This is a genomic window from Streptomyces sp. MCA2 (assembly GCF_023544705.1).
Taxonomy (GTDB): Bacteria; Actinomycetota; Actinomycetes; order Streptomycetales; family Streptomycetaceae; genus Streptomyces; species Streptomyces decoyicus.
The window spans coordinates 1-54,406 of the sequence record NZ_JAMJFM010000045.1; the positions used below are offsets into that span (position 1 = coordinate 1).

Below are 54,406 nucleotides of genomic sequence, written 5' to 3' on the forward strand. Positions count from 1 at the left end.
TCATCCCTGGTCCGGTTCCACCGGCGAGAGCCGGTATGCGCCGCCCTCGGAGCGGACCCGGCCTGCCGTGGGCGGCGGGAAGTGGCTGCCCAGGAGCAGGGTGTCGGTGCCGGCCAGCGAGGCGAGAAGGGTGCGGCGGGTGTCCGCGGCCTGTGCGGGGTCGGTGTCCACGCAGCTCCCGATGTCGGGGCGCGACAGCTGGACCGGGTGGTGCAGGCAGTCGCCGGTGATCAGGGCCGTCTGCCCGGCGCTGCGCAGCTCCACGGCGAACTGGCCGGGCGTGTGACCGGGGGTGGGCAGGAGGCGGACGCCGGGGGCGACCTCGGCGCCTTCGGCGGGCACGTCGACCAGGTCGAGCTGTCCGGCGTCGCGGACGGGGTGGACGGAGTCCCGGAACATCTGGCGGCGGGCCTCGTCCAGGTCCTGGCCGGACCAGTGGTCCCACTCCGTACGGGACGTCAGGTAGCGGGCGCGGGGGAAGGTGGGGACCCAGCCGTCCTTGTCGGCGACGGTGTTCCAGCCGACGTGATCGGTGTGCAGATGGGTGAGGAGGACCAGGTCCACCGTCTCCGGGGCGAAGCCGGCCGCCGTCAGCCGCCGGAGATAGTCGGTGTCGAGGTGGTCCCAGGCGGGGTTGGTCCGGGGCTTGCCGTTGCCGATGCCGGTGTCGACGAGGAGGCGTATGCCCTGCACCTCCAGCGCGAAGCTGTGCGTGGCCAGGCGCAGGTCACCGTTCCGGTCGGCGAAGTCCGGCCGCAGCCAGGGCGCTTGCGCCAGCACGTCCGGGGTGGCGTCGGGCAGCAGCCACCGGCCGGTCGGCGCGGGGAGCGCGGTCTCGTCGATACGGCGGACGGTGATCTCGCCGACCGTCCAGGCGGGGACCGCTTCACTGACGGCATGCATGAGCTGTCCTCTCGTGGACCAAAAGCAAATTCTTTGCGTTATGCCAGGCTAGCGCGGTCGTCGCTCTAACGCAAACAGTTCGCTTTTATGTGTCGCTGTGCCGCGCCCAGCCCTTAAGGTGGAGTCATGAGCCCCAGGCCGATGACCCGCCCCGGGGGACGCAGCGCCCGCGTCCAGGAATCGGTGCATGCCGCCGTGCGTGCCCTCGAAGCCGAGCAGGGCCGAGCGGCGCTGACGGTCCCTCTGGTCGCCGCGCGCGCCGGCGTCACGCCGTCGACGATCTACCGCCGGTGGGGAGACCTCCAGGAACTGCTGTCCGACGTGGCCGTCGAACGCCTCCGCCCGGAGGCACCGCCCGTCGACCACGGCGCGCTCCGCACGGACCTGGAGGCCTGGGCCGAGCAGTTCCTGGAGGAGATGGCCTCGCCCCCGGGCCGCGCCTACATCCGTGACGCGCTCGCCGGTGATCCGGACGGCCGTAATGCGGGGCAGTGCTCGGCCTACGCCGCCGAGCAGGTGGGCGTCATCCTCGCCCGCGCCGCCGACCGCGGTGAGCAGGTCCCGGACGCCGAACTCGTGATGGACCACATCGTCGCCCCCATGATGTACCGCCTGGTCTTCCGGCCCGGCCCGCTGGACGCGTCGTATGCGCGCGGCCTGGTGGAGGCGACGCTTGCCGGGCTGATGCCGCCGCACTGACCTCCTTCGTCATGCCCGCGCACCCGATGCCCGCGCACCGGCGAGGCGCGTGGCGCCCGTCGTGGCGCACCGGGTGGCATGGCCCATGAGCCCCGGGTGAGGCCTTCGCCCGCCCCGTCACGGTCCGCCGCACGAAAGGGCCATCCCGCGCATGGTGCTTGCCGAATCCCTGTCCCTCGCCATGCTGTGCGTCGTCCTGGTGGGTGCCGTGATCCGGCCGTTCCGGCTGCCGGAGGCGGTCTTCGCGGTGCCGGCCGCCGCCGTGGTGATCGTCGCCGGGGTGATCCCGCTCGCCGATGTCCGCGACGAGGCGGAGCAGCTGGGGCCGGTGATCGGCTTTCTCGCCGCGGTGCTGGTCCTCGCCAAACTCTGCGACGACGAGGGGCTCTTCCACGCCTGCGGTACCTGGATGGCGCGCTGGGCGACGGGACGGCCCAGCCGCCTCCTGGGTGCGGTCTTCGCCCTCGCGTCGGTCATCACGGCCGTACTGAGCCTGGACGCCACCGTCGTCCTGCTCACTCCCGTCGTGTTCGCCACCGCCGCGCACATGGGCGCCCGTCCCCGGCCCCATGTCTACGCCTGCACCCATCTGTCGAACACCGCGTCCCTGCTGCTGCCCGTCTCCAATCTGACGAACCTGCTGGCCTTCACGGCGAGCGGGCTGAGCTTCACCCGGTTCGGTGCGCTGATGGCGCTGCCGTGGCTGGTCGCGATCGGTGTCGAATACCTGGTCTTCCGCCGCTTCTTCGCCGCGGACCTGGCCGCCGCGACACCCGGCCCGAGCACCGCCGAACCGCCCGAGCTCCCGCTGTTCGCGCTGGTGACGGTGGCCGGCACGCTCGCCGGTTTCGCGCTGACCTCCACCCTGGGCATCGACCCGGCCTGGGCCGCCGCGGCCGGCGCCCTCGTCATGGCGGTCCGAGCGCTCGGCCGGCGCGACGCCACCCCGGCCGCCGTCGTCCGGGCCGCCGGGCTGCCGTTCCTCGCCTTCGTCCTGGCCCTGGGCATCGTCGTCCGCGCGGTCGTCGACAACGGGCTCGCCGATGCGCTCGGGCACGTACTGCCCGACGGCACCTCGCTCCCCGCCCTGCTCGGCACCGCCGCGCTGGCCGCCGTACTCGCCAACGTGATCAACAACTTGCCCGCCGTGCTGGTGCTGGTGCCACTGGCCGCGCCGAGCGGCCCCGGTGCGGTCCTCGCCGTACTCCTCGGTGTGAACATCGGCCCCAACCTCACCTACGCCGGGTCCCTGGCCACCCTGCTGTGGCGGCGCATCGTCCACCACCACGAACACGACGTCCGGCTCAAGGAGTTCACCCGGCTCGGTCTGCTCACGGTGCCGGCCGCGCTGGCCCTGTCGACGGTGGCCCTGTGGGGCGCGCTCCACCTGATAGGCAGCTGATCGGCAGCTGACCCGGCCCCGGCCCGTGCGGCCCCCTCCGGTGTCAGGACCGCTTGGTGCGCTTCAGGAACAGCCCCACCCCCGACCCGATCACCACGACGCCGCTGGCGACGCTGATCAGCACCTGCTGTACCCCGTCGAAGGCGAAGCTGGTGGAGACATTGACGACGACGGCGATGCAGAGCACGCACCAGAGCAGGGCCTTCATGGAAGTTCCTTCCGCAGGGAGTTGAGCGTCCGTGTGACCGACAATGCCGTCGCCGGACCGCCGGATCGAGGGGGTGCCCTCCCGAACCGGGGGTGTAGCGCACTACACCCCCGGGCGGGGAGCGCACCCCCGCGCGTCCCCAGGGGGTGTCACTTAGCCTGAGCCCATGGGGATGGGGGAGACGGTGCGGCGGGCGGGGCGGGCCTCGGTCCAGTTGCTGACGGCGGCCGGGCTGGCCCTGGTGTCGTATCTCTTCCTCGCGGTGCTGCTGTTCACCGCCGTCGCCACGGTCATCGTGGTCGGCGCGGGGGTGCTGCCCGAGACGGTCCTGATGCTGCGCAGGATGGCCGGGTACAAGCGGCGGCGGGTGGCGGCCTGGACGGGGGAAGCGGTTCCCGAGGCGTATCTGCCGCTCACCGGGCAGCTGTCCGAGCGGGTGCGGACGGCGACCGCGGACCCGGGCACGTACCGGGATCTGCGCTGGCTCGCCGCCCACTTCGGCTACGGCCTGCTCCTGGCGTACGGGGCGCTGCCGCTGTGGGCCCTGGGCCTGTTCGTCGACGGGGTGTGGTGCGGGCTGCTGCGGCGCCGGGCCGTCGTCCTGCCGCTGATCCCGCGCCTCGCCGACCTCGACGCGGCCTGGTCGCGGGCGCTGCTGCTGCCGTCGCCCGACAGCCGGCGGACCGCCCGGCTCGCCGAGCGCGTCGAGGAGCTGACCGTCACCCGGGCCGGTGCCGTCGCCGCGCACGGCGCCGAACTGCGCCGTATCGAACGGGATCTGCACGACGGTACGCAGGCCCGGCTGGTGGCGCTGTCGATGCGGGTGGGACTGGCCAAGCGGGCGTACGACACGGACCCCGAGCGGGCCCGCAAGCTCCTCGACGACGCACAGGACCAGGCGGAGGAGGCCCTCACCGAGCTGCGCCAGGTCGTGCGCGCCCTCCATCCGCCGATCCTCACCGACCGGGGGCTGATGGGCGCGGTGCGGGCGCTCGCGGCGAGCAGCGGGCTCGATGTGGCGGTGCGCGAGGACGGGGTGGAGGAGGGGCCGCGGGCCCCGGCGGCGGTCGAGGCGGCCGCGTACTTCGTCGTCGCGGAGGCGCTGACCAACGCCGCCAAGCACAGCGGTACGGACCGGGCCGAGGTGGAACTGGTGCGCAGGACCGGCCGGTTGACGGTGTCGGTACGTGACGAGGGCCGCGGCGGCGCCGAGGCCCTCGTCCCCGGGGGCGCCTCGGCCGGAGCGCCGGGAGGCAGCGGGCTGCTCGGCATCCGCCGCCGGGTCGCGGCGCTCGACGGGACCGTGGAAGTGACCAGCCCCGTCGGGGGCCCGACTCTGATCGAGGTGGAGCTGCCGTGCGCGTGGTGATCGGCGAGGACAACGCCCTGCTGAGGGAGGGCCTGGTACTGCTGCTGACCTCCGCCGGGCACGAGGTGGTGGCGGTCGCGGCCAGCGGGCCCGAGGTGCTGCCCGCGCTGCTCGCGCACCGCCCGGACGCCGCGGTGCTGGACGTCCGGATGCCGCCCTCCTTCCGTGACGAGGGCCTGCGGGCGGCGCTGGCGGCGCGTCGGGAGATCCCCGGCCTGCCGGTTCTGGTGCTCTCGCAGTACGTCGAGGAGACCTACGCCGTGGAACTGCTGGGCGGCGGCGCGAGCGGGGTCGGCTATCTGCTCAAGGACCGGGTGGGACGGGTCGACGAGTTCCTGGACGCGCTGGAACGCGTCGCGGCGGGCGGCACCGCGCTGGACCCGGAAGTGGTCACGGAGCTGCTGACCCGGCGCCGCAACGATCCGCTCGATGTCCTGACACCGCGCGAGCGTGAGGTGCTGGCGCTGATGGCACAGGGCCGGGACAACGCGACGATCGCGCAGCTGCTGGTGGTGTCGGACCGGGCCGTCAGCAAGCACATCGGCAATGTCTTCGCGAAGCTGGGACTGCCGGCGAGCGACAGCGGGCACCGGCGGGTGCTGGCGGTGCTGGCGTACTTGAACGGGGGGTAGGGCGCGGCCCGGCCCCGAGGAACCGCCCCGGCACGGGTCAGGTCAGCCGCCGGTCCCCGAGGACGTGGCGGCGGGGCCTGAGGACGTGGCGGCGGGGCCCGTCGCCCGCAGCCCCCCGACGAGCAGCGCCAGCCCGAATTCGAAGTGGGCCGTGAAGTCCGTGCTGGTGAACACCGGCAGCGCCGCTGTGAGATGGGGGTGCCGGTCCGGAGTCACCGCGGCGCGCAGCCGTTCGGGGTCCGCAGGACCGTCGCCCGCGACCTGGCAGGCGGCCTGCTCCTCCAGGGTGTGGCCGATCGTGAAGTGGACGAGCGTGAGGGCGGCACGGGCCGCGTCCGCGGAGCTGAAGCCCGCCTCCCGCAGCACCCCGACGAGGGTGTCGGCGAAGCCGAGGGTGTGGCTGCCGGTGGAGTGCGTACCGGCGTAGACGCGGGCACCGTCACGGCGGCCGAGGAGCGCCGTACGCATCCGGCGGGCCAGTTCGGCCAGGCGCTCGCTCCAGTCCGGGGACGGAAGCGGCCGGTCGAGGCAGTCGGCCAGCAGCACCTCGGCCATCGCGGTGAGCAGCTCGTGCTTGGTCGCGAAGTAGCGGTACAGGGCACCGGCCCGTACGTCCATGGCCTCGGCCAGCCGCCGCATGGTGAGCGCATCGAGCCCGACCTCGTCCAGCAGTGCCAGGGCGGCCTCGACGGTGCGCGCCTGGTCGAGCTTCGGGGGGCGGCCCCGTGTCGTGGCGGCGGCACGGGGGCCGGGAGGGCTGGGGGTTGACGCGGAACTCATGGGGCTCATTATAGTGAACAGCGTTCACGTGAACACCGTTCATTAAATGGTGGACAGAGATGTGCGCAGAGACTCGACCGGAGGCCGGCCACTCATGAATGCCGTCAGGAATACCGCCGCCGATACCGGCACCAGGACCGGCACCGATGCCGAGGTGATCGTGGTGGGCGCGGGCCCGACCGGTCTGCTGCTCGGTGCCGAACTGGCGCTGGGCGGCGTGCGGGTACAGATCATCGAACGGCGCGCCGCGGCACAGCGGGATTCACGGGCGCTGACACTGCATCCGCGCAGCATCGAGCTGATGGACCAACGGGGCCTGGTGGAACGGTTCCTGGCCCGCGGACGCCCCGTACCGGGGTGGCACTTCGCGGGGCTGGACACCCCCCTGGACTTCAGCGCGCTGGACACCCGGCACGGCTACACGCTGTTCCTCGCCCAGGCCCGCACCGAGCAGCTGCTGGAGGAGCGCGCGAGGGAGCTGGATGTCACGATCCGGCGCGGACACGAGGTCGTCGGGCTGCGCCAGGAAGCCGGAGCCGACGGGGGCAACGGGAACGACGGGGGCTCCGGCGCGGGCGGTGTCGAGGTGGACGTCCGCGGGCCCGGTGGCGCCGTGGAGACCGTACGCGCACGGTATGTGGTCGGGTGCGACGGCGGGCGGAGCGTGGTGCGGCGGGCCGCCGGGATCGGCTTTCCCGGTACCGACGAGACGCTGAGCGGCGCGCTGGGCGATTTCGCGACCGTCGACCCGGCGGCCCTCGACCGCGCGCGGGCCCACGGCGTCCTGGCCGTACCGCTGGAGCCGGACGACGCGGACACGGATGATCCGGCAGCGGGCCGGACGGGCGGCCTCACCCGGATCGTTCTCCTCGATCCACAGCGGATGCGGACACCGGCCGCCGAGCCGCTGACGCTCGACGAGTTCCGGGCCTCCCTGCTGCGGATCTGCGGAACCGACTGCGGGGTGGCGGGGGCCCGCTGGCTGTCGCGGTTCGGCAACGCCACCCGCCTCGCGGCCCGTTACCGCTCCGGGCGCGTCCTGCTGGCGGGCGACGCCGCCCATATCCACTTCCCGGCGGCCGGCCAGGGCCTGAACACCGGCCTCCAGGACGCGATGAACCTGGGCTGGAAGCTCGCCGCCGAGATCCACGGCTGGGCGCCGCCGGGCCTGCTCGACAGCTATCACGCCGAGCGGCATCCCGTCGGCCAGGCGGTCACGGAGAACACCGAGGTCCAGACGCTGCTGGCGGAGCTGGCCCTGCTGCCCTCGTATCAGCGGCCGGCCGCCGCACTGCGCAAGCTAATAGCCGGGCTCCTGGGCATCGAGGAGGTCAACCGCCGTCTGGCCGGGCTGGTTTCGGCGCTCGACACCGGCTATCCGCCCGCCGACGCCCGAGCCCACCCGTTGGCGGGACGGCGGATGCCCGATATCGCGCTCACGGCGGCCGGATCGGCGGCGGCCCGCGTCTACGAACTCCTGCCGCACGGCCGGTTCGTCCTGCTGGACCTCGCGGGGGACGACGAGATGAAGCGGGCCGTCGATACGGGCTGGGGGCCCCGGGTGGCCGCCTTCACCGTCACCGGGCACGACTCCCGCGCCGACCTCGACGGGGTGCGGGAGATCCTCGTCCGCCCCGACGGCCATGTCGCCTGGGCCACCCGCACCACCGACGTACCGGCCCGCCGCGCCGAACGGGCCCGTGCCCTGGCCGACTGGGCCGGCCTCCCCGCAGGGGGATGAGCGGGCCGTGGGGCGCCGGCGTCAGGCCCCCGCCCGCCCGTCAGGCCTCCCGCGCCTCACACCCGCCGCCCAGCACCCTGTCCACGAAAGCGGCCAGTTGGGCCCTCATCCGCTCGGGGGTCATCCCTTCCTGGTCGGCGAGGTGCTCGACCAGGTCGGCGCGGGTGGCGGCCAGCAGGACATGCGCGGTGAAGTCGCTGTCCGCGGCCGGACCGGCCGCCGCCCCGGGCAGTTGCTCCAGCGCGTCCCGCAGCATGCCGTGCCACCACGAGTAGGACGCCCCCGCATACGGGCTGCCGCTGCCGGCCTCCTCCAGGGCGAGGGAGAGATGGCGGTGGTCGAGCTTGAAGCGCAGGACGGCATCGAGCAGTGCCGGCACCCGTTCGCGCGGTGCGGCCGACGGGCCGAGCGGCGCCGGCCCCTCCTCCACGGCCTGCCGCAGGGGCTCGATCCGTGCGTCGAAGACCGCCCGGATCAGTCCGGTGCGATCGCCGAAGCGACGGAAGAGCGTCCCCTTGCCGACCCCGGCCGCCGCCGCGATGTCGTCCATCGACACGCTGCGGGGGCTCGCGCTGCGGGCGAAGAGCGCGTCGGCGGCCGCCAGGACGGTCTCGCGGTTGCGGAGCGCGTCCGCGCGCGCCTTGCGTTCGGCCATGGGAGGACCCCCTTTACGAAACGGACCGTCGGTCCGTATAGTTGCGGCAACGACTAAACGGACCATCGGTCCACATTGTGCCCCCAGTGTAGAGGCGAGGCATCCCCATGAACGACAGCGAACGCGGCACCCCCGTCACCCCCACGGCACCGGCGGAGGTCTACCGCCACGGGCTGCAACTGCTTCTGGACAAGGACATCGACGGCTGGGTGGCCCTGTGCGACGAGCACGCGGTCTTCGAGTTCCCCTTCGCCCCGGACGGCTATCCGCAGCGGCTGGAGGGCCGGGCGGCGGTCGCCGCGTACATGCAGGACTATCCCGATCACGTCGACGTCCACGCCTTCCCCCACCTGGAGATCCACCGGACCGACGCCCCGGACACCCTCGTCGTCGAAATGCGCGCCGTCGGCCGGATCGTGGCCACCGGCGCCCCGTACGAGATGCCGTACATCGCCGTGGTGACGGTCGTGAACGGCCGCTTCACGCACTACCGCGACTACTGGAACCCCCTGATGGTCCCGGCCTCCATGAGTGCGGCGAAGTCGCCCCTCACCACTACGTCCTGACGGAGCGACCATGACCGACCACGACACCCGGACCAGCCGCGAGACCCGGACCGGCCAGGGCCATCGGGCCGACCACGACCCCCGGACCGGCCACGACACCATCCTGGTCACCGGCGCCACCGGCAACACCGGCAGCCGCATCGTGCCCAGGCTCACCGCGCTCGGCCACCCCGTCAGAGCCGCCGCCCGCCGTGCCCCCGAGCTGCCCGGCGCACGGGCCGTCCGCTTCGACTGGGACGACCCCGCCACGCACGACGCCGCCCTGCGAGGAGTGGCCCGGATCTATCTCGTCCCGCCCGTCGGGGCCCCGGACCCGGCCGCCGTCATGCTGCCCTTCCTGGAGCGGGCCCGTACGGCCGGTGTCCGCCGCGCGGTCCTCCTCAGCTCCTCCGCCCTCCCCGCCGGCGGCCCGATGGTGGGCCAGGTGCATGCGGCCCTCCCGGGCCTCTTCGATGAGTGGGCGGTGCTGCGGCCCTCCTGGTTCATGCAGAACTTCACCGACCACCATCTGCACGCGGAGAGCATCCGCACCCACGGCGTCATCCGGTCCGCGACCGGCGAAGGCCGCGTCGGCTTCATCGACGCGGACGACATCGCCGCCGTCGCCGTGCGCGCCCTCACCGACGAACCGCCGCCCGCGCACGATCTGGTGCTCACCGGCCCGCAGGCACTGAGCTACGACGACATCGCGGCCACCCTCACCACGGTCACCGGCCGGCCCGTACACCACCGGCCCCTCACCTACGAGCAGCTGCGCGACCGCCTGGCCGCCGGCCTGCCCGCAGAGTTCGCCGCCCTGCTGGCCGGCCTGGACCGCGCCATCGCCGACGGCGCCGAAGACCGCGTCACGGACACCGTCGAGCGCCTCACCGGCCGCCCGCCGCGCAGCTTCCGCGCCTTCGCGGAAGAGCACGGGCACGCAGTCGGAGACTCAGTGGCGGGCTCTTGATCCGGTCCGCGGCGAAGGAGGCGGGCGCCGAGCCGACACGCCCGGCGCCCGGCGGGCCATCGGCCTACCGGGCGCCAGGTGGAGTGTGCGCGGGCGCGGCACCCGGCCTGCCTCCGGGTTCCGCACCGGCGCACTCACCTCAGCGGGCGGCTCGCGGACTCGCGTGCCCTGCCGAGTTCACCGGGTCCACCGGGCTGTCGGGGCTGTCGGAGCGCTCGGGCCTCTCGGAATCCGCGGGGCGATCCGACTCGTCCGGGTTCTGCGAGGTCCTGGAAGTCTCCGGCTCGTCCGGGCCCTGCGAACTCCTGGGAGGCTGCGGCTCCTCCGGCCGGTCGGTGTAGTCGTCGTCCACCGGCTCTTCCATCGGACCGCGCGAGCTCAGTTGCAGGCTCCCGAACCGCGCGTTCTTCCACGTGCGGTGAGGCACGACGGTGACCACGGATCCGGTGCAGTCCCGCCCGTTGTACAGGACCAGGTCGGTGGGGGTGTCGTTCTCCACCACGCCGGACCCGTCGCCCACGCCGTAGCAGTGGTCGTCGCCGGGATCGAGGATCTCGTACACCCGGTTTCCGGGCCGGGTGTGGTACGTGATGATGCCGGTGATGGCGTGCGCGCCGGGTGGGGCGAACACGACCAGCCCCCCGACGATGGCCGCGGTGCCAAGGAAAGCGGTCAGGCGTCGCACAGTGGGAACTCCTTGTCAGCCATGGGCGGCGGTCCGGCCCCGGTCACGCCCGTGCGGGACTTCGCCATGTGGGGTTCCCGACGACATCTCGGGATATTCACCCCGGCCGGGATATCCACCGCCCGGCGGCATCACCGGGAGGAATCCACGGGGCCGGGGCGCGACCGCACCGTCCCGCCCGGCCCGCGACGCGCGGTACCCCGTACGCCGCCGCCCCCGGCTCACTTCTCCTGCGGCGGCCTGATGCTGCCCAGCCAGAGGACGTCGCGGGCGCGGGTCATGGCGACGAAGAGCTGACTGCGGGCCAGCTCGCCGCGCTCATCGGCCGTTTCGGTGGACGGGCCGCCGACCGGGTTCCCCTGCGGCAGATCGGCATCGTGCTGCGGCAGATAGACGCGCTTGAACTCCAGGCCCTTGGCACGGCGGTAGCTGCCCAGCTTCACGGCCTCGACCGGGTGCCCGTCGTACTGCTCCAGCGGGCAGACGCGCAGGCCCGCCCGGGTGAGCAGGCGCTGGTAGTGCTCGATGCCGCGCTTGGCGGAGCAGAGCACGGCGGAGTCGGCGAGCTGCTGCGGCGTCAGGGCGCCCAGCGCGGCCAGCAGCGCCGCGTCATGCGCGGCGAGGGTGGGCAGCACCGCGCGCTGTACCTGGCCGTCGTGGTAGGTCAGGTCGACGTCCCGCCGGCCGGGGGTGCGCAGCCCGTCGAGGTCCTCGAAGGCGTCCTCGGCGACCACGGAGAGCGCGGTGTCCACGATGTCCTTGCTGTTGCGGTAGTTGGCCCGCAGCACCTGTCCGCGGTCCCCGCGGATGTCGATGCCCGCGTCCGAGAGGCGGAACCCGCCCGGGTAGACGGCCTGTTGGCCGTCCCCCACCAGCAGCAGTCCGTTGGGGCTGTCGCCGACCAGGGCGTGCAGCAGGCGCACCCCGACGAGGGTCAGGTCCTGGACCTCGTCCACGACGACGGCGGTGTAGTCGCTGTGACCGGTGCGGCCGGCCGCCTCCGCGAGCGCGAGGGAGAGCACATCGTTGAAGTCGTGCACGTCGCGCTCGATGCGCTGGGCCTCGTACGCCTCGTACAGCGCCCACACGGCCTGCCGGTGCGGGCGGCGCAGACCGGCCCGGCGGCGTCGGCGGGCGAGCACCGCGTACTCCTCGAAGGAGGTGATGCCGCGGCCCTTGATGACGTAGTTGATCTCCTCCTGCCAGTAGGGGTGCAGCGGATCGATCTCGGTCAGACAGCTGTTCCGCCCCACGTGTTTCCAGGCGAGGCTGAAGGCCGTCTCCGCCTTCTCCTTGTGCAGACGGACCGGCACGCCGCGGCCGCGCAGATAGTCCCGCGCCCAGGAGTGCAGGCTGCGGAAGTCGATCCGGTCGGCCACCGCGGGGGCCATGGTCTTCAGGAAGGTGCTCTGTACGCGGGGCAGGTTGTTGGCGAAGGTGACGTACAGGACGCGGCCGTTGGTGCGCTGGGCGAGATAAGCCGCTCGGTGCAGGCCGACGACCGTCTTGCCGGTGCCGGCCGGGCCGCTGATCCGGGCGGGACCGGCCCAGTTGCGCCGCACCAGCGCGAGCTGGTCGGGGTCGAGGAAGGTCATCCACTGCTCGATGGGGGCCCGGCGCGCTTCGTCGAGGGCGGCTTCCCGCAGCCCGTCGAGGTCGAAGAGGCCGTCGGCCCCGGCGGCCGGCGGCCGGGCGGCGGTGGCCGGGGAGGGCGTGGTGGCGCCCGGTGACGTGGAGACGTCCGAGGCCGGGGTCGCGCCCGCGCCCGGGGTGGCGGCTGAGGCCGGAGCGGCGGCCGGGTCCTCGTACTCCGGGAAGACCCGCGCCAGGTGGTCGGCGAGGGCGCGGACCGATCCCGCGGACAGCCGGGTGCGCTCCGAGAGCAGCGCCGGGCCGATCTCGTGCTCCCCGAGCAGCCGTATCCGGCCCAGCTCCGCGTCGACCCGCTGCCCCGCGAAGGCCAGCAGCGGACGCACCGCCACCGGCGACATCCCCAGGGACGCCACCGCGCTCTCGGCGGCCTTGGTGACCGCGAGCAGCTTGCGCCGGTGCTCGTCGCGCGAGAATCCCCCGGCCCGCAGCCGGCCCCCCGAGGTCTCCGGCGCGGCCCGCCAGTTCTTGACGTCGATGACGAAGACACCGCCGGGGCCGATCAGCAGCATGTCCACATTGGCCGCGCGGGTGCCGGGCCAGCGCCGGTCCACCAGCAGCCGCCAGCCCCGGCCGGCCAGCATCAGCAGCTGGGCGGCGACCCGCCGCTCCCCCTCGCTCGCCGCCTCCCAGCGCTCGGCCCGCTGCCGGGCGGCCTGCCACTGTTCGCGTAAGAGCCGCTCCTGCCGGCGGGCCTCCTGCGCCCGCCGGGACGCCGAACCGCCTGCCGCGCCGCCCCGAGAACTCCCTGCCGCCATCGCCCGCCCCCTCGCCGCTCGCCCCGTACGCACGGGGTCATGAACCATAGGTCGATGGCACATGACGCGGTACCGCGCACGGCGGGGGCACGGGCGCATACGGGCCGACGGCCCGCGGAGGCGGCACCCGGCCCGCCCCGGTCACCCCGCGGAGGCCGGGCGACCCGGGCGGACCGGACCGGCAGCACCGGGCCGCCCCGTATCACCCCGCTCGCCGCCGCCTACCCCACGCTCACGGCCGACGGCCGGAGGAAGGCGCGGGCGGCCGACGTGCCCAGCCCGTCCGGCGCGCCCAGCCACCCCGGCGAACCCGTCGGGTGACGCAGCTCGGGCTCGATGTAGCGCAGACAGCCCTGGTGCCAGGTGAGGATGCCGGCCATCCAGTTCTCCAGCTCGTGGACGTAGCCGTCGAGCGCCTTGCGGGCCCCCGGCGAGAGGTCGAAGTCGTCGTAGACGACCGGGAGTTCATGGGCGGCGACATGCTGGAACTCCTGCATCCGCGACGTCATGAGGTCATGGATGATGTGCAGCGCGGTCGGGTAGTCGCAGTCGAAGAAGTTCTGGACGACCAGGATGCCGTTGTGGACCTCGCCCTCGTACTCGATCTCCTTCTGGTACGAGAAGACATCGTTCATCAGACAGGCGTAGTCGGCCGCGGCGTTCTCCAGTGAGCGCAGCGGGCCGGAGCGGTAGACCTCCGGCGGGACCTGCCGGCCGTGGCCGATGCGGCTCAGGCTCATGGTGAGGTCGGAGCCGAAGGTCGCGCGGCGCATCTCGATGTAGTCGACCGGATCGGGGATGCGGTTCAGGATCTGGTTGTCGATCTCCCAGAGCCAGCTGGCCGTCATCGTGTCGATGGCCTCACGGAACGACCGGCGCGCTTCGGGCGTCATCGGTCCCGCTGTACGGGTCCACAGGTCCCCCAGCGCGCGTTCCATGGCGTTGACCGGCTCCGGCGCTTCGGCCGGGGAGTCCAGCGGCATGAAGGAGGACAGCCGCTCGGTGCACACCTTGGCCGAGGCGATGTCGCGGGTCCGGCCGAAGACCTGGGGGTAGTAGTCGTCCGCGTACGTGCCCCAGGCCAGCCAGGCGGCGCCCAGGTCCAGTTGCTCGGGGGTGGCGTCCGGGTGGATGCCGGCCGCACACAGCGCCAGGTCGTAGCGGATCATCGCGGGCTCGTCCCAGACGTCGGACAGCGGCACCCCGGGCTGCGGGCCGAGGATGCCCATCCGGTGCGCCCATTCGACGACGCGGCGGCGGGCCCCCTCCAGGTGCGGGCTGAGGGTCGTGGTGAACGGCATGGCGAGGTCGGGGATGCGCGAGGGGCCGACCTTCTGGTGCGGGACATGGGTGGAGCTGCGGATACGGTGCGCACCGGCCGTGGCCAGCGCCGTCTTCAGATCGGCGGCCGAGGTGCCGAGTCCGCCGAAGGAGAAGGGCGACCAGGGCTGCGAGGTGCCGGCCGCCGAGCCGCCGCCGTTCATGTAGCGACTGGAGCGCATATGCCATTCATGGCCGCCGGACTGCCAGTCCTGGAGCCCCTTGGCGTACGCCAGCACATCCGCGCAGGACTTCGGATCGAGGCCCTTCTCCAGGAAGAGTGCGGGGAGTTCGGCGACCACGGTGTTCTCGAACTGCTGGAGCCGCGAGGTGATCAGGTCGTTGACGGCGTCCGCGGCCTCCTGGGTGGTGCAGTCCAGGAAGGTCTCCAGCACCAGGACGCCATTGCTCAGCTCACCCTCCTCCTCCGTCTCCCGCTGGTAGGAGAAGAGGTCGTTGCGCAGGTGCACACCGTCGGAGAAGGTGTCCCGCAGCACTCGCAGCGGGCGGGATCCGGCGACGGCCGCCGGCACCTCGGCGCCGGTCGCGAACTCCACCAGTCCCGCCGACCAGGGCGCGCCACCGACCTTGCGGCGCATCTCGATGTACTCGACGGGGTTGGGCACCCGGTGGATGTTGATGTTGGACAGTTCCCACAGCGACTCATTGAGCAGATGCTCGGTGCTCTCGGCGAAGCGCCGCCGCCACGCCATGGACATATGCGGCACCGTGCGCGCCCACAGATCGGCGAGTCCCGCCTCGACGGGGTTGGTCGGCTCGGGGACGGGCGCCGTCAGATCCATCGGCATGAAGGCGGGCAGCCGGTCCAGGTACTCTTTGCCGCCCTCCCGGTCGAGCGTCCGCTTGAACATCTCCAGGAAGTGGTCGTCGAAGAAGAAGACCCAGACATACCAGTCGGTCACCAGCGAGAGCGCATCCGCGTCGCAGTCCGGGTGGGTGTAGGAGCACAGCAGCGCGTAATCGTGGGCGTCGAGGTCCTTCTCCTCCCAGATGCCCGAGCCCTCCAGCATCCCCATGGTGCGGGCCCACTTCTTGGAATGCGTACGCGCCGTCTCCAGATGCGGGTTCAGCCGCGCCGGGTAGGGCGTATAGAAGTGGGGCAATTCGAATGGCTGTGTCACCGTTACTGGCCTCTCCCCATACGTACGGAAGGAAGGCACGTGGAACCACGCCTTCCAGACGGGGCAGCGCTACCCCAGGGGTCGGCGCCTTAGGCCTTACGGAGGGGGACCTTCCGCCTCCGCTCCACTTCGGTTCGGTGAGCTCCGAACCGGGGCTATTTCTGGCTGACTTCCGGCACTTTTCTTTCGTCCATGCCACGGCTCCGGCCGTGCGCCGCGGTGCGCAGGGCAAGCTGCGCCAGCGCCTCCGGCGCACCGGCCTGGCCGCGGATGCCGGGGAAGGCGTTGATGTCCACGATGAGGGGCGCACCACCGCCGGCGTCGAGGAGGTCGACGCCGTAGACGTCCAGGCCGAAGATCTCGCCGACCCGGAGCGCGGCATCCGTCCAGCCGGCGGGCAGGTCGCCGACCGGCAGCGGCAGCGTCGGCCCACGGCCGTCCGGGGCCAGCTCCGAGCGGCGCAGCCCGGCGAAGAGCCGCCCGTCGACCACCCACAGCTTGTGGTCCCAGCCGCTGTTCACGGTGAACTCCTGCACCACCACCGGCTCGTCGGGCCAGGCGGCGGCCAGTTCCCGCAGCCGTACGGCGCCGTCGGCACGGGCCACGAGGTCATGGCGCCGGCTGAACCGGCTCTTGATCACCAGCGGACCGTCCGGTGCGCCTGCCGCGGCCAGCTGCCCGAGCGTGGGTACGGAGGTGGTGCCCGCGAACGGCAGCCCGGCCGCGCGGGCGACCGCGGCCATCTCGACACGGTCCTGGCACCGCGCGGTCGCCGCCGCGGAGTTGAGCACCGGAGCGCCGTGCTCCTCCAGGAGAGCGGCCAGCGCCAGCGCGCGCGGCGTCCGCGCCTTGAGGAGATAGACATCGGCGAGCGAGGACAGGTCCAGGTCCCGCACCTCGCCGCCCGGATCCAGCCACTCGACCCGGTGCCCCGGGGTCAGCAGCTCGGTGACCGCGGCCAACAGCGGATGGCCGGCATCCGCGGTGACCAGACCGACCTTCATCGGCCGCCACCGATCGAGGCGGCGGGACGGGGGCGCGGGGCGGCGGCAGGTGGGGCGGATGGTGCGGGCGGGACGGTGAACGGGGGCGTGGGGGCCTGCGTCGACGGGGCGGGCGCGGTGGCGGGAGCGGCGGGCGTCGCCCTCGGCTGCCCAGCGGTCGGCTGCCCGGTGATCGGCTGCCCAGTGGTCGCCTGCCCGGTGGTCGCCTGCCCGGCAGTGAGGGACCCGGCAGTGGGGAACCCGCCCCCCTGCCCTGCCGTCCCGTTACGGGCGAGCTCCAGCACCGCGGCGGACACCCGGGCGACCGCGTCCGGCACCTGACGGAAGCTCGGGAAGTCGTTGATGTCGACGACCACCGGTCCGTCGGGTCCGAGCAGAATGTCGACCCCGTAGAGATCGAGACCGAACACCGTCCCGATCTCGGCAGCGATCCGGGCGATCTCCGGGGTGAGCGGGACCTGCCGCTCGCGTACGGCATGGGCGGGATGCAGCGGGGAGCACCGCTCGGTCGCGTACAGCTGCCCGGCGACGCTGTACACCTTCAGATCCGTACCGGAGTTGGGCACATAGGGCTGGGCGATGAGCAGCCCGCCGCCCGGCGCGCCCGGGGCCCCTGCGTCATGCGGCTCCACGGGATCCAGCAGCCGGTCCGGCGTCGCCACCAGCCGGACGGCGCGCCCGGAACTGCCGTCCGCGGGCTTCACCACGAGGGGGAACTCCGCCTCGGGTATCTCCGCGAACTCCTGGGGACGGGCCGCCGCATACGTCACGGGGACGGGCAGCCCGCTGCTGCGGGCGATCACCGCGGCCAGCGCCTTGTCCCGTACGCCACGGATCGCCCGGGCATCGTTCACCGTCGTCAGCCCGACGGAGGCGGCGGCTTCCAGGAGCGTCAGTCCCGGGCCGCCGGAGACGGTCTTGAGGACCCAGGCATCGTGGCTGCCCGCACGGATGGCCTCGGATATGGGGATCAGCGAGCGGCCGGGCCACAGCACGTCCACCTGGTGGCCCCAGGCGCCGAGTTGGCGGATCACATCCAGCGGCATGCCGTCATGGCGGTACTGCTCCTCCACCAGGAAGCAGAGTCTCATCGGTGCACCCTTGTCATCGCCGCACGTCCACCGTCCGTCCGGCAGATCCATGACACACCAGGATCCCATGCGGATTCCGGCGGGGACCGTGGGCCCACGCACCCGGCTCCGGCCCACATTTCGGCGAGGCTACGCCACCCCGTACGCCCCGCACGCAGCCCATGACCAGGACTTTGCCGGACCCCGGCGCGACTTCCGCCACCTGCCCTCCCCTCCACTAAATCCCGCATGCCGGAACCCTTGTTCCAATTCCGCGCTGGTCCTAAGGTCAGGCCACCCCGGGGACGGCTCAGCGAACAGGACACCCACGCACCGAAGTACGGGAAGCAGGCGAGCGGGTTGGCGAACGAGCAGCAGGCTCCGACCGAGCAGCAGGATCAGGATCAGGATCACGACGTCCCCCAGGACGGGCACCCGGAAGCCGAACCGGCGCCGGAACCAGGGCCAGAACCGGGGCCGGAGACAGGGCCGGAGCCGGCGCCGGGAAGCGGCACCTTCCGACGGCGGAAATTCCTCGTCGGTGCGGGCCTGACCGGCGCAGGCAGCCTCCTCGGCACAACGGGCCTCGGAGGCACCGGCGCTACGGCAATGGCCGCCCCTCAAAGCCCCGACAGCCCCCACAGCCCCCACAGCAAAGCCACCCCCCGGCCCGAACAATTCCACGGCAGACAGCACCTCCTGGTGCCCGAGTTGCTGCTGTTGCCGGACGGTCCGGTGCGCCACCAGGCCGTGCTCGTCAAGGACGGAAAGTTCCGCAAGATCGGACCGGCACCACAGCTCATCGCCGCGCACCCCGGCCTTCAGCCGATCCGCCTGGACGGCCACTTGCTGATGCCCGGCTTCGTGGACGCGCACCATCATCTGACCCAGAGCTTCGGCAAGGCCCAGTCCTTCGGACAGCCCTCGGAGATCTTCAAGACGATATGGGAGCCGCTGGAACACGCGCTGGACGAGGAGAGCGCCTACGTCTCGGCGAAGCTGGCCGCGCTGGAGGCTCTTCGGGGCGGCTTCACCACCGTCGCCGACGCCGGGACCCGTGCCCCCGTGGACGTCCGGGTGGTCGCGCAGGGGACGGAGGAAGCCGGTATCCGGTGCGTACTGTCCAAGATCGTCTCCAGCGGCGACGGCGGCCCGGCACACCTGGGGCGGTGGGAGGGGCATCCGCTGATCCACCCCTCACTGGCGATCGCCGTCCCCGAGGACGCACCCGGCGAGGTCATCAAGAAGACCGCCGACCTGTGCGCGGAGGCCGGCGCGGTGCTCCAGATCCATGTGAACGAGCATCTCGCCTCCGTCGAACGCTCGTTGAAGTCCGTCGGCCGCCGCCCCCTGGAGCATCTGCACCACCTCGGCGCGCTCGGCCCGCACACCCTGGGCGCGCACGCCACCCTCCTCACCCCTTCGGAGATGCGGCTGCTGGCCGACTCCGGTGCCGCGATCAGCTACAACCCGGTGGCCAGCGCCTGGAAGGGCAACGGAGTCGCGCACGCCACGATGCTGGCCGCGATGGACGTGCGTTTCGGCATGGGCACCGACGGCACCCGCGCCGACGGCTTCCGGCTGATCGACGCCGGGGAGACCGCACAACGACTGGCCTACGGCATGGCCTCGGGCGACTCGTCCTGCGGCGCCGGCCGGATGTGGCTGGAGCACGCCACCTCCCGCAGCGCCGACGCCCTCGGACTGGGCAAGGTGACCGGCGAGATCGCCGTCGGCAAGGCCGCCGACTTCCTCCTCGTGAACCTCGACGTCCCCGAACTCACCCCCTCCTACGACCTGCGCTGGGAACTCGTCCGCCTCGCGAACCGCGACCAGATCACCGCGGTCGTCGTCAACGGCACACTCCGCCTGTGGCACGGCTGGCCCCCGGACTGGGACGGCCCCGCCCTCGTCACCCGAGCGGCAAAGCTGGGCCCGGAGGTCGTCCGCCGGGCGGGGCTGCATCGCGTGGAGCCCACCTGACACACCAGCCTGCGACAGCGCACCGGCCAACCCCTCCACGAGGAGGGCTACTTCACCGGAATCTGCCACTCAACTGGGTCCATGCCTTCCGGCGCGTAGATCGCCCGCTCAGGCCGCTGCCCCTTCGGAGCGGGGAACATGAGCAGTCCGCGCACACAGTCGCCCGGCTTCACGATCGCCTCTTGCGGATACTCAGGGCGCGGGAAGTCACCGCCGGACTGCCCTGTCGTCGTCACCCTCGCGCCGTCGCCAAATGCCACGGACCAGGGCTGTTGGGTGACGCCGACCTTGCCCTCCTTGGTGCACACCTTGACCTCCAACGCGCCCCAGTCCTCGTCCGCCTCGCCGGAGGAGCTGGGAGGTTCGATCCCGGTGACGGGCTGGCGATAGCTGAGGACGGTCGTACTGCCGCTCCTGCCGTCGGCGGCCCATGATGAGGGGCTGCCCAGGGCGAGGAGCCCAGCGGGCTTATTAGCAGCGGCGGTGGATTCGCGGGCGGCAGTCGGCTTGGAGCCGACTGCCGGGGTGGTGTGCTCGTCCGGCGTTGTGGTGGAGCAGGCGGTCAGTGCGGTGGCGAGAGCGAGGGCCGCGGTGGCGGTAACGGTTGCGGTTCGACTGTGCATGGGGTCCCCCCACAGATGGTTGAGGGGGCAATCATGCGGCGCGTGAGGGCGGAGTGTGCGGGTTGTGATGGAACGGTGACAGAGCGAAAAGCCGCGCCGCGCCAACCCCCGCGTAAGTGCCTCACTGGACCTGCCGTCGCTCACCATTCCCTGCACGGCCCGGCCTCTCCTCCCACGGTTCGCCACCCGTCTCGCCCGCACGGGGCGTCCCGTGCGCAGGGCCCCAAGGTCCGCACGCGGCGCCAGGACCTGGTTCATGCCCGTGACCTGCAAAGGGTTGCGGCGGAAGCAGTGGTCCGGCGGCGGTCGGGGCGGGGTGTCGGCGCTACCGTGAGGGCGACCGCGACGGAGACGGAGCGGGATGGACCGGGATGAATCGGGAGGCCCAGTGACCAACAAGGCCGCGCCCTTCGACGACCTCGACCGCAAGATCGTTGCGGCGTTGATCGACAACGGCCGGGCGAGCTTTGCCGAGATCGGTGCGGCGGTCGGGCTGTCGTCCACCGCGGTGAAGCGCCGGGTGGACCGGATGCGGGAGAACAACGTGATCACGGGGTTCACCGCCACCGTCCGCCCGGCCGCGCTGGGGTGGCTGACCGAGGCGTACGTCGAGGTGTACTGCGACAGCGCGGCGCCGCCCCGCCGGCTCGCCGAGGTCGTGCGCAACCATCCGGAGATCGCGGCGGCGATGACCGTGACCGGCGGCGCCGATGCGCTGCTGCACGTACGGGCGACCGATGTCGAGCACTTCGAGGAGGTGCTCGAACGCATCAGGGCCGAGCCGTTCATCCGCAAGACGATCAGTTACATGGTGCTGTCCCACCTCCTGCCGGACAGCCCGGAGGCGGGCGCCCGCCAGTCCTCCGGGGGCTCCGCCCCCTGACGCGAGGGCGAACGGCGCGGAATCGCTCCGGCGTGCGCTGGAGTGCGCAGCAATCCAGCGTGGAGCCGCCTGAACACGCTCGTTTCCTGCGCTGACGAGCAGCATTTGTTTCTTGTGGCCCAAATCCATCGCTCCTTACCGTGGAAGCACCCCGGGTGACCTTCAGTAACGCCCGGTCACCCCGTATGTCCCGTAGGAGCGAAGGGATCCTCCCGTGCCGATGAGTCGTGTGTCGCGCCCCCGGCGCTATCTGGTCTGCGAGCCCAGACACTTCGATGTGCGTTACGCGATCAATCCGTGGATGCGTGCGGACGCACAGGTGGATACCGCCCTCGCGGGGCGCCAGTGGGAGACGCTGATGGGCGCCTACCGCGACCACGGGCACACGGTGGAGACCGTGCCCCCGGTGGCCGGGCTGCCCGACATGGTGTTCGCGGCGAACTCCGCGGTCGTCGTGGGCGGCCGGGTCTTCGGCTCGTCCTTCCATGCGCCGCAGCGGCGGCCGGAGTCCACGGAGTACGAGACGTGGTTCAAGGCGGCCGGGTACGACGTCTACCGGCCGGAGTCGCTGTGCGAGGGCGAGGGCGACCTCGTACCGGCCGGCCGCTACATCCTGGCGGGTACGGGCTTTCGCACCACGCCGGCCGCGCATCGCGAGGTGCAGGAGTTCTTCGGCGTACCGACGATCGGCCTGCAACTGGTGGACCCGTACTTCTACCACCTGGACACCGCGCTGTTCGTCCTGGAGGAGACGGCGGAGACGGGCGAGGCGAACATCGCCTACTACCCCGGGGCGTTCTCGACCGGCAGCCGTGAAGTGCTGCGGCGGCTGTTTCCCGAGGCGGTGCTCGCCACCCGGGACGACGCGATGGCGTTCGGCCTCAACTCCGTCTCCGACGGCCGCCATGTCTTCGTCGCCCCGCAGGCGGCCGGCCTGATCACCCAGCTCGTCGCGCACGGCTATGTCCCCGTCCCCGTCGACCTCTCCGAGTTCCACAAGGCCGGCGGTGGCATCAAGTGCTGCACCCAGGAGATTCGCTGATGACCGCTCCCACCCGTACCGTCCCCGCGCAGGCCGCTCCCCGTTCGTCCGCGGAGCTGATCCAGGCCGAGGGCCCGGTCCTCGCGCACAACTACCACCCGCTGCCGGTGGTGGTCGCGCGCGCCGAGGGCGTCTGGGTCGAGGACGTCGAGGGGCGCCGCTATCTCGACATGCTGGCCGGCTACTCGGCGCTCAATTTCGGCCATCGCCACCCGGCACTGATCGAGGCCGCACACCGCCAGCTCGACCAACTCACCCTCACCTCCCGCGCCTTCCACAACGACCGCCTCGCCGGTTTCGCCGAGGGCCTCGCCGCGCTGACCGGCCTGGACATGGTGCTGCCGATGAACACCGGCGCCGAGGCGGTGGAGAGCGGCATCAAGGTCGCGCGCAAGTGGGCGTACGACGTCAAGGGCGTCCCGGCGGACCGGGCGACGATCGTGGTGGCCGGCGGCAACTTCCACGGCCGGACGACCACCATCGTCGGCTTCTCCGACGACGACACGGCCCGTATCGGCTTCGGCCCCTTCGCCCCCGGCTTCCGCACCGTCCCGTACAACGATCTCGCCGCGCTCGAAGCGGCCGTGGACGAGACGACGGCCGCCGTGCTGATCGAGCCCATCCAGGGCGAGGCGGGCGTCGTCATCCCCGACGACGGCTATCTCACCGGCGTCCGCGAACTGACCCGGCGGGCCGGGTGCTTGTTCATCGCCGACGAGATCCAGTCCGGTCTGGGCCGCACCGGCACCACCCTCGCGGTCGAGCACGAGTCCGTGGTGCCGGACATGCTGCTGCTCGGCAAGGCCCTCGGCGGCGGCATTGTCCCGGTCTCCGCGGTCGTCGCCCGCCGCGAGGTGCTCGGCGTGCTGGGCCCCGGCCAGCACGGCTCGACCTTCGGCGGCAACCCGCTGGCGGCCGCGGTCGGCTCCGCCGTGGTCGAGCTGCTCGCCACCGGAGAGTTCCAGCGCCGCGCCGCCGAGCTGGGCGCGCAGCTCCGCGACGGTCTGGCCGCGCTGACCGGCAAGGGCGTGACCGGCTTCCGCGCCCGCGGCCTGTGGGCCGGCGTCGACATCGACCCCGCACTCGGCACCGGCCGGGAGATCAGCGAACGCCTGCTGAAGGAAGGCGTCCTGGTCAAGGACACCCACGGGTCGACGATCCGGCTCGCCCCGCCGCTGACCATCACGGCGGAGGAACTGACGTCGGCGCTGGGGTGCCTGGAGCGGGCGCTGGGGTAGGCGACGCGCTGTGCGGGAGTGGCCTGCCGTGGGGTGTAACCTGCCGTGAGGCGTGATCGGCCCTGAGGGGGCGGGGCCGGTCCTGAGGGCGTGATCGGTCCTGAGGCCGTGACCGGCCGTGTGGACGCGACCGGTCCCTGAAGACGCGACCGGCCCCGGCGGACAGTTGTCGCCGGGACCGTTCAGGGTGCGTCCGGATCAGCCGCGTTGCGGTGTTCCGCCGGTGGGCTGCCCGGCCGTCACCGCGGCCGGGCGGTCCTCGGGGGCCGCGGCCGCCGCGCCGTTGTGCTGCGCGGTCCAGCCGTCCAGCGCGGTGCGGCAGGCGTGGTCCAGGTGCCGCAGTTCCGTCAGGTCCAGCTCGACGGGCTTGTCGCGGGGCAGCGCCTCCAGCGCGTCCAGGATCTTGGGCAGCCGCAGGAAGGTCGCATTGCCGCTGAGCGAGACGGGGGTCCGCCCCCCGGTCAACTCCCGCACGTCGACCTGCACATGCGAGGTGTCCCAGGCGGTCTTCACGACAGCGAGCAGCAGGCCGAGCAGCACTCCCTCGAACATGTTGGTGAAGACGATCGCCCCCGCGGTCACCCCGAGGATCACCGCCTCGCCCCGGTGCTCCCGCCACAGCTGCGGCAGCTGCCGTACGGGCACCAGCTTCGCCCCGGCGTGCACCAGGACGGCGGCGAGCGCGGCGAGCGGCACGACCCCGAGGGCCGCAGGGAACAGCGCGGCGAAGAGCAGCAGCCAGACACCGTGCAGGACGCGGGAGGCCTTCGTCCGCGCCCCGGCCTGCACATTGGCCGCGCTGCGGACGATCACCGCGGTCATCGGGAGCGCGCCGAGCAGCCCGCAGACCGTGTTGCCCGCGCCCTGTGCCATCAGCTCCTTGTCGTAGTCCGTGCGCGCCCCGTCGGTCATCCGGTCGACCGCCGCGGCGCTGAAGAGGCTCTCCGCGGACGCGATGAGGGTGAAGGCGAGCACGGTGCCGATGACGGACAGCTGGGCCAGTCCGCCGAGTTCACCGAGGCCGGGGGGCTGGATCGACGCCAGCAGGCCGTGCACCTCCACCTTGGCGACGGGCAGCGCGAACACCGCCGTCACGAGGGTGGCGACGGCGATGGCGGCGAGCGGGCCGGGCACCACTCGGACCTTGGCGGGCATCCGCGGCCACAGCACGAGGAGGCCGAGGGTGCCCACGCCGACCGCGAACGCGGTGAGGGCCTCGGGGCTGCCCGCGATGCCGGCGGCGAGGCCGGGCAGCCCGGTGATCTTGCCCAGGCCGCTGCCGGGCTGGTCGGTATCGGCCATCGCATACACCTGGCCGAGGATGAGGATCAGCCCGATCCCCGCCAGCATGCCCTGGACCACGGCGACGGAAATCGCCCGGAACCACCGGCCGCAGCGCAGCGCGCCGAGGACCAGTTGCAGGACGCCGGCCGCGAGCACGATGGCGCCCAGGGAGGCCATGCCGAACTTCTGCACGGCCTCGTGGACGAGCACCGTGAGCCCGGCGGCGGGGCCGCTGACCTGGAACGAACTGCCCGGCAGACAGCCGACGACGAGGCCGCCGACGATGCCGGTGATCAGGCCGAGTTCGGCCGGCACGCCCGAGGCGACGGCCACACCGACACACAGCGGGACGGCGACGAGAAAGACGACGAGCGAGGCGAGCGCGTCACGGCGGAACGCGCCGGGGCTCAGCGGGGGAAGCTTGGATGTGGTGCGCTTGAGCGCGGTGAGCATGGATCTCTCCGGTTCGGTGCGTACGGCTTCGCGCATGCGGCTCGTTGCGTACGCCTCGTGCATGCGACTTCGTGCATGCGACTTCGTGCATGCGACTTCGTGCGTACGGCCTGGTGCAGGGGCTTCGCGCGTACGGCTTCGTGCGTAGTGCGGGGACGGTGGGGCCGGTGGGGCCGGGGCAGGCCGGGCGGGCGCCCGCTCACAGCGACGCGAAGCGCCCCGTCTCCCTCCGGTGCCTGTGCACGGCCCCCGTATGCACCTCGTAGAACCAGACGTCCAAAGACAGCCGCCCGGCGGCGAGGCCCTCCGCCACGCACGGATAGGCCCGCAGCCGCTCCGCCTGCGCCAGCGCATGCCGCTGGACGGCGTCGGCGAGTTCCGGCGTCTCGGCGTCCGCCGCGTCCGCCCCCGCGCCGCGCAAGAGCGCCCCCGCGGCGGACTCCAGCCAGCCCCGGACAGCGGGCACCCCGGACAGATCCTCACCGCGCACCAGCGCGCCGACCGCCCCGCAGTGGGAGTGGCCGCACACCACGATGTGCTCGACGCCCAGGACCCGCACGGCGTATTCGATGGTGGCCGCCTCGCCCGCGGGGTGCTCGGGGCGGTACTCGGGAACGATGTTGCCCGCGGTGCGCAGCTCGAACAGATCGCCCGGCGCCGCCCCGGTGATCAGCGAGGGCACGACCCGGGAGTCCGAGCAGGTGATGAACAGGGCCTGCGGTGACTGCCCGGCTCCGAGCCGGTGGAACTCCTCGCCGCGCTCGGCGCAGCGGGCCTCGAAGGAACGGGCATGGGCGGTGAGTTGCTGCATGGTGGTGGCCTGCCTCCTACTCGCCCTCGTGGGGCGCGTGGTGTGGTCGGGTCATGGGTGGCGCGGCCGCCTCCTCGACGTCGAGGGGCGGCGACGTGCCCCGGCACCGGGACGGATCCACTTGCCGGACGCGCTCCGTGAGCACGTACGGCCCACCCTTACGCACCGTTCCTGAAGCCAAGCTGAAGACCGCCCGAACGGCGAACGTCGCGCGGGGCCATCAGGCCGGGGCGGACCTCCCGCAGAGCCGCCGGTCCCGGGCGTCCGTCCCGCAGCGCCGCCGGCCCGGGGCGGCCGTCCGCACCGCCGTCAGGCCGGGGCGGACGCCTTCCCCGCCTCCCCCGCGCCGGCCGCCGCCAGGAGGGCTTCGGCGGCGGCACGGGCCCGCCGGGCGGCGTCGGGCTCGCCCGTGATCGCGGCCGTGGTGATCGCACCGTCGACGAGCAGCGCCAACTGCCCGGCCAGCGCTTCGGGTCGGGCAACCGGTACGGCCCGGGCCAGGTCGGTCAGATAGGAGAGCAGCGCGCCCTTGTGCTCCCGGGCGACGCGGCCGACCCCCGCCGAGGTCGCCCCCAGCTCACCGAACGAGTTGATGAAGGCGCAGCCGCGGAAATCCGGGCCCGAGAACCAGCTGTACAGCCAGTCGAAGACCACGAGCGGCCGGACCTCGGGGACGTCGGCACGCCCGGCGACGTACGTGCCGAGCGACGCGCGCCAGCGGGTGTCACGGCGGCGCAGATACGCCTCGACGAGGTCGTGCTTGGCGGGGAAGCACTGGTAGAGGCGCTTGAGCGACACCCCGGCGGCGGTGCGGAGTTCGTCCATGCCCACGGACTGGATTCCGCGGTCGTAGAACAGCTTCTCCGCGGCGTCGAGTATCCGTGCGCGGGCTTCGTCGAGGTCCATGACACTTCCGGTGACTTTGCGGGAGAACGATCGTTCTCTACACTAGCCGACGCGAGGGAGAACGCTCGTTCTCCCGGTTGCCGCGCCGATTTTCCGCTGCGCGCCGAGAGAGGGAGTCCGCCATGGAGCCACGCCCACCGTTCCCGCCGTTCGACGAGCCGGGCGCGCTACAGAAAGTGCAGGCGGCCGAGGACGCCTGGAACACGCGCGACCCGGAGCGGGTCGCCCTCGCCTACACCGAGGACTCGGTCTGGCGGAACCGCGACACCTTCCTCACCGGCCGCGACGAGATCGTCGATTTCCTGCGCCGGAAGTGGACCCGCGAACTGGACTACGCGCTGCGCAAGGAACTCTGGTCGTACAGCGGCAACCGCATCGCGGTGCGCTTCCAGTACGAGTCCCATGACGCGGCCGGCGAGTGGTGGCGCAGCTACGGCAACGAGCTGTGGGAGTTCGACGAGAACGGTCTGATGCGGCGCCGGGAGGCGGGCATCCACGATGTCGCGATCACCGGCGACGAACGGCGCATCTTCGGGCCCCGCCCGGAGGAGGAGCGAGGCCACCCGCTCCCGTTCCGCTGATCAGCCGGCGCCGGCGAACTCCCCCTCTTCGAGGGCACCTACGGCGGAAAGCGGAGCAGCCGCGCGGCGGCGCCGGCCGCCGTCATTCACCGGCGGACGTTTCGCTTCCCCGCGATGTGGGAACGAAGTATCCACCGAACCACTGGGCTGCCCATCCCTCCTCGGGGATGTGCAGCCCGCCGTGTTGTGACGCGTGTGGTCTGTGGTTGTGGTGCCCCGGAGCGGGATCTCTGGACGGCCCCCCACACAAGGGGTCCACATGAGTACGAATGTTCAGTCGCTGTCGCAGGAGCTGCTGGGGACGGCCGAACTCCCCGGCCAGGCCGCTGTGTCCGCCACTGCGGGGCAGGTGAGCCTGGCGGCAGTCCCGGCGAGCGTCTTCCTGGCCGTCACGTCGATCCCCGTCGGCAACAACCCGGTCGGGCTGGCGATCGCCCCCAGCAGCGACCTCTACGTCGCCAACTCCGGGTCGGCCAACGTGTCGGCGATCAACACCACCACGGACACCGTCATCGGCGGCCCGATCGGCGTCGGAGGTACGCCGGTCTGGCTGACGGTCGCCCCCAACGGCAACGCCTACGTCCCCAACAGCGGGTCGAACACCGTGTCGGTGATCAACACCGCCACCAACACCGTCGTCGGCGCCCCGATCGCCGTCGGCAACCAGCCGGCCGTGGTGGCGGCCGTCCCCGGCGGACGCGTCTACGTCACCAACTTCGCCGCGAACACCGTGACGGTGATCGACACCACCCTCAACACCGTCATCGGCGCCCCGATCGCCGTCGGCGCCCAGCCGGTCGGGGTCGCGGTCGCCCCCAACGGCAACGCCTACGTCACCAACCGGGGATCGAACACCGTGACGGTGATCGACACCGCCACCAACACCGTGATCGGCGCCCCGATCCCCGTCGGCGCCCAGCCGAACTTCGTGGCGATCGCCCCCAACGGCAACGCCTACGTCGCCAACATCGGGTCGAACACCGTGACGGTGATCAACACCATCAGCAACACCGTCGTCGGCGCCCCGATCGCCGTCGGCAACCAGCCGTGGGGCATCGCGGTCGGCGCCGACGGGATGGCCTACACGTCCAACCGGGCGGCCAACAGCGTGACGGTGTTCGACACCGCCACCGCCACCGTCGTCGGCGCCCCGATCCCCGTCGGTGCCGGACCGATCGCCGTGACGGTCGCCCCCAACAACAAGGTCTACGTCAGCAACATCAACGGGAACAACGTCAGCGTCATCCAGTTCGACCCGACGCTGACCAGCATCACCCCCACCCAAGGGCCCATCGCGGGCGGCACGGTCGTGACGATCAACGGCACCAACCTGACCGGGGCCAGTGTCGACTTCGGCGGCATCCCCGCCACCGGGGTGTCCGTCAACGCCACCGGCACGCAGATCACCGCCACCACTCCGCCCGGGGCGGCGGCCGGTCCCGTGACCGTCACCGTCACCACCCCTGGTGGCAGTGCCAGTCTGGTGAACGGCTTCACCTACCTGCTGCCCGTCCACGCCACCTCGCTGGTCGCGACCCCGGCGCTGTCGAAGCTGTTCCCGCCGCACGTGTACTTCCCGTACCTGACCGCCAAGCTGACCGATCAGGTCACCGGTCTCCCCGTGCCCGGCCAGACCATCAGCTTCAAGATCGGCAGCAACCTCGTGGGCACCGCCACCACCGACGCCCAAGGTGTCGCCCGGTTCAACGAGACGCTCATCCTGACGCTCATCCTCGCCAACGGCGGCTATGACGCCGAGTTCGCCGGCGGCTCCACCGGGTCGGCGATCCTGTCGCCGTCCAGCGACCACGCGGGAGTCATCGAGCCCTGATCCCCGCCCGGCCACCGGCCGGCCCGGCGGCACCGGCGGGCACCGCCCCGTGCCCCGCCACGCCGCGCCCGAGCAGCCGCCGGGTCACCGGGCCGACACCCCACCGTTCCGTGCGCTCCGAGAGCGGGAGCGCACGGAACGGTCCGTCACGGGCGGTGGCGCACAGCCCCGTCACCCGCTGCTCAGCACCTTGCCCACGACGGCCACACCCTCGGTGATCTCGTCCGGTGTGCGCGCCGCATAACCGAGTACCAGTCCTGGCGGGGACGGGCGTTGGCTGTGCCAGGACAGCGGCTGGACCTTGACGCCGCGGGCGAGGGCGGCCGCGGCCAGGTCCGTGTCGGAGCCCCGGTAGCCGTCCGGACCGAAGGTGACCATCAGATGCAGGCCCGCGGCGGCGCCGTGCACGGTCGCGTCCGGCAGCCGGTCGCGGATCGCCGCGATCATGGCGTCCCGGCGGCGGCGATGGCGGCGGCGCAGCAGTCGCAGCCCGCGCTCCAGTCCACCGGACTCCATCAGCCGGGCCAGGACCAGTTGGGGCAGTGCGGCGTTGCCGAGGTCCGCGAACCGTTTGGCGTCGACCAGCGCGTTCCGGTACTTCGGCGGCGGCAGCAGCCAGCCCACCCGCAGGGCGGGGGCCAGCAGCTTGGAGACGCTGCCGGCGTAGCAGACCTGCTCGGGGAGGAGCGAGCGCAGAGCCGGGACCGGCGCGCGGTCGTAGCGGTGCTCCGCGTCGTAGTCGTCCTCGACGATCAGGCCGCCGTCGGCCGCCCAGCGCATCAGCTCGCGGCGCCGGCCGCCACCGAGCACCACCCCGGTGGGGAACTGGTGCGCCGGGGTGAGCAGGACGGCCCGCGCACCGCTCGACCGCAGCGCATCGACGCGTATCCCGTCCTCGTCGACCGGAACCGGCGGCGTCGCCAGCTGCCAGTGGCGCAGATGCTGCCGCGCTCCGAGGGAGCCGGGGTCCTCCACCGCGATCTCCGGGATCCCGTCTTGGTGCAGAACCTGGGCGATCAGGCCGAGCGCCTGTGCGGTACCGGCGACGATCAGCACCTCGTCCGGGTCCGCCCTGATCCCGCGGTTGCGCGCAAGCCAATTGGCGACGGCCAGCCGTAACGCCGGAGTGCCGCGGGGATCCCCGTAGCCGAGCTCGGTGGACGCGAGACCGGCGAGCACCGAGCGTTCGGCGCGGAGCCAGGCCGTGCGGGGGAAGGCGGAGAGGTCGGGCACGCCGGGTGAGAGATCGATCCGCGCGGGCGCGGCGCGCAGCTCGTCGAAGATCTCCGGTCCGGGCGGCGCGGTGAACGGGGCGGGGAGCGGAGCAGCGAGCGGAGCGGGAGATGGGGCGGCGCCCGGAGCGGCGGTCGCAGTGGCGGCCGGAGCGGCGGTCCGGTGCGTGTACGGCGTCGCAGCCGCGCCCTTCGCCGCCGTGGTCACCGGAGCGGCGACGACAACGGTCCCGCCTCTCCCCCGCCCGGCGAGCTGCCCGTCCTCGGTCAGCCGCCGGTACGCCTCGGTGATCACACCCCGCGAGACGCGCAGGTCGGCGGCGAGCACCCGGGTCGCGGGCAGCCGGCTCCCCACCGGCAGCCGGCCGTCCGCGATCGCGCGCCGCAACTCCCGGGCGAGCCAGACCGACCGGCCGCCCGCGGGCGCGTCCTCGATGCGCAGTTGCAGGAAGTCGGAGGAACCGGCAGCCGCAGAAGGGGAGGAGGTCGCGGACGAGGAGGCCACGGGCAAGGAGGTCGCGGACGAAGAGGCCCCAAGCGGCGAGGCGGCGGACGCGGGAGTTATGGACCTCTCCTCAGGTCGGTCATTGGACCTGTTCACCGATCCATTGTCCCGGCACGGTGAAGCCATGAACACGAACACGGCATACGTACACGGCTACTCCTCCCAGGAGGCCCGGCGCCTCGGCGACCAGGCGGACACCCTGGCCACACTGCTGCATGCCGGTACGGCCTACCCCGTCGGCTCCCGGGTCCTGGAGGTCGGCTGTGGGGTGGGCGCGCAGACCGTACATCTGGTCAGGAACAGTCCGGGGGCACGGATCGTCGCGGTCGACCGTTCCGAGGAGTCGCTGGCACAGGCCCGCGCGCACCTGGCGACGCAGGAGCCCGGGGCCGAGGTGACGTGGCGGACCGCCGATCTGTTTCACCTCCCGTTCCCTGCCCGGTCGTTCGACCACGTCTTCGCCTGCTTCGTGCTGGAGCATCTCCCAGCACCCGGCCGGGCGCTGGCCGCACTGCGCCGGGTGCTGCGGCCCGGCGGGACCCTCACCGTGATCGAGGGCGACCACGGTTCGGTGCTCTTCCACCCGGACAGCCACCGCGCCCATGAGGTGATCGGCCACCAGGTGCGCCTCCAGGCCGCGGCCGGTGGAAATGCGCTTCTGGGACGGCAGTTGCAGCCGCTGCTCAGAGGGGCCGGATTCGGCGATGTGGTCATCCGGCCGCGTACGGTCTATGCCGACCGGACCCGGCCCTCGATGGTGGAGGGCTTCACCCGGAAGACCTTCATCGCCATGGTCGAATCCGTCCGGGACGACGCGCTGGGCGCCGGTCTGACCACCGCCGCCGACTGGGACCGGGGGATCGCCGATCTGCGGCTGACCGCGGACGGCGACGGGACCTTCCACTACACCTTCTTCAAGGCCGTGGCCGTCAACCCGGGGCCCTAGGTGGCCCTTAGGTGGCCCTGGGTGGCCCTGGGTGGCCCTTATTAGGTGGCCCTGGGTGGCCCTGGGTGGCCCTAAGGGCTGTCCCCGGGGTGCTGTCGTCCTACCGTGCGCCCACCGGGCCGACGTCCGCTTCACCAGGATCCGCGCCCGCCGGGCCGACCTCCGCTCCCTCAGGGTCCGCGCCCGCCGCGCACTCCTGGAGCGCGGGCAGCTTCCGCGTCGTCGCGGCATCGGCCGGCATACACGCGAAGAGCTTGATACCGGGCGCGTCCAGCGCGGCCAGCTTCACGTAGTCAAAGGTCAGCGCCCCGACCCGGGGATGGTGAAAGGTCCGGCGGCTGCTGCCGAAGTCCGCGATGTCATGCGCCGCCCACCAGGCCCGGAACTCCTCGCTCGCCTCCCGCAGCCCGCCGGTGAGCTGCTCGTAGCGCGGGTCCCCGGAGCGCTGCCGGGCATCGGCCCGGAACTGGGCGACCAGATCCTGCGCCTGGCCGGACCAGTCGGCCAGCAGTGCGCGCATCGCCGGATCCGTGAACACCAGCCACAGCAGATTGCGTTCGGCGGGCTCCAGCTGCCCGGGATCGCCGATCAGCGCTGCCTCGGCACGGTTCCAGCCCACCAGGTCCCAGTTGGCGTCGAGGAGGTAGGCGGGGTTCGGTTCGAGTGCGTCGACCAGCCGTTGCAGGGCAGGGCCGGGACCGGGGCCCGGCGGCCGCTCCGGCAGCGGTTCCCCGGCCAGCGCGAACAGATGGCGGCGCTCGACCGAACTGAGCATCAGGGCGCGCGCCAGGCTCGTGAGGACCTGCCTGCTGACGGTGATGTCGCGCGCCTGCTCCAGCCAGGTGTACCAGGTCACGCTGACCCCGGAGAGCTGGGCGACCTCTTCGCGCCGGAGCCCCGGGGTGCGCCGCCGCGGTCCCGCGAGGATGCCCGCGTCCTGGGGCGTGAGCCGCTCCCGGCGCGAGCGCAGGAACTCCGCGAGACTCCGCCGCCGTTGCAGGTCAGCCATCGAAACTCCCGTTCGCCGCGGGTCTCGGGGGCCGGCCGGGGCCGGGGCCCGCCGCACGCGTATCCGGGCACAGCCCCTGTGTGGGGGTGGTGGGGACACCAGCATAATCGGCCTCTGTATGTCCGCCCGGGGCTGTCCGACGCTGGCCGCATGACCCAGACCACCCCACCCTCAGGCCCCACGGGACGGCATACCGCGCCGGTACGGCCGGACACACCGGTACGGCCGGACGCGCCAGTACGGCGGGACGCACCGATACAGCAGGACGCGCCGGTACGGCCGGACCTCCCGCCGGGCGGTCCGTGCTCCCCCGCGGCGCCGTGGCGGGCCCTGGCCATCGTGCTGGCCGGGGCGTTCATGGCCGTGCTCGACACCTTCATCGTGCTGGTCGCCGCCCCGGCCATCCAGGCGGATCTGCACTCCTCCGCCGCCGATGTCCAGCTCATCCTGGCGGGCTATCAGCTCAGCTACGCCCTCGCCCTGATCACCGGTGCCCGGCTCGGCGACCGCTTCGGCCGCAAGCGGCTGTTCATGACGGGGATGGCGCTGTTCACCCTGTCCTCCGTGGGCTGCGCGCTGGCACCCGGCTCCGGCAGCCTGATCGCCGCACGACTGGTACAGGGCCTCGGTGCGGCCGCGATGTTCCCGCAGGTCTTCGCGGTGATCCAGGTGCTGATCCCGGCCGCCCGGCGCCCGAAGGCATTCGGTGTGCTCGGGGCGGTCATCGGCATGGCCACGATGTCCGGCCAGCTGGTCGGCGGACTGCTGATCGCCGCCGACCTCTTCGGCACCTCGTGGCGGCCGGTGTTCTGGGTCAATGTGCCGGTCGGCCTGCTGACTCTGCTGCTCGCCGGCCGGTTCGTACCCGAGTCACGGGCACCGGAGGCCCGGCGGCTCGATCTCCCCGGCGCCGTGGTGCTGACCGTGGCGCTCTCGCTGCTCGTGGTGCCGCTGGTCGAGGGCCGCGCGTACGGCTGGCCGCTGTGGGCCTGGCTCGGTCTGGCCGCAAGCATCCCGGCGTTCGCCGCGTTCGGCCTGGTGGAACGGCGGGTGGCTGCCGTGGGCGGCACCCCGCTCGTCCGGCTGAGGCTGCTGCGCGAGCGGCCGTTCGCGGTCGGCATGACCCTGGTCGTCCTCACGTATGCGGGCATCAACTCCTTGTTCCTCGTCTTGTCGCTGACCCTCCAGGACGGTCTGGGGATGGACGCACTCGGCGCCGGCCTGGTCTACACCCCGTTCGCCGTCGCCTTCTTCGCCGCCAGCCTCCTCGCCGGCCGGCTGGCCCGCTTCGGCCGGCGCGTGCTGCTGCTCGGCGCCCTGACCGGCGCCCTCGGCTTCATCGGCACGATCGCCCTCACCCTCAACGCCGGTGCCACCCTGACCGCCTGGGAACTGGTACCCACGCTGCTCCTGGTGGGCGCGGGCAACGGTCTGCTGGTCACCCCGCTGCTGAACGCGGTACTCGGCACCATCCGCCCCGCCGAGGTGGGCATGGCCTCCGGGGTGCTCTCCACCGGTCAGCAGATCGGCGGCGCGGTCGGCGTGGCCCTCGTCGGCATCCTCTACTACGGCGCGCTCGGCGACGCCGCGCACCACGACACCGGCGCATACGGCCATGCGCTGGCGGCCGCACTGGTCCTCAACGTCGCCCTGGCCGCGGCCATTTCAGCCCTCTTGCCGTTCCTCCCGGACGCCGCCACGCGCCGGGGATAACGACCGCCGGACGGCTTCTGCACGGGACGGCGTCATCACCCGGCGGCTCCTATACCGGACACCTTCCGTGCCGGACACCTACTGCACCGGACCCCTACGCGGAAGGGCTGGTTCCAGAAGTTATCCCCAGCCGATTTCCCCAACTCCTTGACAGGGAAGGCGACTCGGAGCATCTTGGAATAACCGTTCCAGGATGCGGAGCGGACAACGAGGCGACGGGGGCGAGCTCCCAGTCCCCCACGCCACCCGATCTCCCACCACCTGAACCCGCACCACCGACCCGTACTTCCCGACCCCCGTGCCACCCGACCCGTGCCACCCGACCCCGTACCGCCCATGACAGCGAAACGAGCAGGCCGGCCATGCCCGACATCAAGCACTTCAACCCCGACATCGTGCTCGACGACGCGATCCAGGTCTTCTGGCGCCAGGGACTGCCCACGACCGGCATCCAGGCGCTGGTGACCGCGACCGGAGTGAGCCGCTCCAGCCTCTATGCGACGTTCGGCAGCAAGGACGGTCTCTACGCCGCGGCGCTGGACCGCTATATAGCGCAGCACTCGACACCGGCCTTCGCCCGGCTGTCGTCGGCCTCCTCGGGGCTGACCGCCATCGAGGAGTTCTTCAGCGGTCTGATCGAGGTGCGCTGCTCCGGGCCGGTCGCCGGCTGGGGCTGCATGGTCACCAATGCCTACGCCGGACCGGAATGCGGCGAACCCGGCATCCGCACCCTGCTCGAAGAGCACCACACCACGCTGGAAGCAGCCATGCGAGCAGCCCTTGCCACGGCCCACGACCTGGGCCAACTCCACGCGGACGGCGATCTCGACGCCTCCGCCGCGGTGCTGGCGACGCTCGCGTACGGCGTCAATCTGCGCTCCCGCGCGGGCGCCGACGCCCAGGCGCTGACCGACACGGTGCACGCCGCCCTCGCGCCACTGCGCGCCCATCCCTCACCTCAGGAGCACCTACCGCAATGACCCTTCGCGACGAACTCACCACGCTTCTCCGCACCGGCTATCCCGAGCTCCCGGCCGCCGCCCGCGAGGTGATGGAGCGAGCCGGCCGTGACCTCGCCGCCTCGGGCCAGGCAGCGCGGGCCCGGCAGGCCGGTGACACGGCGCCCCGCTTCAGCCTCCCCACCGCGGCCGGCGCCACCGTCACCCTGGACGCCCTGCTGTCCGCCGGCCCCGTCGTGCTCACGTTCTACCGCGGCGCCTGGTGTCCCTACTGCAACCTCGCGCTGCGCGCCCTCCAGCAGCATCACGCCGATATCACCGCCCGCGGCGCCCAGTTGGTGGCCCTCTCGCCCCAGATCCCCGACGAGTCCCTCACCCTCACCGAAAAGCACGCGCTCGCCTTCGACGTGCTCAGCGACCTCGGCTCGGACACCGCCAAGCAGTACGGCCTCAGCTTCGATCTGCCCGACGACCTGGCCGCCGTGTACGACTCCTTCGGTTTTGAGCTACAGCGTGTCAACGGCGGCCATCCGCGCACCCTCCCGATACCCGCCACCTACGTCATCGACCGCGACGGCACCATCCGCTGGGCCTTCGTCGACACCGACTACACCGCCCGCGCCGAACCGTCCGACATCCTCGCCGCTCTCGACGCCTTGCCCTCCGCTCACTGAATTACGCCCGGCACCCACCCCAGCACCGCACCCGTGCCGGGAAATTGCACACCGAATTCGCGGAGGCCTTAACGGGAATTTGACTGTCGCGACCGGGCATCCCAACTCGCCACCATCCCCCCATAGGCCGCCGCGTGATGGAGCGCTAGGGTCGGATTTCCAGGAACGTAACGGGGGAGGGCAGCCGCCTATGGCGCAGGACGATGCCGTGATCGGCTGTACGGGAGTGCTGCTGATCGGCACGCGCGGGGCTGCCGGTCCCGGTGAGGTCCTGGTACGGATCAGAGGCGGCACCGAGGCTTTTCTCGCCTGGTCCGCCGAGCCCCTTCCGGTAGGGGCGACCGTGCTCGTGATCGAGTCCCGTGGCAGTCGCCAGGTCGATGTCATGGAGTGGGCCGATCCATTGGATGCGTTGTCCGGCAATGCCGGCGACGCCGGTTGAGGAGACAAAGGATGTTCGGTTACCGCGTTCCTGCCCCCGATCAAGCCATGCTGATCTCGGGAGGCAGGCGTGGACAGGGGGGCGCGCCATTCCGAGTGGTCACCGGGCACGGCAAGTTCGTGCTGCCGGTCTTCCGTAAGGTCCGCTTCCTGACGCTGGCGATGTGTGAGTCGGAGGTCGCCGAGACCTGTGTGACCCGGCAGGGCATTGCGCTGACGGTGCGGGCCGTGATCGCGTTCAAGGTGGGCAACGACACCGAGAGCGTGGTCAATGCCGGCCAGCGGTTCCTGTCCGACCAGGACCAGATGTCGGTGCTGACCGGCCGGATCTTCGCCGGTCATCTGCGTTCCATCATCGGTTCGATGACGGTCGAGGAGATCGTCACCGAGCGGCAGAAGCTGGCCACCGAGGTCCTGGAGACATCCAAGACCGAAATGGCGAAGATCGGCCTGATCGTCGACTCGTTGCAGATCCAGTCGATCGACGACGGCGACACGGGCTATATCGAGGCGATGTCCGCCCCGCACAAGGCGGCCATCCAGCGGCAGGCGCAGATCGCCCAGGCCCAGGCCACCCAGGCGTCGGTCGAGGCGCAGCAGGAGGCCGCGCGTAATCAGGCCGAATACTCCCGGCAGACCGCCGTGGTCCAGGCCGAGTACTCCGCCGAGGTGGACCGTGCCCAGGCCCGCGCCGCCCAGGCCGGCCCGCTCGCCCATGCCCACGCACAGCAGGAGGTCCTCGCCGCCCAGACCGAACTCGCCGAGCGCGCGGCCCGGCTGCGCCAGCAGGAGCTGGTGGCCGAGGTCGTCAAGCCCGCCGAGGCGGAGGCCGAGCGGATCCGGCTGCTGGCGCTGGCCGAGGCCGAGCGGATGAAGATCCAGGCCGAGGCCGCCGCCTCGCACGACCGTGTGGCGCTGGACCGGATGCTCATCGACCAGCTCCCGCAGATCGTCAAGGAAGCCTCCGCGGGCCTGGCCAACGCCAATGTCAATGTCCTCAACGGCACCGACGGCCTGGGCGAGATCGCTGCCGGCCTGGTCGGCCAGGGCCTGACCATCCTCGATTCGGTCCGCCGCAACCTCGGCACCCCGGACGGCCAGGACGACAAGGCCGCCAAGAACGGCGGCACCGCGACGGACCAGGGCCACAGCGGCCGCGTCGAGATCGAGTAACACCGGACGGGGCGGCGGGGCCACCGACACGGGATGGGGTGGAGTGGGGAGCCCCTGACACCGGACGGGGCACCGGAGCCGCCGGCACCGGACGGGGTGGGGCCTCGCCCCACCCCGCTCAAGCCTCCCGTCCCCGCGGCTGCTCCTCCGCCGTGTGCTTGCGGCGGGCATAGGCCACCAGATGATTGAGCACCGTGACGGTGGTGGCGATATCCGCGTCGTCGAAGCCGGCGAGGGACTCGCGGAGACCGGCTTGGCTGGTTTGCTGGAGACGGTTGAGGACCGCCTTCCCGTGGGGCGTGATCGCCACCTGACGGGCCCGGCGGTCGAGGGAGTCCGGGGTGCGTTCGACCAGATCCTGGGATTCCAACTGGCTGATCTGCCGGGTCACATGAGGCGGTTCGACCATCAGCAGGGCGGCCAGATCGCCGACCCTGCTGACCCCTCCGCTGTCCTCCAGGGCCATCAGCAGCCATAGGTCGGAGCGTGCCGCCGTGACGCCCGCCCTGGCCGCCTGGCGTTCGTGCGCCCGGGAGCGGGTGAGCAGGTAGGACAGCGTGGCCAGCACTCTTTGCAGTGCGGCGGTGGGGTCCTGGTCTCTTCCGGGGTCCGGCATGCAGGCACTTTAGCGGCCCCCGGGGTACCGGGAGCCCTGCTCCGGGACGCCGGTGCCGGGAGAGCCGGCCGCTCGGTTTGAGCCAACCTCGGGTGCGCGTTGATCGCCTCTTCCCTCCCCCGTTCAGGGTGAGTTAGCGTGGCGAAAGTTAGTTGCTTAAGTTAGGTAACTAGTCACCACCTGACCGCGATTGCGCTGGCCACGGCGGCTGACGTGCTGGCTACCGAGGTCGCAGAACCCGTCAAGGAGAGGCGCCACCCGCACCGTTCGCCACGGCAGTGCCGTGTCCCGATCGTGGAAGGACCAGCCGCATGACGACTGCACAAGGCACCGAGGCCGCGCACGACTTCGGCCCGGGCGAGGGCCTCGCCCCCCTCGCCGTCCCGGCCGCGCGGGCCGCCGGCTGTCCCTTCGACCCCGCACCCGGCGTCGAACGGGCCCGCCGGGAGGAGCCGGTCACCCGGGCCACGCTGTGGGACGGCTCCTCCTGCTGGCTGGTGACCCGGCACCAGGACGTACGGGAGGTGCTCGGCGACCCGCGGTTCAGCGCCGACGCGTCGCGGCCGGGCTTCCCCTTCCTCACCGCCGGCGCGCGCGAACTCGCCACCTCCACACCGACGTTCATCCGCCGGGACGACCCCGAGCATGCGCGGCTGCGCCGGATGCTCACCGCCGACTTCATGGTGAAGAAGGTGGAGGCGATGCGCCCCGAGGTGCAGCGCCTCACCGACGGTCTGCTCGACCGGATGACCACGGGGCGCAGCTCGGCGGATCTGGTGGCCGAGTTCGCGCTGCCGCTGCCGTCCCTGGTGATCTGCCTGCTGCTCGGCGTCCCGTATGACGACCACGAGTTCTTCCAGGACCGCAGCCGCCTCCTGCTCAGCCTCCACTCGACGGCCGAGGAGGTGCGCACCGCAGGGGACGAGCTCCAGCACTATCTGAGCCGGCTCGCCGAGGCCAAACGCCGCGAGCCGGACAACGGCATCGTCAGCCGGCTGGTCGCCCGCGACGATCTCGATGCCGAGGAAGTCGCCTCCATGGGGAGGTTGTTGCTGATCGCGGGCCATGAGACCACCGCCAATATGACCGCGCTGTCCACCCTCGCCCTGCTGCGCAACCCCGATCAGCTGGCGCGGCTGCGCGCCGACCCGTCGTTGATCAAGGGAGCCGTCGAGGAGCTGCTGCGCTATCTGTCGATCATCCACAACGGTCTGCCGCGGATCGCCGACGAGGACGTCACCATCGGCGGCCGCACCATCCGCGCCGGCGAGGGCGTGCTGTGCACCCTCAACTCCGCCAACCGTGACGAGGACGTCTTCCCCGGGGGCGAGGCGCTCGACATCGGGCGCGACGCCCGCCGACATGTCGCCTTCGGCTTCGGTGTCCACCAGTGCCTGGGCCAGCCGCTCGCCCGGGTGGAGCTGCAAATCGCCGTCGAGACGCTGCTGCGCCGGCTGCCCGGCCTGCGGCTCGACATCCCCTTCGAGGACGTCCCGTTCCGTCACGACATGGGGATCTACGGGGTCCACGCACTGCCGGTCGCGTGGTGATCCCCGCGACCGGCAGTGCCTACCCCGGCCCATTCCGCCACTCCGGCGCGTTCACCACCACCCGCCACTCCGGCGCGTTCCGCCGCCCTGACACCTTCCGCCGTCCTGACACCTTCCGTCATCCCGACCCCTTCCTTCATCCCGACGCCTTCCGTCATCCCGTTCCAGCCCGTCCGCCAAGGGTCCTCAGGGGCCGGGCGGCCCAGCGTGAGGAGAGCCATGCGCGTGCACATTGACCAGGAGAAGTGCTGCGGCGCCGGAAGCTGTGTGCTGTCCGCGCCGGAGGTGTTCGACCAGCGCGAGGAGGACGGCATCGTCTTTCTCCTCGATGCCGAACCGCCGGCCGACCTCCACGAAGCGGTCCATGAGGCGGTGGCCATCTGCCCGGCCGCCGCGATCTCGGTGCAGCAGGTGGAGGGGGCGGAGCAGGCGGAGCGGGTCTAGGGGCGCCTTTCCCTAGACCCGACGCCCGGTCCGAGCCGGGCAAGCCCTGGGCCGGACAGCTCCTGAGGCGAGTCCGGCCCCGAGGCGGGCCCGGCCCTGAGTCGGGCCCGGCCCCGAGGCGGGCGGGCCCGCCCTACGACTGGGGCGCCAGCCCGTCCTCGACCAGCCCGGCCAGCACCGCCTCACCCAGCGCCTGCACCGCGGACTGCGGCCGCACCATCACCGTGAACTCCTTGATCCGGCCCGCCTCGTCGAATTGCAGCAGATCGATGCCGTGGATCTGCTTGCCGTTCACGGTGGCCCGGAAGATCAGGATCGCCGAGTCCGCGGAGCCGCCGTCCGGCCCCGCCGCCGTCTGCGCGCTGCCCGCCAGCTCGCCGACGTAATGGAAGCCCTCGAAGGTCCGCAGCAGCACCCCGAACAGTCCGAGCACCATCGGCCGCCCCTCGAAGGGCGTGAACTTCACCGGGCTGTACAGGCGGACATCCTCGGTGAACAGCTCTTCCACCGCGTCCAGGTCCTGTGCTTCCACTGCCGCCTTGAAGCGGTCCGCGGTCGTCCCCATGACTCTTCCTCCTCGCTCGACCGGGCAGCGGCCCGGCCCCGATGTCTCATAGTCGCGACTATGATTAGTCAGATTCTTGAGTATGGGAAGGGGTGGCCGGGGAGATGTCCCTCAAGCACGCGGTGCTGGCGGCGCTGCTGGACGGCGAGTACAGCGGCTATCAGCTGGCCAAGGCGTTCGATGCCGGTGTCGCCAATTTCTGGCATGCGCTGCCGCAGCAGCTCTATGCGGAGCTGACCAAGCTGGAGGCGGAGGGGCTGGTCGCCGGCCGCCAAGTGGTCCAGGAGACCCGGCCGAACAAGCGGCTGTTCCATGTCACCGACGAGGGCCTGGCCGAGCTGGAGCGGTTTGCGGCGGCCGCGTCCAAACCGTCGTTCATCCGCGACGATCTGCTGGTCAAGGTGCAGGCCGTGGACCGGATCGACGCCGCACCGGTGATCGGGCAACTGGCGGAGCGGGCGCGGGTGGCCGCCGCCAAGGTCGAGATCTTCGACCAGCTGCTGACGCGGCTGCGCGGCGGCATGGACGAGGCGGAGTTCCTCGCCCGCGGCGACCGGATCGGCCCGTATCTGACGTGCCTGCGCGGTCTCGGCTTCGAGCGGGAGACCCGCGACTGGTGCGAGCGGATCGCCGGGGTGCTGCGGGAGCGGAACGGTGCGCGCCCTCGACCGTAGGACGGCAGTGCGGGAGCGGAGCGGTGCGCGCCCACGACCGTAGGACGGCGCGGCACACATCCGCACTCGCAGCCGCCTTCGCCCACGGGCCCCGGGCCGAACAGCGACTCGAACCACCAACCGAAACAGCGACCGAAACAGCGACCGAGGGATCGTTTCTCCGGAACCCCTTCGTGTGACATCGGACATCAGCGGGCGTATGCGGGGCAACACACATTCCGCATGGAAACGGAATGAAAGGAATATTCTTATGCGTCTTCGCCATACCGTCGTCACCGCCATCGGCACGCTCGCCCTCGCCCTGGCCCTGCCCACCGCCTCGGCCGGCGCGGCAACCGGCCCGTTCACCTACGTGTACACCGACTCGACCGGCAACCCGCACGTGGGCCTGCTGTCCGACCCGCCGAGCCGGGCCTGCCTCAGCCTCCCCGAGGTGACCGACCCGTCCGTCCAGCCCGCCCACACGCCGAAGAACTACACCTCATCCGTCGCGACGGTCTTCGCGGGTCCCCACTGCACGGGCGACTACTTCAGCCTCCGGCCGAACGGCGGTCATGGCTCGGACCGGCTGAAGGTCCGTTCGGTGGTCTTCGCCTGAGCCGACGCCGGCAGCCGCAGTGCGCCGGCCGACCGCGACCCCGGCCCGGCGTGGTGGGTGATCACCTGCCGGCCGGGGTCGGCGTCGCATACGGCCGGGCCGGAGGGTGGTTCCGCCAGGACTAGGCACGCCGTGCATATGTTGAAGGGGGCCCTGGTCAGGGCAAGCGGAACGAAGCATTCTCGATGGCATGACCCACACCTCTGTCTCCGCGTACGCCGCACCCGCCCCGAAAGCACCGCTGGAGCGGATCACGATTCCGCGCCGCGAGCCGGGGGCCCACGACATCCTGATCGACATCAAGTACGCCGGCATCTGCCACTCCGACATCCACACCGTGCGCGCCGAGTGGGGCGACGGCGGGGCCTTCCCGATCGTCCCCGGCCATGAGATCGCCGGTGTGGTCGCCGAGGTCGGCGCCGAGGTCACCCGTTACCGGGCGGGCGACCGGGTCGGGGTCGGCTGCTTCGTCGACTCCTGCCGGGAGTGCGAGAACTGCCGGGCCGGCCTGGAGCAGTACTGCACCGGCGAGCTCGGCAACGTCGGCACGTACAACGCGACCGGCCGGGACGGCGAGACCACCTACGGCGGCTACTCCACGCACCTCGTGGTCGACGAGAACTACGCCCTGCGCATCCCCGAGAGCATCCCGCTGGACGCCGCGGCCCCGCTGCTGTGCGCGGGCATCACCCTCTACTCGCCGCTCGCCCACTGGAAGGCCGGCCCCGGCAAGAAGGTCGCCATCGTCGGCCTGGGCGGCCTCGGCCACATGGGCGTGAAGATCGCACATGCGATGGGCGCCGAGGTCACCGTGCTGAGCCAGTCGCTGCGCAAGAAGGACGACGGCCTGCGGCTGGGTGCGGACCACTACTACGCGACCTCCGACCCGGCCACGTTCGAGGAGCTGGCGGGCACCTTCGACCTGATCGTCAACACCGTCTCCGCCAACCTGGACCTGAACGCCTACCTCGGGCTGCTGGCCACCGACGGCACCCTGGTGCAGGTCGGCGCCCCGGAGAACCCGCTGCCGGTGGCGCCGTTCGCGCTGATCCCGCGGCGCCGGTCGATCGCCGGCTCGATGATCGGCGGCATCCCGGAGACGCAGGAGATGCTCGACTTCTGCGGTGAGCACGGGCTGACGGCGGACATCGAGGTGATCGGCGCGGAGCAGATCAACGAGGCGTACGAGCGGGTGCTCGCGAGCGATGTCCGCTACCGCTTCGTGATCGACACCTCGACGATCTGATCCACGGCCCGCTTCGGCGGACCGGCCTCCGGAGGCGCGAACGCCCGGGGCTGCCTGACGCGGGCCGCCCCGGGCGTTCGCATGCCGTGACCCCATGAGCTCCGACGGTGCGCCAGCCGCTGGCTAATTGGAAACGGTATCCATTTTCATATAGCCTCTGACCTCCTGCCGCCCGACCGCCGAAGGAGGCCCCTCCCCATGGCCGTGCCCAAGCGCAAGCTCTCCCGCAGCAACACCCGCCACCGCCGCGCGCAGTGGAAGGCCACCGCACCCCAGCTGGTGCCCGTCACCGTCGACGGCTCCGTCTACCAGGTCCCGCGCCGCCTCGCGAAGGCGTACCGACTCGGCCTGATCGACCCGAAGGACTGACCGGCCATGGCGCACCCCCGGCTGCCCGTCACCGTGCTCTCCGGATTCCTCGGCGCGGGCAAGACCACCCTGCTCAACCACATCCTGGGCAACCGGGAAGGCCTGCGCGTCGCCGTCATCGTCAATGACATGAGCGAGGTCAACATCGATGCCGCCCTGGTGCGCGGCGGCGCCGCGGCGCTGTCCCGCACCGAGGAACGGCTCGTCGAGATGACCAACGGATGCATCTGCTGCACCCTGCGCGACGACCTGCTGGAGGAGGTCGACCGGCTGGCCCGCGAGGGGCGCTTCGACTATCTGCTGATCGAGTCCAGCGGTATCTCCGAGCCGATGCCGGTCGCCGCGACCTTCGCCTTTCCCCGCGACGACGGTGCCACGCTCGGCGACCTGGCCTGCCTGGACACCATGGTCACCGTCGTCGACGCCGCCGGCTTCCTGCCCGAACTCACCGGCGGCGACGGCCTCGCCGAACGCGGCCTCGACCAGTACGAGGACGACGAACGCACCATCAGCGATCTGCTCATCGACCAGATCGAATTCGCCGATGTCATCGTGCTCAACAAGACCGACCTGGTCGACAGCGCGACCGCCGTACGGCTCCAGGCGACGCTGGCCCGGCTCAATCCGGCCGCCCGCATCGTCCCCGCGCAGCGCGGCCGGGTGGCGCCCGCCGAGGTGCTGGGCACCGGCCGCTTCGATCTGGAACGCGCCCAGCAGGCGCCCGGCTGGGTCAGGGAGCTCAACGGCGACCATGTCCCGGAGACGGAGGAGTACGGCATCACCGGCACGGTCTTCCGCGCCGGCCGCCCCTTCCACCCGGCCCGCCTCTGGCACTTCGTCACCGAACAGCTGGACAGCGGCGCCTACGGCGAGATCCTCCGCTCCAAGGGCTTCTTCCGCCTCGCCACCCGCCCCGGCCTGACCGGTCTGTGGTCCCAGGCCGGCGCGGTCGCCCGCTTCGAGCCGTCGGGCGTGGACACCGAGCGGGCGGAGCCCGTCCCGGCCGACGGCGGGGAGCACCCGGCCGGCCAGGAGCTGGTCTTCATCGGCACCGGACTGCGCCCGGAACCGCTCCATGCCGCCCTCACCTCCTGCCTCCTCGCCCCCGACGAGCCCGCCCCCACGGCGGCCGACGACCCGTTCCCGGCCTGGGCGGTCCACGGCACCGAGGAGCGCTGCGCACACGAGGAGGAGCAGGAGGAGTCGGCGGCGGCCAACTCAGCTGCGTAGAACCCGCGTTGAGGGTAGGGGGCGACCCGCCACCGCCCCTACCCGTAACGCCCTCCCGTTCCCTAGCGCCCTTCCGTTCCCTAGCGCGCTCCCACTCCCCTAGCGCCCTCCCGTTCCCGCAACGCGCCTCCCGCCCGAGCCCTTCCGGAGCCCTTCCTCAGCCCTGCGCCCGCCGCATCGTCCGGGACGGCCACCAGCTCGCCCGCCCCAGGAGGATCAGTGCCGACGGCAGGATCACCACGCGGATGACGAAGGCGGAGAAGCTGCTGCACAGCGTGGGCTGAGGCCCCCCGGGGGGAGCGGGCGCGGGCCCGCGGAAGAATTTCCGCGCCTCCCGGCAACCCCCGTCCCTGCCGCACGTCGTCACGGGTGAGGGCGCCATCGGGCGCCGACCTGACGAACAACGTGGAGCAGCCGACCGTGAAGTTCACCCGTACCTCCCACGCCTCCGCCGGTTTCCGGCCGTCCGCCGCGCGCCCCCGTCTGCGCGGTGCGGCCGGCGCCGGACTGGTCGCGACGCTCGCGCTCGCCGCGCTGTCCGCAGCCGGCACCGCACACGCCGACGCCGCCGCCTCCCAGCCGCAGCGTCCGTACACCGGCCATGCGACCCCGTCACCCGTCCCCCGGCCGGCCGACGGCAGCGCCCGCCCCACGCCGGCCACCAGCGTCCCCCCGAAGCCCACCGCCCCCGGCACCCCCCGGCCCTCCGCCTCGCCCAGCCACCCGGGGCCGCAGCCCAGCGTCAGCGCTCCGCCCAGCGCCCGGCCGACGTCCCCCGGCAAGGGCGGTGACGGCCCCTCGGCCAGCGCCCGCCCCGCCCCCGCCAAGGGACCCGGGAGCGACAAGGAACTCGCGCGCACCGGGGCATCCGCCACGACCACCATGGCGCTCGGCGGAGCCGCCGCGGCCCTGATCGCCGCGGGCGGCGGCACCGTCTACGCGGTCCGCCGCCGGCGCGGCTGACCCACCGCGCCCGCCCGCCCCGAGGATTCGATGGAGTACTCCGCCACCCCGCGGCACGCCCCGGTACGGTTCGCCCTGCCGGGGCTCCGGCCTGCCCTGTGGCGGTGGCTGCTGCGCACCGCCCGCCCGCCGGCCGCCCGCCGCGAAGCACCGCGTCCCGGCCGGCAACCCCGGTATCCCGCGTACGGCGGGCCCGCAGGCGTCGAGGCCCGGCTGCCGGACGACGACGCCCCCGCCCCGCCCGAGTCCAGGCCGACGATCAGCGAGCTCTACCACGCACACCGGCTGACCATGGTCCGGCTGGCCGTCCTGCTCGTCGACGACCGCGCCACCGCCGAGGACGTCGTCCAGGACGCGTTCGCCGCGCTCTACAAGCGGCACGGCGAAGAGCTCGGCGAGGTCGACAATGCGCTCGCCTATCTGCGCACCGCGGTCGTCAACGCCGCCCGCTCGGTGCTGCGGCGCCGCCGTACCGCACGCGACTACACCCCGCCCCACGAGGCGGACGCGCCGTCCGCCGAGGAGCGGATCGTGCTGGACGAGGAGCACCGGGAGGTGTTCGCCGCGCTGAGCGGGCTGACCGCCCGCCGCCGGGAGGTGCTCGTCCTGCGCTACTGGGGCGATCTGACCGAGGCGCAGATCGCGGCGACGCTGGGCATCAGCCGCGGCTCGGTGAAGTCGATCGCCAGCCGCGCACTGGACTCGCTGGAGAAGATCTTGGAGGAGCGGTCATGAACGGCCCCGGCACGGGTACCGGCCGCACCGGCAGCGGGCCCGGCGGCGGCGTGGGCGACAGCGGCAGCGGCACAGGCCCTGGTGACGGCACGTCCGGGCGCCCCGTGGAGGACCGGCTGCGCCGGGCCTTCGCGGCGCGCGCCGAGAGCATCGCCCTGCGGGATCTGCGGCCCGCCGCGCCCCCCGGCCCGCATACCCGCCGCAGCCGGCTGTCCGTCGCCGAGCGGCCGTGGCTGCGCCGTTTCGGGCTGCCGCTGGCCGCGGCAGCCGCCGCCGTCGTGATCGGCCTTCTGGCGACCGCCCCCGGCGGCCCCCCGGACCGGCCCGCACCCGCGACACCCCCGCGCCCGGTCACCCCCGCACCGTCCCCGGCACATACGGGACAGGCCCCCGAGCCGCCTACGGACACTCCGTCGACGGGCCCCCACCGCAGCGCCGACCCCGCCGGCTCGCCCACGCCCGGTACCGGCCCGGCACGGCCGCCGCGGAGCCCCCGTGACACCCCTGCGCCCAGCCCCACGGATCAGCCGGGCGGCCGTCCCCCCACGAGCCCCCGGCCCCCCTCCGCCACCCCGTCGGCTCCCACCCCACAGAGCAGCACCGCATCCGGCGGCAGGAGCGATTCCCCTTCGCCCTCCAGTAGTTGAGCGTGCCGCTGACGGACACCCGCCTCCGCCCCGCCGGCCTCGGACCACTGCGGCTCGCCCGGCCCGTGCGCACATCCGGTGCACAACGGTCCCCGGCGGCCCGGCCCCGGCCGTGCGGTGCGGTCCGCGGGCGGGCACCCCCGGCCGCGCCCCGTACGGCAGCCGGTCCGCGACCACCCGGCGGCGAACCCCGCGCGCCGGACGGGGCGGGCGCGGCGCCGAGGCCTCCGGCATGCGTTAGCCGTGCGTTAGCGGATCACCAGCGCCGGAGCCGAAGGTCGTGTACACGCCACTGTCCCGGGGGAGCCCCCTATGCCGTTCACCGACACCACCGCCTGCCGGGCCGTCGCCACCACCCTCCTCGCCACCGCCGCACTCGCCCTGACCACCGCCTGCCATGACCTCTCCGTCCACCCGGCCGGCAGCCCCGGGGGCGTCTCCCCGGCCCCCACCTCGACCTCCCGGGAGGACGGCGAGAATCTGTCCCCCGGCCCCGACGGCCGGGTCGCCTGCACCCCCGAGATGCTCAGGTTCCACGCCGGTGCGATGCCGCGGCGTGCCCACCGGATGCTGCTGACGGTCACCAACTCCTCCGGCCGGACCTGCCACTTCGCCGCCCAGCGCTACCCCCTGCTGCGTTTCGGCGGCGACCGGCAGCCCACCCTCCCCGCGATCGCGGCGAGCCGGCCGTCCACCGCGGTCACGCTGGCGCCCGGCGACACCGCGTACGCCACGATCACCACCTCCGCGGCCGGCGGGCCGGGCGGCAAGGGCCACCGGGGCCGGAAAATCTCCCAGTTCGGCGTCGCACTGACCGGCCGCGCCACCCCCACCCAGGTCGGCCTGGACGGCCGCGCCCCGGTCCATGTCGACCCGCGCACCGCCACGGTCACCTACTGGCAGCCGAGCCTGGACGCCGCCCGGAAGTGGTGACCGTCCGGCCGCGGCACGGGGCCGGGACGCGCCGCGCCGTAGTCCGTTCGGGTCGCATCCGGCCATATCCTTCGGGCCTCCCCTCCCCAATGATCCAAATTTGCCGTCAATGATCCTTTTGCGTTGCTGCGGCATGGCTGCGCCCGGTGCCGCTCGCCCGGTAGGCTTTCCGTGTGATCTTCAAGCGCATCGGAAACGGTCGGCCGTACCCGGACCACGGCCGGGAGAGCACCCGCCAGTGGGCGGACGTCGCCCCGCGTCCGGTACGCCTCGACCAGTTGGTGACGACCAAGCAGCAGCTCGACCTCGAAACGCTGCTCGCCGAGGACTCGACGTTCTACGGCGACCTCTTCGCGCATGTCGTGAAGTGGGAGGGCGACCTCTACCTGGAGGACGGGCTGCACCGCGCGGTACGCGCGGCTCTCCAGCAGCGCCAGGTACTGCACGCCCGCGTACTCGAACTGGGCTGACGCACACCCCCTGCCCAACTGGCCGGAAATCCCCTCTTCCCGCCCGGCAGCACCCAACTCGCCCTGTCCGTATTGACCCTTTTGGGTTGGGTCTCGCGCCACGCGTTGATCATTTGATAGGCACAACCCGCCTCCCGCACTACGCTGCGCCCATGAGCATGCTGACGCCCCCAGGCATGGGCGGTAAGAAGTACCGCATCACGGGCGACAGGTATCCGCGGATGCGCCGTCCCCGCCACCGTCGCCGGATCGCCCTCGCCCTCGTCGCCACGGCCTGCGCCCTCGGTCTGGCCGGCTGGGGGACCTTGCAGCTCATCGACGTCTTCGGCGGCCGCGGCAGTACCGCCCAGGCCTCCCAGGGCAAAAAGCACTGCCGGGACAGCGGCAACAAGGATGCGGCGCAGGCCAGGACGGCCGCGCAGAAACTGCCCGCGCCCGGCACGCTGACCGTCAACGTCCTCAACGCCACCCCGCGCTCCGGACTCGCCAAGCACACCGCCGACGAACTCCAGAAGCGCGGCTTCAAGATCGGCAAGGTGGGCAACGCGCCCGCCGCCTACGACAAGAAGGTCAAGGGCGCCGGGATACTTCTCGGCCCCGCGGCGGCCGACGGCCCGCTGAAGGTGCTGGCCACCCAGCTCGCCGGCGCCCAGCAGAAGTCCGACGGCCGCAAGGGCGCCGAGCTCGACCTGATCATCGGCGACACCTTCAAGGCGCTGGCCCCCCAGGCGAGCGCGGCGAAGTCGCTGTCCCTGCTGACCCATCCGTCCCCGGCCCCCGCCGACGCCGCCAAGTGCTGACCGCATACGGACGGGCCCCGCACCAACCCGTGGTGCGGGGCCCGGACGATGATCAGGCGGGAAGGACGCGGCCCGTTCAGCCGGCCGTGCCGTACATCCGGTCCCCCGCGTCGCCGAGGCCCGGCACGATGTAGCGGTCCTCGTTCAGCCGCTCGTCGACCGCCGCGGTGACCACCGTCACCGGCGTGCCGGCCAGCTCCTTCTCCATGACGGCGACGCCCTCCGGCGCGGCCAGCAGACAGATCGCGGTGACATCGTCCGCACCGCGCTTGATCAGCTCACGGATCGCCGCGACCAGCGTGCCGCCGGTGGCGAGCATCGGGTCGACGACGTACACCTGACGGCCCGAGAGGTCATCGGGCATCCGCGTGGCGTAGGTGTGCGCCTCGTACGTCTCCTCGTTGCGGACCATGCCCATGAAGCCGACCTCGGCGGTGGGCAGCAGCCGGACCATGCCGTCCAGCATGCCCAGACCGGCCCGCAGGATCGGTACGACCAGGGGGCGCGGGTGCGACAGCCGCACGCCGGTGGTCGCCGTCACCGGGGTCTGGATGTCGACCTGCTCGGTGCGCACATCACGGGTGGCCTCGTAGGCGAGCAGGGTGACCAGCTCGTCGGCGAGCCGCCGGAAGGTGGGGGAGTCGGTGCGCTTGTCGCGCAGTGTGGTGAGTTTGTGCGCCACCAGCGGGTGGTCGACGACGTGGATCCGCATGACATCGACAGTAACCGAGGCGGAAGGCGCCGACGCCCGCCGTGCGGCCCCGGCTTCCGTTCACGGCAGCACGACGTGGTCGGCATCAAACCGCCGAAAGGAGGGAAAGTGGGCACGTACGCCCGATTGGCCGTCCCGTCGCCGGGCGAAGATCCTGCCCGAGGTGGTGCATGGGTGCCCGACCGTCAGCGGACCGACGACACGAACGAGGCCGTCTCCGGCAGCGAGGACGCGGCCCCGGACACCGGTGCGGAAGCGGCGCGCCGACGGCGCCGCGCACAATTTCTGCGGGAACTGCACGAGGCCAAGGAGCTGCGCAACCGCGTCCAGCCGCGCCGCGCACGGGCCGAACGGATGCGCCAGGCCATGCGGATGCGCACATTCCGCTGGTAGCGGAACAGCCCCGCGCCCGCGCCCGCACTGCGGCACGTGAGCGACATCTCTCACAACCTCCGCACGACGCAGCGCCGAAGACCCCGCGCGAAGGCGTTGTTTCTGCCACGATTCCGAAGGGGCGGGACCAACGGCGTGCAGCGCCGCCCCGCCCGGCCCGGCACGCCTATGACCAGTGGGAGAGTCACGGTGTACTTCGCCGCACTGCTCGCGCGCACCGAAGACGGGTGGGAAGCGAGCGATACGGAGCTCGACGATGTGGAGACGCTGACCGATCTGGCCGATCTGGCCCGAGAGGCAGCCGTCGACGACGACACGGTGGTGGCCTTCATCGAGCAGGAGGACGCCTGGTTCGGCGTCGTCCGGGTGGACGGCGAGGAGGACCCGCGGGTCTTCCTCTCCAATGCCGCCGCCGCCGCCAGAAGCTCGTACGGCGCGATGCTGGCCGACGAGCTGCTCGGCCGCGATGAGGACGACGCGGCCGATGACCTCGACAGCCTCGACCTGGACGGCACGGAGGACGGCGAACCCGAATCGGACAACAACGTGGACGACGACGATCCCCTGGAGGCCGTGAACGGCTCGGACGGCCCGCCGCGCGGCCCGCTCGGCGATGCCGCCCTGCTGGCCGACCTGGGTGTCAGCGAGAAGGAGCTGCTGGCCCTCGACGGTGATGCGCTGAGCACCATCGCCGACTCGCTGGGCTGCACGGAGGTCCTGGAAGCCGTGCGCTGAGCCGGCCGGGCCGGACCCGCGCCCCCAGGGCCCGGGTCCCGCCCCCGGTCGCGTCCCCGACACTGGGGACATGACCGTCCCCCCATCCGCCTCTCGCCCCTCCCCCGCTCCCGACCCGCTGCGCGATCCCTGGATCGCACCGATGCGGCAGGCGCTGGGCGAGGCCGCCCGCGCCCCCGGGACCGGTGACGTCCCGGTGGGCGCCGTCGTGCTGTCCGCGGACGGCACGGTCCTCGGCACCGGCCACAACGCGCGTGAGGCCACCGGCGATCCGACCGCGCACGCCGAGATCCTCGCGCTGCGGGCAGCGGCCCGGACCCTCCGGGAGCGGGCCGCGCTCCCGGAGTCCGCGGGAGGCGGCGGGCGGCGGGCGGGCGACTGGCGGCTGACCGACTGCACGCTCGTCGTCACCCTCGAACCGTGCACGATGTGTGCCGGCGCGATCGTGCTCTCCCGCGTCGACCGGGTCGTCTACGGCGCCCGCGACGCCAAGGCCGGCGCGGCCGGCTCCCTCTGGGACGTCGTACGTGACCGGCGCCTCAATCACCGCCCCGAGGTCATCACCGGCGTCCTCGAAGCCGACTGTGCGGCCCTGCTCACCGACTTCTTCCGCGACCGCTGACCGGCGGCCCGCCCCCGCACCGGCCCCTCCCGGGAATCCGATTTCGGCGCACGGCCACCCGTGGGCTAAGCTCTCTCTCGGTAGCGTGTCCGAGCGGCCGAAGGAGCGCGCCTCGAAAGCGCGTGAGGGGGCAACTCCTCCGTGGGTTCAAATCCCACCGCTACCGCTCAGAGGGCAAGGGCCCCGATCCTCACGGATCGGGGCCCTTGTCGTTTCCTGGCCCCTTCTCGTTTCCGGAGCTCTCGTCGTCTCCGGGGCGCAGCGGAGAGCGGCGGCAGGGCAGCCGTCCGCCCCGGCCCGGCGGGGTGCGTCACCGAGGGTCCGCCGGTCCCGCCTGCGCTGCCGTTGCCCCGGTCCAGACGATCTCGTAGTACTTCACGCGTTCGTCCTCCCCGGCCGGCAGCATTCCGGCCGCCGTCATGACGCGCTGGGAGGCGATGTTGTCGTGGTCGGCGTCGCCCTTGACGCAGGTGATGCCGCGCGCCCGCGCGAACAGCAGCAGCTCCCGGAGCGCTTCGGAGGCGTATCCGCTGCCTCGCGTGGACGGGATCAGGCCGTAGCCGATCGTGACGCTGCCACTGTCGTCCGGCGGCCCGTGGAAGCCCAGGCCGCCGATCGCCCGTCCGTCCGCGCGGCGACGGATCTCATAGGGCCCGAACGGCTGGGAATTGCCGCTGTGCGCGCAGCGGTTCAGGAAGTCCGTAGCCGATTTCACATCCCCCTCGGTGGGGTAGCCGGGCGGCCATCGGTCACTGTCCCGCGGTGTGCCCGCCACCATCCGCTCCGCCTCGACGACGCTCATCGGGTGGAGTATCAGCCGGGCCGTCACAAGGTCGTCCATGGCACGGAGGAGTACCACGCGGGAGGTCCGCACCGCCCGTGGATTTCCGTGCCGTTGGCCCGTCGTCCGCGGGGTGCCGCGACAAACGCGCCTGCGGGAAGCCGTCGAAGGAGGCGTAGAGCGACAGCGGCACCAAGCAAGAGCGGCGCGCCCGCCGGAGACGGACGCGCCGCGGGGGCCTGAACGGCCCGTGGGGCACTTGCTAGGCGTCGCGGCGGTTCCGCGCGCGGCGGAAGAAGCGCACGATCAGCCAGATCACCAGGATCATGACGACGAGGAAGAGGACGAACAGCACGATCAAGAAGATGCCGAGCTTCTTGAAGAAGCCGCCCTTCTTCTTCACCTTCGACTTCCACTTGGACGTCTTGGACTTCTTGGACTTGAAGACCGTCTTGACCGCAGTCGAGTGGTGCGCGCTGTGGTGGCGGTACGCGGCGGGCTGCGCGGGCGCGGCGGCGAGCCGGGAGGCGTCGGCGCCGTGGCCCGGGGCGCTCGCGGTGGCCGTCGTGCGTGCGCCGTCCACCGCGCTGCGGCCCGCCGCCGTTGCCGGTGCGACGGCCGCGGCCAGCAGGCCGACCAGCAGCGCCAGCACGATGGCCGGCCGCCGCCGGGTCAGGGGGGACCGGGGTCCCCCCGGGGCCGGACGGGCAGCCGCGTGGGACGAATCGGTCTCGCGCGATACGGAGTTCATGGGCATTCTTCGGTTCCCCCTAGAGACGGGCGTTCAGCCATTATGGGCGGTGGCGGCCACTCCGGCCGAGGTCTCGACTTCGAGGAGGGAGGCGCTGTGCCGCTCCTCGTCGAAGGCGGCGCGGCCGCCCCGTAGCCCGAACAGCCGCTTGGTGAGCGCGATGTAGAGCACCGCGAGGATGTTGATCACCAGCGTGGCGATCTTGAGCCAGCTGACCTTCTCGGTCAGCTCGTAGATCTCCAGCGGCAGGAAGGCCGCCGTCGCCACCACCGTCAGATACTCCGCCCACCGCTTGGCGCGCCACAGGCCCACGCCCTCGATGATCTCCACCAGGGCGTACACCAGCAGCAGCGCGGCCACCAGCAGCAGCGTGGAGTGGCGGTAGCCGAAGGTCTTCTGGATGGTGCCGACGACCGGTGAGTGGTCCAGGTCGTAGTGGAAGTGCCGGGCCACCGGGCGGAGCACCGCGATGTACTCGTCGAAGAACCGGCGGACCGCGTCCTTGCGGTTGCTGAACTGCCAGACGCCGACCGCGGCCAGCACGATGAACACCCCGCGCACCGCCCGCTCGACGGCCAGGAACCGCAGGATGAACAGATCGCGCAGGACCTTGCCGCGCGGGACCAGCGGGGCGTCGGCGGCCGGCCCGGAGCCGTGCGGGTCGCCGAGGGCGAAGTCGCCGCAGCGCAGACAGCGCCAGGCCTCGCCGAGAGCGGTGGCCGCGCGCAGCTTGTCCCGGAGGTGCTCCTCGT

Annotated in this window: 56 protein-coding genes and 1 tRNA gene (1 of these 57 cut by a window edge); 36 read left to right on the plus strand and 21 right to left on the minus strand. The window is 72.2% G+C overall.

From position 1 onward, the window contains the following. Positions 1–903 (minus strand): MBL fold metallo-hydrolase, encoded by a 903-nt coding sequence (locus M8I34_RS30035; RefSeq protein ID WP_250054701.1) that lies wholly within the window; start codon positions 901–903, stop codon positions 1–3. 126 nt (positions 904–1,029) lie between these two features. Between M8I34_RS30035 and M8I34_RS30040 the strand changes: the two genes are divergently transcribed. Both M8I34_RS30040 and M8I34_RS30045 read left to right on the plus strand, forming a co-directional pair. Continuing rightward, positions 1,030–1,602, plus strand: a complete 573-nt coding sequence (locus M8I34_RS30040; protein ID WP_250054703.1) for a TetR/AcrR family transcriptional regulator — start codon at positions 1,030–1,032, stop codon at positions 1,600–1,602. A gap of 151 nt (positions 1,603–1,753) precedes the next feature. Beyond that, entirely contained in the window at positions 1,754–3,004 is a 1,251-nt protein-coding gene (locus M8I34_RS30045; RefSeq protein WP_250054705.1) for an SLC13 family permease, read from the plus strand. A 43-nt stretch (positions 3,005–3,047) separates the two neighbouring features. On the opposite strand, the gene M8I34_RS30050 is transcribed toward M8I34_RS30045, so the two are convergent. Next, the gene (locus M8I34_RS30050) at positions 3,048–3,212 is read right to left on the minus strand and encodes a hypothetical protein (RefSeq protein ID WP_250054707.1); all 165 of its coding nucleotides are present in this window, start codon (positions 3,210–3,212) and stop codon (positions 3,048–3,050) included. Positions 3,213–3,384: 172 nt separating this feature from the next. On the opposite strand from M8I34_RS30050, the gene M8I34_RS30055 reads away from it, so the two are divergent. Beyond that, positions 3,385–4,581 (plus strand): sensor histidine kinase, encoded by a 1,197-nt coding sequence (locus tag M8I34_RS30055; RefSeq protein ID WP_250054831.1) that lies wholly within the window; start codon positions 3,385–3,387, stop codon positions 4,579–4,581. Then, positions 4,569–5,213: a response regulator transcription factor gene (locus tag M8I34_RS30060; protein ID WP_250054709.1), complete on the plus strand. Its 645-nt coding sequence runs from the start codon at positions 4,569–4,571 to the stop codon at positions 5,211–5,213. The genes M8I34_RS30055 and M8I34_RS30060 overlap by 13 nt, the downstream gene beginning before the upstream one ends. Positions 5,214–5,255: 42 nt before the next feature. Here the strand turns inward: M8I34_RS30060 and M8I34_RS30065 are convergent, their stop codons facing one another. Further along, entirely contained in the window at positions 5,256–5,993 is a 738-nt protein-coding gene (locus M8I34_RS30065; protein ID WP_250054711.1) for a TetR/AcrR family transcriptional regulator, read from the minus strand. Positions 5,994–6,087: 94 nt separating this feature from the next. Between M8I34_RS30065 and M8I34_RS30070 the strand changes: the two genes are divergently transcribed. Next, entirely contained in the window at positions 6,088–7,734 is a 1,647-nt protein-coding gene (locus M8I34_RS30070; RefSeq protein ID WP_250054712.1) for an FAD-dependent monooxygenase, read from the plus strand. 40 nt (positions 7,735–7,774) lie between these two features. On the opposite strand, the gene M8I34_RS30075 is transcribed toward M8I34_RS30070, so the two are convergent. Continuing rightward, positions 7,775–8,389: a TetR/AcrR family transcriptional regulator gene (locus M8I34_RS30075; protein ID WP_250054714.1), complete on the minus strand. Its 615-nt coding sequence runs from the start codon at positions 8,387–8,389 to the stop codon at positions 7,775–7,777. A 107-nt stretch (positions 8,390–8,496) separates the two neighbouring features. Here M8I34_RS30075 and M8I34_RS30080 point away from each other — a divergent pair, with 107 nt between their 5' ends. Together M8I34_RS30080 and M8I34_RS30085 are read left to right on the plus strand one after the other, a co-directional pair. Beyond that, positions 8,497–8,955: a nuclear transport factor 2 family protein gene (locus tag M8I34_RS30080; protein WP_250054716.1), complete on the plus strand. Its 459-nt coding sequence runs from the start codon at positions 8,497–8,499 to the stop codon at positions 8,953–8,955. Between the two features lie 10 nt (positions 8,956–8,965). After that, positions 8,966–9,904, plus strand: coding sequence for an NAD(P)H-binding protein (locus M8I34_RS30085; protein WP_250054725.1), 939 nt, complete (start codon positions 8,966–8,968; stop codon positions 9,902–9,904). Between the two features lie 139 nt (positions 9,905–10,043). On the opposite strand, the gene M8I34_RS30090 is transcribed toward M8I34_RS30085, so the two are convergent. The 5 genes from M8I34_RS30090 to M8I34_RS30110 form a co-directional block, all read right to left on the minus strand. Further along, a complete protein-coding gene (locus M8I34_RS30090; RefSeq protein ID WP_250054727.1) occupies positions 10,044–10,589 on the minus strand; it encodes a chitin-binding protein in 546 nt (181 codons plus the stop codon). 221 nt (positions 10,590–10,810) lie between these two features. After that, the gene (locus M8I34_RS30095) at positions 10,811–13,045 is read right to left on the minus strand and encodes a nuclease-related domain-containing DEAD/DEAH box helicase (RefSeq protein ID WP_250054730.1); all 2,235 of its coding nucleotides are present in this window, start codon (positions 13,043–13,045) and stop codon (positions 10,811–10,813) included. A 173-nt stretch (positions 13,046–13,218) separates the two neighbouring features. Next, entirely contained in the window at positions 13,219–15,459 is a 2,241-nt protein-coding gene (locus tag M8I34_RS30100; protein ID WP_250054732.1) for a family 2 encapsulin nanocompartment cargo protein terpene cyclase, read from the minus strand. Positions 15,460–15,614: 155 nt separating this feature from the next. After that, positions 15,615–16,463, minus strand: coding sequence for a RimK family alpha-L-glutamate ligase (locus M8I34_RS30105; RefSeq protein ID WP_250054734.1), 849 nt, complete (start codon positions 16,461–16,463; stop codon positions 15,615–15,617). Then, positions 16,460–17,554 carry a RimK family alpha-L-glutamate ligase gene (locus tag M8I34_RS30110; protein ID WP_250054736.1) on the minus strand — a complete coding sequence of 365 codons (1,095 nt, stop codon included), beginning with the start codon at positions 17,552–17,554 and terminating at the stop codon, positions 16,460–16,462. Before M8I34_RS30110 ends, M8I34_RS30105 begins: the two co-directional genes overlap by 4 nt. Positions 17,555–18,142: 588 nt before the next feature. Between M8I34_RS30110 and M8I34_RS30115 the strand changes: the two genes are divergently transcribed. Then, the gene (locus M8I34_RS30115; RefSeq protein WP_250054738.1) at positions 18,143–19,516 is read left to right on the plus strand and encodes an amidohydrolase family protein; all 1,374 of its coding nucleotides are present in this window, start codon (positions 18,143–18,145) and stop codon (positions 19,514–19,516) included. 47 nt (positions 19,517–19,563) lie between these two features. On the opposite strand, the gene M8I34_RS30120 is transcribed toward M8I34_RS30115, so the two are convergent. Continuing rightward, the gene (locus M8I34_RS30120; RefSeq protein ID WP_250054741.1) at positions 19,564–20,139 is read right to left on the minus strand and encodes a hypothetical protein; all 576 of its coding nucleotides are present in this window, start codon (positions 20,137–20,139) and stop codon (positions 19,564–19,566) included. Between the two features lie 388 nt (positions 20,140–20,527). On the opposite strand from M8I34_RS30120, the gene M8I34_RS30125 reads away from it, so the two are divergent. The 3 genes from M8I34_RS30125 to rocD all read left to right on the plus strand — a co-directional run bounded on the left by M8I34_RS30125 (position 20,528) and on the right by rocD (position 23,302). Continuing rightward, positions 20,528–21,022, plus strand: a complete 495-nt coding sequence (locus tag M8I34_RS30125; RefSeq protein ID WP_030989700.1) for an Lrp/AsnC family transcriptional regulator — start codon at positions 20,528–20,530, stop codon at positions 21,020–21,022. Positions 21,023–21,242: 220 nt separating this feature from the next. Then, positions 21,243–22,064, plus strand: a complete 822-nt coding sequence (ddaH, locus tag M8I34_RS30130; protein ID WP_244420302.1) for a dimethylargininase — start codon at positions 21,243–21,245, stop codon at positions 22,062–22,064. Then, positions 22,064–23,302: an ornithine--oxo-acid transaminase gene (rocD, locus tag M8I34_RS30135; protein ID WP_250054743.1), complete on the plus strand. Its 1,239-nt coding sequence runs from the start codon at positions 22,064–22,066 to the stop codon at positions 23,300–23,302. The genes ddaH and rocD overlap by 1 nt, the downstream gene beginning before the upstream one ends. 198 nt (positions 23,303–23,500) lie before the next feature. Here the strand turns inward: rocD and M8I34_RS30140 are convergent, their stop codons facing one another. The 3 genes from M8I34_RS30140 to M8I34_RS30150 form a co-directional block, all read right to left on the minus strand. Beyond that, entirely contained in the window at positions 23,501–25,039 is a 1,539-nt protein-coding gene (locus tag M8I34_RS30140; protein WP_250054833.1) for a SulP family inorganic anion transporter, read from the minus strand. Positions 25,040–25,238: 199 nt separating this feature from the next. Then, positions 25,239–25,850 (minus strand): carbonic anhydrase, encoded by a 612-nt coding sequence (locus M8I34_RS30145; protein WP_250054745.1) that lies wholly within the window; start codon positions 25,848–25,850, stop codon positions 25,239–25,241. Between the two features lie 309 nt (positions 25,851–26,159). Next, positions 26,160–26,756 (minus strand): TetR/AcrR family transcriptional regulator, encoded by a 597-nt coding sequence (locus tag M8I34_RS30150; protein ID WP_250054747.1) that lies wholly within the window; start codon positions 26,754–26,756, stop codon positions 26,160–26,162. Positions 26,757–26,878: 122 nt separating this feature from the next. On the opposite strand from M8I34_RS30150, the gene M8I34_RS30155 reads away from it, so the two are divergent. Further along, positions 26,879–27,337, plus strand: coding sequence for a nuclear transport factor 2 family protein (locus M8I34_RS30155; protein ID WP_250054749.1), 459 nt, complete (start codon positions 26,879–26,881; stop codon positions 27,335–27,337). Between the two features lie 259 nt (positions 27,338–27,596). Then, a complete protein-coding gene (locus M8I34_RS30160; protein ID WP_250054751.1) occupies positions 27,597–29,168 on the plus strand; it encodes an IPT/TIG domain-containing protein in 1,572 nt (523 codons plus the stop codon). 171 nt (positions 29,169–29,339) lie between these two features. Here the strand turns inward: M8I34_RS30160 and M8I34_RS30165 are convergent, their stop codons facing one another. Further along, complete coding sequence (locus M8I34_RS30165; RefSeq protein ID WP_284050978.1) at positions 29,340–31,031, minus strand: PLP-dependent aminotransferase family protein; 1,692 nt, start codon at positions 31,029–31,031, stop codon at positions 29,340–29,342. Between M8I34_RS30165 and M8I34_RS30170 the strand changes: the two genes are divergently transcribed. After that, positions 31,030–31,851: a methyltransferase domain-containing protein gene (locus tag M8I34_RS30170; RefSeq protein WP_250054755.1), complete on the plus strand. Its 822-nt coding sequence runs from the start codon at positions 31,030–31,032 to the stop codon at positions 31,849–31,851. The genes M8I34_RS30165 and M8I34_RS30170 overlap by 2 nt on opposite strands. Positions 31,852–31,951: 100 nt before the next feature. Here M8I34_RS30170 and M8I34_RS30175 read toward each other — a convergent pair whose 3' ends face one another. Next, positions 31,952–32,860: a helix-turn-helix transcriptional regulator gene (locus M8I34_RS30175; protein WP_250054757.1), complete on the minus strand. Its 909-nt coding sequence runs from the start codon at positions 32,858–32,860 to the stop codon at positions 31,952–31,954. A gap of 150 nt (positions 32,861–33,010) precedes the next feature. Here M8I34_RS30175 and M8I34_RS30180 point away from each other — a divergent pair, with 150 nt between their 5' ends. From M8I34_RS30180 to M8I34_RS30200, 5 genes are all read left to right on the plus strand, one after another. After that, positions 33,011–34,573 carry an MFS transporter gene (locus tag M8I34_RS30180; protein ID WP_250054759.1) on the plus strand — a complete coding sequence of 521 codons (1,563 nt, stop codon included), beginning with the start codon at positions 33,011–33,013 and terminating at the stop codon, positions 34,571–34,573. 362 nt (positions 34,574–34,935) lie between these two features. Beyond that, complete coding sequence (locus M8I34_RS30185; protein WP_250054761.1) at positions 34,936–35,553, plus strand: TetR/AcrR family transcriptional regulator; 618 nt, start codon at positions 34,936–34,938, stop codon at positions 35,551–35,553. Beyond that, complete coding sequence (locus M8I34_RS30190; RefSeq protein ID WP_250054763.1) at positions 35,550–36,206, plus strand: peroxiredoxin-like family protein; 657 nt, start codon at positions 35,550–35,552, stop codon at positions 36,204–36,206. The genes M8I34_RS30185 and M8I34_RS30190 overlap by 4 nt, the downstream gene beginning before the upstream one ends. A 190-nt stretch (positions 36,207–36,396) precedes the next feature. Beyond that, positions 36,397–36,648 (plus strand): hypothetical protein, encoded by a 252-nt coding sequence (locus tag M8I34_RS30195; protein WP_159482060.1) that lies wholly within the window; start codon positions 36,397–36,399, stop codon positions 36,646–36,648. A gap of 11 nt (positions 36,649–36,659) precedes the next feature. Beyond that, on the plus strand, positions 36,660–37,820 hold the full coding sequence (locus M8I34_RS30200; RefSeq protein WP_250054765.1) for a flotillin family protein: 1,161 nt from the start codon (positions 36,660–36,662) through the stop codon (positions 37,818–37,820). A 118-nt stretch (positions 37,821–37,938) separates the two neighbouring features. Here M8I34_RS30200 and M8I34_RS30205 read toward each other — a convergent pair whose 3' ends face one another. Then, entirely contained in the window at positions 37,939–38,436 is a 498-nt protein-coding gene (locus M8I34_RS30205; RefSeq protein WP_250054774.1) for a MarR family winged helix-turn-helix transcriptional regulator, read from the minus strand. A gap of 311 nt (positions 38,437–38,747) precedes the next feature. On the opposite strand from M8I34_RS30205, the gene M8I34_RS30210 reads away from it, so the two are divergent. Both M8I34_RS30210 and M8I34_RS30215 read left to right on the plus strand, forming a co-directional pair. Beyond that, positions 38,748–39,986 (plus strand): cytochrome P450, encoded by a 1,239-nt coding sequence (locus tag M8I34_RS30210; RefSeq protein WP_250054776.1) that lies wholly within the window; start codon positions 38,748–38,750, stop codon positions 39,984–39,986. A 219-nt stretch (positions 39,987–40,205) separates the two neighbouring features. Continuing rightward, the gene (locus M8I34_RS30215) at positions 40,206–40,430 is read left to right on the plus strand and encodes a ferredoxin (protein ID WP_250054779.1); all 225 of its coding nucleotides are present in this window, start codon (positions 40,206–40,208) and stop codon (positions 40,428–40,430) included. Between the two features lie 133 nt (positions 40,431–40,563). On the opposite strand, the gene M8I34_RS30220 is transcribed toward M8I34_RS30215, so the two are convergent. After that, on the minus strand, positions 40,564–40,995 hold the full coding sequence (locus M8I34_RS30220; protein WP_250054781.1) for a nuclear transport factor 2 family protein: 432 nt from the start codon (positions 40,993–40,995) through the stop codon (positions 40,564–40,566). A gap of 104 nt (positions 40,996–41,099) precedes the next feature. On the opposite strand from M8I34_RS30220, the gene M8I34_RS30225 reads away from it, so the two are divergent. The 11 genes from M8I34_RS30225 (at position 41,100) to M8I34_RS30275 (ending at position 49,660) form a co-directional block, all read left to right on the plus strand. Next, on the plus strand, positions 41,100–41,669 hold the full coding sequence (locus M8I34_RS30225) for a PadR family transcriptional regulator (RefSeq protein WP_250054783.1): 570 nt from the start codon (positions 41,100–41,102) through the stop codon (positions 41,667–41,669). 250 nt (positions 41,670–41,919) lie between these two features. Beyond that, positions 41,920–42,267 (plus strand): hypothetical protein, encoded by a 348-nt coding sequence (locus tag M8I34_RS30230; protein ID WP_250054785.1) that lies wholly within the window; start codon positions 41,920–41,922, stop codon positions 42,265–42,267. 190 nt (positions 42,268–42,457) lie between these two features. Further along, positions 42,458–43,513, plus strand: a complete 1,056-nt coding sequence (locus tag M8I34_RS30235) for an NAD(P)-dependent alcohol dehydrogenase (RefSeq protein ID WP_250054787.1) — start codon at positions 42,458–42,460, stop codon at positions 43,511–43,513. 198 nt (positions 43,514–43,711) lie between these two features. After that, positions 43,712–43,882 carry a 50S ribosomal protein L32 gene (gene rpmF / locus M8I34_RS30240; RefSeq protein ID WP_030077812.1) on the plus strand — a complete coding sequence of 57 codons (171 nt, stop codon included), beginning with the start codon at positions 43,712–43,714 and terminating at the stop codon, positions 43,880–43,882. 6 nt (positions 43,883–43,888) lie between these two features. After that, positions 43,889–45,112, plus strand: a complete 1,224-nt coding sequence (locus M8I34_RS30245) for a GTP-binding protein (protein WP_250054790.1) — start codon at positions 43,889–43,891, stop codon at positions 45,110–45,112. Positions 45,113–45,481: 369 nt separating this feature from the next. Beyond that, positions 45,482–46,075 carry an LPXTG cell wall anchor domain-containing protein gene (locus M8I34_RS30250; RefSeq protein ID WP_250054792.1) on the plus strand — a complete coding sequence of 198 codons (594 nt, stop codon included), beginning with the start codon at positions 45,482–45,484 and terminating at the stop codon, positions 46,073–46,075. Positions 46,076–46,105: 30 nt separating this feature from the next. Next, a complete protein-coding gene (locus M8I34_RS30255) occupies positions 46,106–46,810 on the plus strand; it encodes an RNA polymerase sigma factor (RefSeq protein WP_250054793.1) in 705 nt (234 codons plus the stop codon). Continuing rightward, the gene (locus M8I34_RS30260) at positions 46,807–47,457 is read left to right on the plus strand and encodes a hypothetical protein (RefSeq protein ID WP_250054794.1); all 651 of its coding nucleotides are present in this window, start codon (positions 46,807–46,809) and stop codon (positions 47,455–47,457) included. Before M8I34_RS30255 ends, M8I34_RS30260 begins: the two co-directional genes overlap by 4 nt. 312 nt (positions 47,458–47,769) lie before the next feature. Further along, positions 47,770–48,390 carry a DUF4232 domain-containing protein gene (locus M8I34_RS41470; RefSeq protein WP_284050968.1) on the plus strand — a complete coding sequence of 207 codons (621 nt, stop codon included), beginning with the start codon at positions 47,770–47,772 and terminating at the stop codon, positions 48,388–48,390. Between the two features lie 173 nt (positions 48,391–48,563). Continuing rightward, positions 48,564–48,860: a type II toxin-antitoxin system VapB family antitoxin gene (locus tag M8I34_RS30270; RefSeq protein WP_030084955.1), complete on the plus strand. Its 297-nt coding sequence runs from the start codon at positions 48,564–48,566 to the stop codon at positions 48,858–48,860. A 152-nt stretch (positions 48,861–49,012) separates the two neighbouring features. Beyond that, entirely contained in the window at positions 49,013–49,660 is a 648-nt protein-coding gene (locus M8I34_RS30275; RefSeq protein ID WP_244419666.1) for a LytR C-terminal domain-containing protein, read from the plus strand. Between the two features lie 76 nt (positions 49,661–49,736). On the opposite strand, the gene upp is transcribed toward M8I34_RS30275, so the two are convergent. Continuing rightward, a complete protein-coding gene (gene upp / locus M8I34_RS30280) occupies positions 49,737–50,372 on the minus strand; it encodes a uracil phosphoribosyltransferase (protein ID WP_030989645.1) in 636 nt (211 codons plus the stop codon). Between the two features lie 174 nt (positions 50,373–50,546). Here upp and M8I34_RS30285 point away from each other — a divergent pair, with 174 nt between their 5' ends. From M8I34_RS30285 to M8I34_RS30300, 4 genes are all read left to right on the plus strand, one after another. After that, on the plus strand, positions 50,547–50,765 hold the full coding sequence (locus M8I34_RS30285) for a hypothetical protein (protein WP_030989643.1): 219 nt from the start codon (positions 50,547–50,549) through the stop codon (positions 50,763–50,765). Positions 50,766–50,954: 189 nt separating this feature from the next. Further along, positions 50,955–51,500, plus strand: a complete 546-nt coding sequence (locus M8I34_RS30290) for a hypothetical protein (RefSeq protein WP_250054796.1) — start codon at positions 50,955–50,957, stop codon at positions 51,498–51,500. A gap of 70 nt (positions 51,501–51,570) precedes the next feature. Next, the gene (locus tag M8I34_RS30295; protein ID WP_250054798.1) at positions 51,571–52,122 is read left to right on the plus strand and encodes a nucleoside deaminase; all 552 of its coding nucleotides are present in this window, start codon (positions 51,571–51,573) and stop codon (positions 52,120–52,122) included. 79 nt (positions 52,123–52,201) lie between these two features. After that, a tRNA-Ser gene (locus tag M8I34_RS30300) sits at positions 52,202–52,288 on the plus strand. 144 nt (positions 52,289–52,432) lie between these two features. Here M8I34_RS30300 and M8I34_RS30305 read toward each other — a convergent pair. The 3 genes from M8I34_RS30305 to M8I34_RS30315 all read right to left on the minus strand — a co-directional run. Continuing rightward, positions 52,433–52,963, minus strand: a complete 531-nt coding sequence (locus M8I34_RS30305) for a GNAT family N-acetyltransferase (RefSeq protein ID WP_250054800.1) — start codon at positions 52,961–52,963, stop codon at positions 52,433–52,435. Between the two features lie 202 nt (positions 52,964–53,165). Next, positions 53,166–53,654, minus strand: coding sequence for a hypothetical protein (locus M8I34_RS30310; RefSeq protein ID WP_250054802.1), 489 nt, complete (start codon positions 53,652–53,654; stop codon positions 53,166–53,168). A 33-nt stretch (positions 53,655–53,687) separates the two neighbouring features. Beyond that, a protein-coding gene (locus M8I34_RS30315; protein WP_250054804.1) for a DUF2127 domain-containing protein crosses the window boundary here: on the minus strand, positions 53,688–54,406 show its 3' portion. Its footprint extends 61 nt past the window's final position; the window shows 719 of its 780 coding nt (coding positions 62–780); its start codon lies beyond the right edge, outside the window; it ends in the stop codon at positions 53,688–53,690.

Excerpts from the sequence above, each read along its gene's own strand:
- M8I34_RS30170 (WP_250054755.1), top strand. The coding sequence starts at position 31,030 with ATGAACACGAACACGGCATACGTACACGGCTACTCCTCCCAGGAGGCC.
- M8I34_RS30210 (WP_250054776.1), top strand. The coding sequence starts at position 38,748 with ATGACGACTGCACAAGGCACCGAGGCCGCGCACGACTTCGGCCCGGGC.
- M8I34_RS30105 (WP_250054734.1), bottom strand. The coding sequence starts at position 16,463 with ATGAAGGTCGGTCTGGTCACCGCGGATGCCGGCCATCCGCTGTTGGCC.
- M8I34_RS30295 (WP_250054798.1), top strand. The coding sequence starts at position 51,571 with ATGACCGTCCCCCCATCCGCCTCTCGCCCCTCCCCCGCTCCCGACCCG.
- M8I34_RS30260 (WP_250054794.1), top strand. The coding sequence starts at position 46,807 with ATGAACGGCCCCGGCACGGGTACCGGCCGCACCGGCAGCGGGCCCGGC.
- M8I34_RS30165 (WP_284050978.1), bottom strand. The coding sequence starts at position 31,031 with ATGGCTTCACCGTGCCGGGACAATGGATCGGTGAACAGGTCCAATGAC.
- rpmF (WP_030077812.1), top strand. The coding sequence starts at position 43,712 with ATGGCCGTGCCCAAGCGCAAGCTCTCCCGCAGCAACACCCGCCACCGC.
- M8I34_RS30160 (WP_250054751.1), top strand. The coding sequence starts at position 27,597 with ATGAGTACGAATGTTCAGTCGCTGTCGCAGGAGCTGCTGGGGACGGCC.
- upp (WP_030989645.1), bottom strand. The coding sequence starts at position 50,372 with ATGCGGATCCACGTCGTCGACCACCCGCTGGTGGCGCACAAACTCACC.
- M8I34_RS30245 (WP_250054790.1), top strand. The coding sequence starts at position 43,889 with ATGGCGCACCCCCGGCTGCCCGTCACCGTGCTCTCCGGATTCCTCGGC.
- M8I34_RS30235 (WP_250054787.1), top strand. The coding sequence starts at position 42,458 with ATGACCCACACCTCTGTCTCCGCGTACGCCGCACCCGCCCCGAAAGCA.
- M8I34_RS30200 (WP_250054765.1), top strand. The coding sequence starts at position 36,660 with ATGTTCGGTTACCGCGTTCCTGCCCCCGATCAAGCCATGCTGATCTCG.
- M8I34_RS30180 (WP_250054759.1), top strand. The coding sequence starts at position 33,011 with ATGACCCAGACCACCCCACCCTCAGGCCCCACGGGACGGCATACCGCG.
- M8I34_RS30185 (WP_250054761.1), top strand. The coding sequence starts at position 34,936 with ATGCCCGACATCAAGCACTTCAACCCCGACATCGTGCTCGACGACGCG.
- M8I34_RS30190 (WP_250054763.1), top strand. The coding sequence starts at position 35,550 with ATGACCCTTCGCGACGAACTCACCACGCTTCTCCGCACCGGCTATCCC.
- rocD (WP_250054743.1), top strand. The coding sequence starts at position 22,064 with ATGACCGCTCCCACCCGTACCGTCCCCGCGCAGGCCGCTCCCCGTTCG.
- M8I34_RS30085 (WP_250054725.1), top strand. The coding sequence starts at position 8,966 with ATGACCGACCACGACACCCGGACCAGCCGCGAGACCCGGACCGGCCAG.
- M8I34_RS30220 (WP_250054781.1), bottom strand. The coding sequence starts at position 40,995 with ATGGGGACGACCGCGGACCGCTTCAAGGCGGCAGTGGAAGCACAGGAC.
- M8I34_RS30195 (WP_159482060.1), top strand. The coding sequence starts at position 36,397 with ATGGCGCAGGACGATGCCGTGATCGGCTGTACGGGAGTGCTGCTGATC.
- M8I34_RS41470 (WP_284050968.1), top strand. The coding sequence starts at position 47,770 with ATGCCGTTCACCGACACCACCGCCTGCCGGGCCGTCGCCACCACCCTC.
- M8I34_RS30045 (WP_250054705.1), top strand. The coding sequence starts at position 1,754 with ATGGTGCTTGCCGAATCCCTGTCCCTCGCCATGCTGTGCGTCGTCCTG.
- M8I34_RS30150 (WP_250054747.1), bottom strand. The coding sequence starts at position 26,756 with ATGGACCTCGACGAAGCCCGCGCACGGATACTCGACGCCGCGGAGAAG.
- M8I34_RS30035 (WP_250054701.1), bottom strand. The coding sequence starts at position 903 with ATGCATGCCGTCAGTGAAGCGGTCCCCGCCTGGACGGTCGGCGAGATC.
- M8I34_RS30140 (WP_250054833.1), bottom strand. The coding sequence starts at position 25,039 with ATGCTCACCGCGCTCAAGCGCACCACATCCAAGCTTCCCCCGCTGAGC.
- M8I34_RS30070 (WP_250054712.1), top strand. The coding sequence starts at position 6,088 with ATGAATGCCGTCAGGAATACCGCCGCCGATACCGGCACCAGGACCGGC.
- M8I34_RS30275 (WP_244419666.1), top strand. The coding sequence starts at position 49,013 with ATGAGCATGCTGACGCCCCCAGGCATGGGCGGTAAGAAGTACCGCATC.
- M8I34_RS30095 (WP_250054730.1), bottom strand. The coding sequence starts at position 13,045 with ATGGTTCATGACCCCGTGCGTACGGGGCGAGCGGCGAGGGGGCGGGCG.
- M8I34_RS30080 (WP_250054716.1), top strand. The coding sequence starts at position 8,497 with ATGAACGACAGCGAACGCGGCACCCCCGTCACCCCCACGGCACCGGCG.
- M8I34_RS30065 (WP_250054711.1), bottom strand. The coding sequence starts at position 5,993 with ATGAGTTCCGCGTCAACCCCCAGCCCTCCCGGCCCCCGTGCCGCCGCC.
- M8I34_RS30215 (WP_250054779.1), top strand. The coding sequence starts at position 40,206 with ATGCGCGTGCACATTGACCAGGAGAAGTGCTGCGGCGCCGGAAGCTGT.
- M8I34_RS30145 (WP_250054745.1), bottom strand. The coding sequence starts at position 25,850 with ATGCAGCAACTCACCGCCCATGCCCGTTCCTTCGAGGCCCGCTGCGCC.
- M8I34_RS30305 (WP_250054800.1), bottom strand. The coding sequence starts at position 52,963 with ATGGACGACCTTGTGACGGCCCGGCTGATACTCCACCCGATGAGCGTC.
- M8I34_RS30155 (WP_250054749.1), top strand. The coding sequence starts at position 26,879 with ATGGAGCCACGCCCACCGTTCCCGCCGTTCGACGAGCCGGGCGCGCTA.
- M8I34_RS30255 (WP_250054793.1), top strand. The coding sequence starts at position 46,106 with ATGGAGTACTCCGCCACCCCGCGGCACGCCCCGGTACGGTTCGCCCTG.
- M8I34_RS30230 (WP_250054785.1), top strand. The coding sequence starts at position 41,920 with ATGCGTCTTCGCCATACCGTCGTCACCGCCATCGGCACGCTCGCCCTC.
- M8I34_RS30110 (WP_250054736.1), bottom strand. The coding sequence starts at position 17,554 with ATGAGACTCTGCTTCCTGGTGGAGGAGCAGTACCGCCATGACGGCATG.
- M8I34_RS30055 (WP_250054831.1), top strand. The coding sequence starts at position 3,385 with ATGGGGGAGACGGTGCGGCGGGCGGGGCGGGCCTCGGTCCAGTTGCTG.
- ddaH (WP_244420302.1), top strand. The coding sequence starts at position 21,243 with ATGAGTCGTGTGTCGCGCCCCCGGCGCTATCTGGTCTGCGAGCCCAGA.
- M8I34_RS30115 (WP_250054738.1), top strand. The coding sequence starts at position 18,143 with ATGGCCGCCCCTCAAAGCCCCGACAGCCCCCACAGCCCCCACAGCAAA.
- M8I34_RS30310 (WP_250054802.1), bottom strand. The coding sequence starts at position 53,654 with ATGAACTCCGTATCGCGCGAGACCGATTCGTCCCACGCGGCTGCCCGT.
- M8I34_RS30225 (WP_250054783.1), top strand. The coding sequence starts at position 41,100 with ATGTCCCTCAAGCACGCGGTGCTGGCGGCGCTGCTGGACGGCGAGTAC.
- M8I34_RS30075 (WP_250054714.1), bottom strand. The coding sequence starts at position 8,389 with ATGGCCGAACGCAAGGCGCGCGCGGACGCGCTCCGCAACCGCGAGACC.
- M8I34_RS30050 (WP_250054707.1), bottom strand. The coding sequence starts at position 3,212 with ATGAAGGCCCTGCTCTGGTGCGTGCTCTGCATCGCCGTCGTCGTCAAT.
- M8I34_RS30175 (WP_250054757.1), bottom strand. The coding sequence starts at position 32,860 with ATGGCTGACCTGCAACGGCGGCGGAGTCTCGCGGAGTTCCTGCGCTCG.
- M8I34_RS30040 (WP_250054703.1), top strand. The coding sequence starts at position 1,030 with ATGAGCCCCAGGCCGATGACCCGCCCCGGGGGACGCAGCGCCCGCGTC.
- M8I34_RS30120 (WP_250054741.1), bottom strand. The coding sequence starts at position 20,139 with ATGCACAGTCGAACCGCAACCGTTACCGCCACCGCGGCCCTCGCTCTC.
- M8I34_RS30205 (WP_250054774.1), bottom strand. The coding sequence starts at position 38,436 with ATGCCGGACCCCGGAAGAGACCAGGACCCCACCGCCGCACTGCAAAGA.